56 protein-coding genes and 2 tRNA genes (2 of these 58 cut by a window edge) are annotated in these 56,800 nt (G+C 52.3%); 29 read left to right on the top strand and 29 right to left on the bottom strand.

The features are described from left to right. Positions 1-271, bottom strand: partial view of a posphoenolpyruvate synthetase regulatory kinase/phosphorylase PpsR gene (gene ppsR, locus BMI79_RS02150; RefSeq protein WP_076940182.1) — the beginning only. The gene continues 551 nt to the left of window position 1, outside the view; 271 of the gene's 822 nt are visible here — the first part of the coding sequence; the start codon lies at positions 269-271; the stop codon falls past the left edge of the window. Between the two features lie 512 nt (positions 272-783). Between ppsR and ppsA the strand changes: the two genes are divergently transcribed. Further along, on the top strand, positions 784-3,162 hold the full coding sequence (gene ppsA / locus BMI79_RS02140; RefSeq protein ID WP_076940181.1) for a phosphoenolpyruvate synthase: 2,379 nt from the start codon (positions 784-786) through the stop codon (positions 3,160-3,162). Between the two features lie 172 nt (positions 3,163-3,334). Here the strand turns inward: ppsA and BMI79_RS02135 are convergent, their stop codons facing one another. Then, a complete protein-coding gene (locus BMI79_RS02135) occupies positions 3,335-4,051 on the bottom strand; it encodes a MurR/RpiR family transcriptional regulator (RefSeq protein WP_076940180.1) in 717 nt (238 codons plus the stop codon). A gap of 361 nt (positions 4,052-4,412) precedes the next feature. On the opposite strand from BMI79_RS02135, the gene BMI79_RS02130 reads away from it, so the two are divergent. From BMI79_RS02130 to BMI79_RS02110, 4 genes are all read left to right on the top strand, one after another. Beyond that, positions 4,413-5,198 (top strand): SDR family oxidoreductase, encoded by a 786-nt coding sequence (locus tag BMI79_RS02130; protein ID WP_076940179.1) that lies wholly within the window; start codon positions 4,413-4,415, stop codon positions 5,196-5,198. A gap of 6 nt (positions 5,199-5,204) precedes the next feature. Next, positions 5,205-6,692 (top strand): FAD-binding oxidoreductase, encoded by a 1,488-nt coding sequence (locus BMI79_RS02125; protein WP_076940178.1) that lies wholly within the window; start codon positions 5,205-5,207, stop codon positions 6,690-6,692. A gap of 148 nt (positions 6,693-6,840) precedes the next feature. Beyond that, positions 6,841-8,307, top strand: coding sequence for an FGGY-family carbohydrate kinase (locus BMI79_RS02120; RefSeq protein WP_083704348.1), 1,467 nt, complete (start codon positions 6,841-6,843; stop codon positions 8,305-8,307). Positions 8,308-8,525: 218 nt separating this feature from the next. Then, positions 8,526-9,866 carry an MFS transporter gene (locus BMI79_RS02110; protein ID WP_341865647.1) on the top strand — a complete coding sequence of 447 codons (1,341 nt, stop codon included), beginning with the start codon at positions 8,526-8,528 and terminating at the stop codon, positions 9,864-9,866. A 342-nt stretch (positions 9,867-10,208) separates the two neighbouring features. On the opposite strand, the gene ydiK is transcribed toward BMI79_RS02110, so the two are convergent. After that, positions 10,209-11,309, bottom strand: a complete 1,101-nt coding sequence (gene ydiK / locus BMI79_RS02105) for an AI-2E family transporter YdiK (RefSeq protein WP_076940175.1) — start codon at positions 11,307-11,309, stop codon at positions 10,209-10,211. 245 nt (positions 11,310-11,554) lie between these two features. On the opposite strand from ydiK, the gene ydiJ reads away from it, so the two are divergent. The 9 genes from ydiJ (at position 11,555) to BMI79_RS02060 (ending at position 22,130) form a co-directional block, all read left to right on the top strand. Then, entirely contained in the window at positions 11,555-14,611 is a 3,057-nt protein-coding gene (ydiJ, locus tag BMI79_RS02100; RefSeq protein ID WP_076940174.1) for a D-2-hydroxyglutarate dehydrogenase YdiJ, read from the top strand. Continuing rightward, positions 14,608-15,024 (top strand): 1,4-dihydroxy-2-naphthoyl-CoA hydrolase, encoded by a 417-nt coding sequence (gene menI, locus BMI79_RS02095; RefSeq protein ID WP_076940173.1) that lies wholly within the window; start codon positions 14,608-14,610, stop codon positions 15,022-15,024. The genes ydiJ and menI overlap by 4 nt, the downstream gene beginning before the upstream one ends. Before the next feature lie 209 nt (positions 15,025-15,233). After that, positions 15,234-15,605: a Fe-S cluster assembly scaffold SufA gene (gene sufA / locus BMI79_RS02090; protein ID WP_076940172.1), complete on the top strand. Its 372-nt coding sequence runs from the start codon at positions 15,234-15,236 to the stop codon at positions 15,603-15,605. A 14-nt stretch (positions 15,606-15,619) separates the two neighbouring features. Further along, a complete protein-coding gene (sufB, locus tag BMI79_RS02085) occupies positions 15,620-17,116 on the top strand; it encodes a Fe-S cluster assembly protein SufB (protein WP_076940171.1) in 1,497 nt (498 codons plus the stop codon). A gap of 21 nt (positions 17,117-17,137) precedes the next feature. Continuing rightward, positions 17,138-17,884: a Fe-S cluster assembly ATPase SufC gene (gene sufC, locus BMI79_RS02080; protein ID WP_076940170.1), complete on the top strand. Its 747-nt coding sequence runs from the start codon at positions 17,138-17,140 to the stop codon at positions 17,882-17,884. Further along, positions 17,859-19,133, top strand: a complete 1,275-nt coding sequence (gene sufD, locus BMI79_RS02075; RefSeq protein ID WP_076940169.1) for a Fe-S cluster assembly protein SufD — start codon at positions 17,859-17,861, stop codon at positions 19,131-19,133. The genes sufC and sufD overlap by 26 nt, the downstream gene beginning before the upstream one ends. After that, positions 19,130-20,350, top strand: a complete 1,221-nt coding sequence (sufS, locus tag BMI79_RS02070; protein ID WP_076940168.1) for a cysteine desulfurase SufS — start codon at positions 19,130-19,132, stop codon at positions 20,348-20,350. The genes sufD and sufS overlap by 4 nt, the downstream gene beginning before the upstream one ends. Positions 20,351-20,375: 25 nt before the next feature. Further along, positions 20,376-20,792, top strand: a complete 417-nt coding sequence (gene sufE, locus BMI79_RS02065) for a cysteine desulfuration protein SufE (protein ID WP_076940167.1) — start codon at positions 20,376-20,378, stop codon at positions 20,790-20,792. Between the two features lie 324 nt (positions 20,793-21,116). Further along, positions 21,117-22,130 carry a L,D-transpeptidase family protein gene (locus BMI79_RS02060; protein ID WP_076940166.1) on the top strand — a complete coding sequence of 338 codons (1,014 nt, stop codon included), beginning with the start codon at positions 21,117-21,119 and terminating at the stop codon, positions 22,128-22,130. Between the two features lie 153 nt (positions 22,131-22,283). Here the strand turns inward: BMI79_RS02060 and BMI79_RS02055 are convergent, their stop codons facing one another. From BMI79_RS02055 to BMI79_RS02030, 6 genes are all read right to left on the bottom strand, one after another. Then, entirely contained in the window at positions 22,284-22,520 is a 237-nt protein-coding gene (locus BMI79_RS02055) for a major outer membrane lipoprotein (protein ID WP_005165631.1), read from the bottom strand. A gap of 309 nt (positions 22,521-22,829) precedes the next feature. Continuing rightward, complete coding sequence (gene pykF, locus BMI79_RS02050) at positions 22,830-24,242, bottom strand: pyruvate kinase PykF (protein ID WP_076940165.1); 1,413 nt, start codon at positions 24,240-24,242, stop codon at positions 22,830-22,832. A gap of 442 nt (positions 24,243-24,684) precedes the next feature. Continuing rightward, entirely contained in the window at positions 24,685-24,990 is a 306-nt protein-coding gene (locus BMI79_RS02045; protein WP_076940164.1) for a cupin domain-containing protein, read from the bottom strand. A gap of 110 nt (positions 24,991-25,100) precedes the next feature. Beyond that, positions 25,101-25,177: transfer RNA gene (locus tag BMI79_RS02040), tRNA-Val, on the bottom strand. Between the two features lie 20 nt (positions 25,178-25,197). Further along, positions 25,198-25,274 (bottom strand) — tRNA-Val (locus BMI79_RS02035). A gap of 192 nt (positions 25,275-25,466) precedes the next feature. Continuing rightward, on the bottom strand, positions 25,467-26,843 hold the full coding sequence (locus tag BMI79_RS02030) for an MATE family efflux transporter (RefSeq protein ID WP_076940163.1): 1,377 nt from the start codon (positions 26,841-26,843) through the stop codon (positions 25,467-25,469). A gap of 237 nt (positions 26,844-27,080) precedes the next feature. Here BMI79_RS02030 and BMI79_RS02025 point away from each other — a divergent pair, with 237 nt between their 5' ends. Next, positions 27,081-27,731 carry a riboflavin synthase subunit alpha gene (locus BMI79_RS02025; protein ID WP_076940162.1) on the top strand — a complete coding sequence of 217 codons (651 nt, stop codon included), beginning with the start codon at positions 27,081-27,083 and terminating at the stop codon, positions 27,729-27,731. Between the two features lie 67 nt (positions 27,732-27,798). Here the strand turns inward: BMI79_RS02025 and cfa are convergent, their stop codons facing one another. Both cfa and punC read right to left on the bottom strand, forming a co-directional pair. Then, entirely contained in the window at positions 27,799-28,950 is a 1,152-nt protein-coding gene (gene cfa, locus BMI79_RS02020; RefSeq protein ID WP_076940161.1) for a cyclopropane fatty acyl phospholipid synthase, read from the bottom strand. Between the two features lie 341 nt (positions 28,951-29,291). Beyond that, complete coding sequence (gene punC / locus BMI79_RS02015; RefSeq protein ID WP_076940160.1) at positions 29,292-30,509, bottom strand: purine nucleoside transporter PunC; 1,218 nt, start codon at positions 30,507-30,509, stop codon at positions 29,292-29,294. Between the two features lie 113 nt (positions 30,510-30,622). On the opposite strand from punC, the gene punR reads away from it, so the two are divergent. Beyond that, complete coding sequence (gene punR, locus BMI79_RS02010) at positions 30,623-31,567, top strand: DNA-binding transcriptional activator PunR (protein ID WP_076940159.1); 945 nt, start codon at positions 30,623-30,625, stop codon at positions 31,565-31,567. On the opposite strand, the gene purR is transcribed toward punR, so the two are convergent. Continuing rightward, a complete protein-coding gene (gene purR, locus BMI79_RS02005; RefSeq protein WP_076940158.1) occupies positions 31,564-32,589 on the bottom strand; it encodes an HTH-type transcriptional repressor PurR in 1,026 nt (341 codons plus the stop codon). The genes punR and purR overlap by 4 nt on opposite strands. Before the next feature lie 342 nt (positions 32,590-32,931). Here purR and cydH point away from each other — a divergent pair, with 342 nt between their 5' ends. Continuing rightward, positions 32,932-33,021 (top strand): cytochrome bd-I oxidase subunit CydH, encoded by a 90-nt coding sequence (gene cydH / locus BMI79_RS24525; protein WP_095996079.1) that lies wholly within the window; start codon positions 32,932-32,934, stop codon positions 33,019-33,021. A gap of 64 nt (positions 33,022-33,085) precedes the next feature. Here cydH and sodB read toward each other — a convergent pair whose 3' ends face one another. Continuing rightward, positions 33,086-33,664 (bottom strand): superoxide dismutase [Fe], encoded by a 579-nt coding sequence (sodB, locus tag BMI79_RS02000; RefSeq protein WP_076940157.1) that lies wholly within the window; start codon positions 33,662-33,664, stop codon positions 33,086-33,088. 252 nt (positions 33,665-33,916) lie between these two features. Continuing rightward, positions 33,917-34,723, bottom strand: coding sequence for a C40 family peptidase (locus tag BMI79_RS01995; protein ID WP_076940386.1), 807 nt, complete (start codon positions 34,721-34,723; stop codon positions 33,917-33,919). 391 nt (positions 34,724-35,114) lie between these two features. Here BMI79_RS01995 and BMI79_RS01990 point away from each other — a divergent pair, with 391 nt between their 5' ends. Continuing rightward, positions 35,115-35,465: a Grx4 family monothiol glutaredoxin gene (locus BMI79_RS01990; RefSeq protein ID WP_197091718.1), complete on the top strand. Its 351-nt coding sequence runs from the start codon at positions 35,115-35,117 to the stop codon at positions 35,463-35,465. Between the two features lie 69 nt (positions 35,466-35,534). Here the strand turns inward: BMI79_RS01990 and rnt are convergent, their stop codons facing one another. The 6 genes from rnt to BMI79_RS01960 form a co-directional block, all read right to left on the bottom strand. Next, complete coding sequence (rnt, locus tag BMI79_RS01985) at positions 35,535-36,215, bottom strand: ribonuclease T (RefSeq protein ID WP_076940155.1); 681 nt, start codon at positions 36,213-36,215, stop codon at positions 35,535-35,537. 69 nt (positions 36,216-36,284) lie between these two features. Further along, positions 36,285-36,692 (bottom strand): lactoylglutathione lyase, encoded by a 408-nt coding sequence (gloA, locus tag BMI79_RS01980; protein WP_244157302.1) that lies wholly within the window; start codon positions 36,690-36,692, stop codon positions 36,285-36,287. Between the two features lie 173 nt (positions 36,693-36,865). Then, positions 36,866-37,963, bottom strand: coding sequence for an alkene reductase (gene nemA / locus BMI79_RS01975; RefSeq protein ID WP_076940153.1), 1,098 nt, complete (start codon positions 37,961-37,963; stop codon positions 36,866-36,868). An 81-nt stretch (positions 37,964-38,044) separates the two neighbouring features. Further along, entirely contained in the window at positions 38,045-38,650 is a 606-nt protein-coding gene (locus BMI79_RS01970) for a TetR/AcrR family transcriptional regulator (RefSeq protein ID WP_076940152.1), read from the bottom strand. Between the two features lie 109 nt (positions 38,651-38,759). After that, positions 38,760-40,409, bottom strand: a complete 1,650-nt coding sequence (gene eptA, locus BMI79_RS01965; RefSeq protein ID WP_076940151.1) for a phosphoethanolamine transferase EptA — start codon at positions 40,407-40,409, stop codon at positions 38,760-38,762. 111 nt (positions 40,410-40,520) lie between these two features. Further along, positions 40,521-41,162, bottom strand: coding sequence for an NAD(P)-dependent oxidoreductase (locus tag BMI79_RS01960; protein ID WP_076940150.1), 642 nt, complete (start codon positions 41,160-41,162; stop codon positions 40,521-40,523). A gap of 137 nt (positions 41,163-41,299) precedes the next feature. Between BMI79_RS01960 and BMI79_RS01955 the strand changes: the two genes are divergently transcribed. The 4 genes from BMI79_RS01955 (at position 41,300) to sodC (ending at position 44,374) form a co-directional block, all read left to right on the top strand. Further along, the gene (locus BMI79_RS01955) at positions 41,300-42,229 is read left to right on the top strand and encodes a LysR substrate-binding domain-containing protein (RefSeq protein ID WP_076940149.1); all 930 of its coding nucleotides are present in this window, start codon (positions 41,300-41,302) and stop codon (positions 42,227-42,229) included. Positions 42,230-42,270: 41 nt separating this feature from the next. Next, entirely contained in the window at positions 42,271-42,510 is a 240-nt protein-coding gene (locus BMI79_RS01950; protein WP_076940148.1) for a DUF1289 domain-containing protein, read from the top strand. Positions 42,511-42,609: 99 nt separating this feature from the next. Then, positions 42,610-43,506: an aldo/keto reductase gene (locus tag BMI79_RS01945; protein ID WP_076940147.1), complete on the top strand. Its 897-nt coding sequence runs from the start codon at positions 42,610-42,612 to the stop codon at positions 43,504-43,506. Positions 43,507-43,852: 346 nt separating this feature from the next. Continuing rightward, positions 43,853-44,374 carry a superoxide dismutase family protein gene (sodC, locus tag BMI79_RS01940; protein WP_076940146.1) on the top strand — a complete coding sequence of 174 codons (522 nt, stop codon included), beginning with the start codon at positions 43,853-43,855 and terminating at the stop codon, positions 44,372-44,374. Positions 44,375-44,513: 139 nt separating this feature from the next. On the opposite strand, the gene BMI79_RS01935 is transcribed toward sodC, so the two are convergent. The 3 genes from BMI79_RS01935 to BMI79_RS01925 are packed head-to-tail and all read right to left on the bottom strand — an operon-like array spanning position 44,514 to position 47,654. Continuing rightward, entirely contained in the window at positions 44,514-46,541 is a 2,028-nt protein-coding gene (locus BMI79_RS01935) for an FUSC family protein (RefSeq protein WP_425272340.1), read from the bottom strand. A 9-nt stretch (positions 46,542-46,550) separates the two neighbouring features. After that, a complete protein-coding gene (locus BMI79_RS01930) occupies positions 46,551-47,414 on the bottom strand; it encodes an efflux RND transporter periplasmic adaptor subunit (RefSeq protein WP_076940144.1) in 864 nt (287 codons plus the stop codon). A gap of 3 nt (positions 47,415-47,417) precedes the next feature. Beyond that, entirely contained in the window at positions 47,418-47,654 is a 237-nt protein-coding gene (locus BMI79_RS01925) for a DUF1656 domain-containing protein (protein WP_197091712.1), read from the bottom strand. Between the two features lie 179 nt (positions 47,655-47,833). On the opposite strand from BMI79_RS01925, the gene slyA reads away from it, so the two are divergent. After that, positions 47,834-48,265, top strand: coding sequence for a transcriptional regulator SlyA (slyA, locus tag BMI79_RS01920; protein ID WP_076940143.1), 432 nt, complete (start codon positions 47,834-47,836; stop codon positions 48,263-48,265). A gap of 101 nt (positions 48,266-48,366) precedes the next feature. Here slyA and BMI79_RS01915 read toward each other — a convergent pair whose 3' ends face one another. Beyond that, the gene (locus tag BMI79_RS01915) at positions 48,367-48,831 is read right to left on the bottom strand and encodes an outer membrane lipoprotein (RefSeq protein ID WP_076940142.1); all 465 of its coding nucleotides are present in this window, start codon (positions 48,829-48,831) and stop codon (positions 48,367-48,369) included. 367 nt (positions 48,832-49,198) lie between these two features. On the opposite strand from BMI79_RS01915, the gene anmK reads away from it, so the two are divergent. The 5 genes from anmK (at position 49,199) to pdxY (ending at position 53,811) form a co-directional block, all read left to right on the top strand. Continuing rightward, positions 49,199-50,320, top strand: coding sequence for an anhydro-N-acetylmuramic acid kinase (gene anmK / locus BMI79_RS01910; RefSeq protein WP_076940141.1), 1,122 nt, complete (start codon positions 49,199-49,201; stop codon positions 50,318-50,320). A gap of 45 nt (positions 50,321-50,365) precedes the next feature. Continuing rightward, a complete protein-coding gene (locus tag BMI79_RS01905; protein WP_076940140.1) occupies positions 50,366-50,665 on the top strand; it encodes an MliC family protein in 300 nt (99 codons plus the stop codon). 64 nt (positions 50,666-50,729) lie between these two features. After that, positions 50,730-51,383: a pyridoxamine 5'-phosphate oxidase gene (gene pdxH, locus BMI79_RS01900; RefSeq protein WP_076940139.1), complete on the top strand. Its 654-nt coding sequence runs from the start codon at positions 50,730-50,732 to the stop codon at positions 51,381-51,383. Positions 51,384-51,578: 195 nt separating this feature from the next. Continuing rightward, positions 51,579-52,853 carry a tyrosine--tRNA ligase gene (gene tyrS, locus BMI79_RS01895; protein ID WP_076940138.1) on the top strand — a complete coding sequence of 425 codons (1,275 nt, stop codon included), beginning with the start codon at positions 51,579-51,581 and terminating at the stop codon, positions 52,851-52,853. Positions 52,854-52,950: 97 nt separating this feature from the next. Continuing rightward, positions 52,951-53,811, top strand: coding sequence for a pyridoxal kinase PdxY (pdxY, locus tag BMI79_RS01890; protein ID WP_076940137.1), 861 nt, complete (start codon positions 52,951-52,953; stop codon positions 53,809-53,811). Positions 53,812-53,849: 38 nt separating this feature from the next. Here pdxY and gstA read toward each other — a convergent pair whose 3' ends face one another. The 4 genes from gstA to BMI79_RS01870 form a co-directional block, all read right to left on the bottom strand. After that, positions 53,850-54,455 (bottom strand): glutathione transferase GstA, encoded by a 606-nt coding sequence (gstA, locus tag BMI79_RS01885; protein WP_076940136.1) that lies wholly within the window; start codon positions 54,453-54,455, stop codon positions 53,850-53,852. A 179-nt stretch (positions 54,456-54,634) separates the two neighbouring features. Further along, positions 54,635-54,898 carry a YjbD family protein gene (locus tag BMI79_RS01880; RefSeq protein ID WP_076940135.1) on the bottom strand — a complete coding sequence of 88 codons (264 nt, stop codon included), beginning with the start codon at positions 54,896-54,898 and terminating at the stop codon, positions 54,635-54,637. Between the two features lie 71 nt (positions 54,899-54,969). Further along, a complete protein-coding gene (locus tag BMI79_RS01875; RefSeq protein WP_076940384.1) occupies positions 54,970-55,665 on the bottom strand; it encodes an HD domain-containing protein in 696 nt (231 codons plus the stop codon). Next, positions 55,658-55,927, bottom strand: a complete 270-nt coding sequence (locus tag BMI79_RS01870) for a hypothetical protein (protein ID WP_076940134.1) — start codon at positions 55,925-55,927, stop codon at positions 55,658-55,660. Before BMI79_RS01870 ends, BMI79_RS01875 begins: the two co-directional genes overlap by 8 nt. Before the next feature lie 201 nt (positions 55,928-56,128). Between BMI79_RS01870 and BMI79_RS01865 the strand changes: the two genes are divergently transcribed. Next, the gene (locus tag BMI79_RS01865) at positions 56,129-56,440 is read left to right on the top strand and encodes a hypothetical protein (protein ID WP_076940133.1); all 312 of its coding nucleotides are present in this window, start codon (positions 56,129-56,131) and stop codon (positions 56,438-56,440) included. 23 nt (positions 56,441-56,463) lie between these two features. Here the strand turns inward: BMI79_RS01865 and BMI79_RS01860 are convergent, their stop codons facing one another. Then, on the bottom strand, positions 56,464-56,800 hold the 3' portion of the coding sequence (locus BMI79_RS01860) for a RidA family protein (protein ID WP_076940132.1). Its footprint extends 41 nt past the window's final position; only the last 337 of its 378 coding nucleotides appear in the window; its start codon lies off the right edge, out of view — the gene reads right to left on this strand; it ends in the stop codon at positions 56,464-56,466.

The raw sequence follows: 56,800 nt of genomic DNA, 5'->3' as shown, positions 1-56,800 counted from the left end.
CTTGCACGATATCCTGGCAGAAACCTTCGCTCTGGGTGATCACCAGGCGCACCTCCGGGGAAATAATCGAATAGAACACCAGCGGGCGCACCCCGGTTTGCTGGTAAATATCGTTAATCTGTTGGCACACGCCGCGGGCACGTGCTTCGGTTTCTACGAATGGCAAGGTATAGGTCGTGGCCGCGATCGGAAACTGTGACAGTACCGCATGTCCCAACACTTCGGCAGTAATGGCCGTACCATCAGAAATATAAAAAACGCTTCTTTCCATTCGTCACTCTCTCGCTGAAAACGATAATCCTGTTGTAGCAAAATATCATGGTCTGTGAATGATTGGCGGGTAAAGCGCCGGGTCAGAAATTTGTGATAACACGAGCAATCGCGATAAATAAAGTCATATTTTAATCAGGCAAGGTGAGTAAATAGCGGATTACGCGTTATTATAAAACGCAATTTTATTTTTTATAAAACTGTTGCGCCTAATTTTAAACAATTTTATCACGCCGAACAGGTTATTTCCGTCAAATTCAGCCCGTTTGAGAGTGTGTATTTAATCGAAATTTAAAATCTTACTTAATTTGTTTAATATCAGTTTGTTAGTGTTTAAGGGAACGATCCCCATTAAAATTATGCCGCTGCGTCTTTCTCTTAAAATTCATTTTTTTCATTGGGTTGATCGATTCACCTTTCCATTTTCTTTGGGTCATTGTGCTAGTCTGATTTCGCTTCGCTTACCGAATTAAATTCGCTTAGACCCTACTGATAGCAATAAGGATTGTCTCGATGTCTAACAATGGCCCAGACTTGCGTAATGTGCTTTGGTACAACCAGCTTGGCATGCACGACGTTGACCGTGTTGGGGGTAAAAACGCCTCCCTCGGTGAAATGATCACCAATCTTTCCGATTTAGGTGTAGCCGTGCCGAACGGTTTTGCTACCACCGCACAGGCGTTCAATGATTTTCTTGAGCAAAGCGGTGTTAATCAGCGCATCTATCAGTTACTGGATCAAACCGATGTTGACGACGTTGCTCAACTGGCCAAGGCCGGTGCGCAAATTCGCCAATGGGTGATCGACACACCTTTCCATGCAGAATTTGAACGTGAAATCACGTTGGCCTATCAGCAACTGGCTGGCGGTGAAAGTAATGCCTCTTTCGCCGTGCGTTCTTCCGCCACGGCAGAGGATATGCCGGATGCCTCCTTTGCTGGCCAACAGGAAACTTTCCTCAATGTGCAGGGCATTGAGGCCGTGATGGTGGCGATCAAGCACGTATTTGCTTCGTTGTTCAACGATCGTGCGATCTCCTACCGGGTGCATCAAGGGTACGATCATCGCGGCGTGGCGTTGTCTGCCGGTGTGCAGCGCATGGTGCGTTCCGATCTGGCTTCGTCAGGAGTCATGTTCACCATTGATACCGAGTCTGGTTTCGATCAGGTGGTGTTTATCACTTCGGCATTTGGTCTGGGTGAAATGGTTGTGCAGGGGGCGGTCAACCCGGACGAATTCTACGTGCACAAGCCGACGCTGCTGAAAGGCAAACCTGCCATTGTGCGGCGTAATCTGGGGTCGAAGAAAATCCGCATGGTGTACGCGCCCTCGCAGGATCACGGCAAACAGGTTCGGATTGAAGATGTGCCAGAAGCGCAGCGCAATCGTTTCTCTCTGAGTGATGATGAAGTGCAGGCGTTGGCGCACCAGGCTTTACTGATCGAAAAGCATTATGGTCGCCCGATGGACATCGAGTGGGCAAAAGATGGGCACACCGGCAAGCTATTGATTGTGCAGGCGCGCCCGGAAACCGTGCGTTCCAATGAGCAGGTGATGGAGCGCTACCAGTTGAACGGCAATAGCGCCGTGCTGGTGGAAGGGCGCGCCATCGGGCACCGCATTGGCGCAGGCCCGGTGAAAGTGATTAACGACATCAGCGAAATGGATCGCATTCAGCCAGGGGATGTGCTGGTGACTGACATGACCGACCCGGACTGGGAACCGATCATGAAAAAGGCGGCCGCAATTGTCACCAACCGTGGCGGCCGAACCTGTCACGCGGCGATCATCGCCCGTGAACTGGGGATCCCAGCGGTGGTTGGCTGTGGGCATGCCACCGATCTGCTGAAGGATGGGCAGAAAGTCACGGTCTCCTGTGCCGAGGGTGATACCGGTTTTGTTTACAGCGATATGCTGGACTTCAGCGTACAAAGTTCTGAAGTCACCGAACTGCCAGAGCTCCCGCTGAAGATCATGATGAACGTGGGCAACCCGGATCGAGCCTTCGATTTTGCCCGTCTGCCGAATGAAGGGGTAGGTCTGGCGCGTTTGGAATTTATCATTAACCGCATGATTGGCGTGCACCCGCGCGCGTTGTTGGAATTTGACCAGCAGCCGCCAGAACTGCAAGCCGAAATCAGGGCGCTGATGCAAGGTTACGACGATCCGGTCGAGTTCTATGTTGGTCGTTTAACCGAAGGGATCGCGACGCTGGGTGCGGCATTCTGGCCTAAGCGCGTTATCGTGCGTCTTTCCGACTTCAAATCCAATGAATACGCCAACTTAGTGGGCGGCGAGAAGTACGAACCACATGAAGAGAACCCGATGCTGGGCTTCCGTGGGGCTGGCCGTTACGTTGCCGAAAGTTTCCGTGACTGCTTCGCCATGGAGTGTGAAGCGATGAAGCGGGTGCGTAATGACATGGGGCTGACCAACGTTGAGGTTATGGTGCCGTTTGTGCGCACCGTGGCACAGGCTGAGGCGGTGGTAGAGGAGCTGGCGCGTCAGGGGCTCAAGCGCGGTGAGAACGGGCTGAAAGTGATTATGATGTGCGAGATCCCTTCCAATGCCTTGTTAGCCGATCAGTTCCTGGAATATTTCGACGGCTTCTCGATTGGCTCCAACGACATGACGCAGCTGACTTTGGGGCTGGATCGCGATTCCGGCGTGGTTTCTGAGCTGTTCGATGAACGCAACGAAGCGGTCAAAATGCTGCTGACCATGGCGATCCAAGCTGCCAAACGTCATGGCAAGTACGTGGGGATTTGCGGCCAAGGCCCATCGGATCATGAGGATTTGGCCAAGTGGCTGATGGAGCAGGGAATCGACAGCCTGTCACTTAACCCGGATACCGTGGTGCAAACCTGGATGAATCTGGCGCAGAAAAAGTAACTCTTCTCTCTAGGGGCGCCACTAGGTGCCCCTATGCCCTTCATACTTCAAGTTGCCTGGGTGTTCTGCGTTACTCGGCCCAAGTCAGGGCCGAGTCTCTTAGGGGCAAGCGCTGTTCAAAAACGCATTGCGTTTTTGTCAAGCAACTCGAATTATTTTGGGTATAAGCATTTCATTCACCGGGTTTACTATTTGGCATGAACTTTTGTATCACTTCTTCCAAGAAAATAAAAAACAACGTCCGCGATTTTTCATAAGGCTTCAGCTTGCTGTTGCCACCGCTATTGGTAAGATAAAAAAGCGTGTTTTGCTGTAGTTTAGGGAAATAACGGAACTCTTCAAATAAAAAGATAATCTCTTTGTAATTTAAACCGGAGAGGTCTTCATCAAAGGATTTGAATAATCCGGTCGTTGATAGCACCAGGAGTTTAGTGTCCTTACTGTCAGAGTTTCTGACGGTTGTGACTTCATTGGTGGCTAGCGTAAATACATCAGAAAAGATCCGCAGGCGATAGGCGAAGTAATCAGCGCAAATGTAAGAGGGGCCTAACCCATAGATAATCAGCTTATTGCAATCTTTTATCTTTAACCAAAAATCATGAGCAAGGCGATCATCAAAATTGGCGATGTAATCTGCTATACGCTGTAATTCACTTGATGGTTTTTCTGGGGAGGTGTCATTATGTTCGCTGATAATATATTTTTTATATTGTTTGAAAGATTCAAACCCCAGTTTTCTGACAAACTTGGATATTTTCGACGTTGAAACATCAAACTGTGCGCTAAGCTCAGTAATAGAAACCGTTGAATTATGTTGAATGCATTCTTTAGTGCTGTCTAATAGTTTCTTTTCCAACGCATTCAAACCATTGTAATCAATTTTTATCATGATTTATTTCCGATGTTAGGCCCAGAGCATCCTCGTTCAATGTTACGAGAAAAACCTCCCAATGAGTACCCCACTTGCTGAAGAGATAACCATCTTGGCAAGATCGCTCCGTATTTATAATTCCAACATCAGAATTATGTTCTGATAAAATAAAGTTATTAAGTTTTAAAAACCATAAATTAGCATTATAAATAAAAATAATGTCAATTTTATCTTTTTATAAAGAATTAATAAATGTTGTTGCGTTAATTTTCCATAAATTGGATCTAAAGCATGTTTTTATGGAAAATTATCGGTATAAATGTTGTCCAGAGTTAGAGGTGATGAAAGTGAAACGTTAAAAAATTATCAGGAAACGCTCATGTTGGAAAAAATCACAGACTTCAGTTTGAACCTGTTCTCTCTAAAAGGAAGAACAGCGATCGTCACGGGGGGCAACAGCGGGCTGGGCCAGGCATACAGTCTGGCGTTTGCCAAAGCTGGGGCTAATGTCGCCGTTATCGCCATTGCGGACGACGAAGGGGAAACCCGGCGTCTGGTAGAAGAGTGCGGGGTGGATTATCACTTTATTCTGGCGGACATTACCCGTGAAGGGGAACCCCAACAGGCAATAGATCAGGTAGCAGCTCGTTTTGGGCGCATCGATATACTGGTCAACAATGCTGGGATGTGCATTAACGAACCGGATGTTCTCAAATTCACCCGCGTGCAGTGGGATAAAATGATCGCCCTCAATCTGAGCGCCGCCTTTGAAATGTCGCACGAAGTGGCCAAATACATGATCCCGCAGCGGAGTGGGAAGATCATCAATATCGCTTCCATGTTCTCTTATTTGGGCGGGCAATGGTCACCGGCGTATTCGGCGAGTAAGCACGGGATTGTTGGGCTGACGAAAGCCTACTGCGACGAATTGGCACAATTCAATATTCAGGTCACCGCGATTGCGCCTGGATATTATGCAACGCCATTAACCGAAAAAACACGCTCAGATCCTGATGCTAATAAGCGGGTACTTTCGCATATTGCGGCCAATCGTTGGGGAAATATTGCCGATCTGATGGGGACGGCAGTCTTTTTGGCCTCAGATGCATCCAATTATGTTAACGGCTCAGTGATAGCTGTCGACGGTGGTTTTTTAGTGCGTTAATCGATAATGATAAGGGTAAATATGAATAAGCATGACACATTAAAGCAATTGCATAGCCTATTGAAAGCGGATCAGATCGTGACCGATCATGCCAAGCTCTATGATGCAGCAGCCGACAGATATAAAAAATATGCTAAGGCCAAAGAGCAGCTTAATGTTCCTCTCCCTACCGCCATTGTGCTGCCAGAAAGTGCCGATGAAGTGGCTGAGATACTCAAATTCTGTAATGAAAATGCCATTAACGTTATTCCACGCAGCGGCAAGACGGCGACCGAAGGTGGCTTGGAAAACTGGAAAGAAAATACCCTGGTGATTGACTCGGCACGCCTGAATAAAATCATCAAGATCGACAGCTACAATATGGAAGCCACGGTGCAAGCCGGGGTTTGCCTGCAAACGCTGGAAGATGAAGCGCGCAAACAGGGGCTGACAACCGGCCATTCGCCGCAGTCCAAGCCGGTTGCACAATATGGTGGCTTAGTGGCCACGCGCAGTATCGGCCAGTTTTCTACCCTGTACGGTGGAATTGAGGATATGGTACTTGGCCTGGAGTGTGTCTTCCCTGATGGGCACATTTCACGTATCAAGAGTGTCGCACGCCGCGCCGGCGGCCCGGACATCCGCCATGTGGTGATTGGTAACGAAGGTACCCTGTGTTTTATCACCGAAGTCACGGTGAAACTGTTCAAGTTCTACCCGGAGAATAACCGGTTTATCGGGCACTTAATCAAGGATGTTGCCTCAGGTATCAAGATCCTGCGTGACGTCATGGTGGCAGGTTACCGCCCTTCGGTGGCGCGGGTTTATTCAGAAGAGGATGCGGCGCAGCATTTCTCGGCCTTCCACGAAGGCAAGTGTGTTCTGATCTTTATGGTGGAAGGGCCTTCCGGCATTGTGAATGCCACCATTGATGGCATCAACGAAATCATCAAGGAACATGCTGCGGGGATCCTGAAACCGGTTAAAAGCCAGCTGATCGAAGACTGGTTCAATCATCTCAACTGGTCGCAGGCGCGCATCGAGCAAGAAGTGAGCGAGATGGTGAATCATAATCGTCATGATGGTTTCACTACCGAGATCTCTGCAAGTTGGGAAATGATCCCGAAAATCTACGATCGCGTGATCCAGCGTATTCGCAGTGAATTTGAACGCAGTGAAGATCTCACCATGCTGGGTGGGCACTCATCGCACAGTTATATTAACGGTACCAATATGTACTTTGTTTATAACTACAATATCCACTGCGAAGCGAAAGATGAAATGCGTATTTATCACCATCCTATTCAGCGCATTATTGTGGAAGAGACGCTGAAACTGGGTGGTTCAATGTGTCACCATCACGGCATTGGTAAATATCGAAATGAATGGACCGAGCAGGAGCATGGCAGCGCCTATTATATTCTGCAAGGGCTGAAACAGGTTTATGATCCGAAAGGTATCATGAATTTCGGCTGTATTTATCCGCAGCCAGGCACTGAGCATTTCTTCGAGTAACCTTCACGGATCAATCCCCAAGGGGAACGGGAGCGGTCGGTGTAATATCCTAAGAGCTTCGAGTTGCGGTCAATAAGGCTGCAACTCAGGCTAAAGGGATAAGTCACTCTATCCCCACTATAGATATCAAGAATAATGGAAGTGAATAATGAAAAAACTATTTATGGGTATTGATAGTGGATCGCAAAGTACCAAGGTAGGTATTTTTGACCAACAGGGTAATGAAATCTGTTATGGCAGTGATTTATTGCAGAATACAGAAACACCGGCACCGGGCGTTGTTTACCATCCCGGAGAAGATCTCTGGGAGAGCCTGGTTCGCGCCATAGAAGATTGCCTGGATAAATTTACCGGCGATCGGCGTCAGATCCTGGGAATAGGGTTGTGTACTATTCGCTGTTGCAGGGTGCTGCTGGATGAGAAGGGTGAACTGGTTGAACCGGTCATCAGTTGGATGGATATGCGTATGTCGCAGCCCTATGTTCATCAGAATGACGCGGTAAAATATGTGACCACCACGTCCGGTTATCTTGGTTTACGCTTAACCGGCGCTTTCAAAGACAGTTGTTCCAATCAGGAAGTTTATTGGCCTATGGATTGGCAGACCCTGCAATGGGCAGATGATGCTGAGATCCAGCGCCAGGGGCTCACGCGCAGCCAACTGTTTGAGCTGATCAAACCCGGCGAGAGCTACGGGCCGCTCAGGGCAGAACTCGCCGAGCGTTTTGGTCTGAATGCGGATATTTGCGTATTTGCTACCGGTAATGACAAGGCTGTTGAAGTGCTTGGCGCGGGCATTACCGCCGCTGATGAAATTATGATCTCGCTGGGGACATTTATTTCGGCCATGCTGTACCGCCATGATTATTTCTCCCATGCCGAGAGTTTTTTCCCGACGCTGGCGTGTGAACCTTTCAAATATGTCTATGAATCTACCGGGATCCGGCGGGGTATGTGGACGGTGAGTTGGTTTAAACATTTAGCGGGTGAAGATATCAGCAAGATTGCTGAGATGGAAAACATCAGTGAAGAAGATGTATTAAACCGTATTGCCGAATCCATTGCCCCGGGTTCAGAAGGGTTGATTACTATTCTTGATTGGCTGAGCCCGCCAAGCCATCAATTCCGTAAGGGGATGATGTTCGGTTTTGATCAGCGCCATACTAAGTACCATATTTATCGCTCTATTTTGGAAGCTATTGCCTACACGATAAAGAACAATATTGATGCCATGCTGCAGGAAACAGCATCCTCCATCAATAGCATCCGGATTATTGGCGGCGGGGCAAAAAGCGATGTTTTAGTGCAGATTATCTGCGATCTCTTTGGTAAAGAGACCTATACCCTGCAAGCCAACAGTTCAGCCTGCCTGGGTGCGGCTATGTGTACTGCCGTTGGATTAGGGGTGGTACAGGATTTTAACCAGGCAAAAAGAGATATGGTGCAGATTAAGAAAAAGTATATCCCTAATCAAAAAAATCATATTTATTATGATGGCATTAATAAAAACGTCTATATGAAAGTACGTAGTTATACAGATCCACTGTTGTCAGAGGTCTATGATTTTCTTAATAGACCATCAAAATATACCAAAAATAATTCGAGTTGCTTGTAGGCGGCAACTGAGCGAAGCCCCAGGAGCTTACTCAAGTAAGTGACTGGGGTGAGTAAAGGCAGCCAACACCCAAGCAACTTGAAGTATGAAGGGTATATAAAAAATCTCTCCGGTCTATTCCAGCAAATCTTCCGGTAGTGCACCCAGAAGTTAAATAAACATCTGGTTTGCGCCGCCGTGCCGCTTGGATAAAAGAGGGTAAACGATATCACACAGGTATGACTATTATGGAAAATAGAGTAAAGACAGAGCAAGTTAAAAATAGCACTCGATATATACAGATATTACTGCTGACCATCGCCGGCGGTGCAATATATCCGATGCTATATTTGAGGCAGATTTATCAGGATACGATGATCCAAGCTTTTAATATTACTAATGTGCAACTCGGTGAGTTGTATTCAATCATGGGGTTTTTGTTTTTTATCTGCTATACACCCAGCGGTTGGTTAGCCGATAGAGTGAAACCGATGAAGCTGATCACCCTGTCTCTATTGGGGACGGGCCTGTTAGGGCTTTGGTACAGTACCTTGCCTTCCTATACCGCACTGTTAATCATTTTTTCAGGCTGGGGAATCACTACCGGCTTGACCTTCTGGGGGGCGGTGATGAAGCGCATCAAGCTGCTGGCGGCAAAAAATGAGGCTGGGCGCTTTTACGGGATTTACGATGGCGGTCGCGGCCTGGTTGAATCGATCCTGGCCAGCATTGCGCTGTTTATTTTCTCGGTAACGGTTGGCCCGAATGACGCAAACGTGGTTCAGGGGCTGGTCTACGTGATTCACCTGTACTCTTGGTTCTGCATAGCCTTAGCCGTGGTCTGCTTTGTCTGTATCTGGTTTGAAGCCAACGCTCCACATGAGACAGAAGAAAAGCGGGCTAAAACCACCAATAAAAACGTGATTAAGGATCTGGGTTTTATCCTGCGCCAGCCCGAGGTGTGGTTGATCGCAATTATCATCTCTTCTGGTTACCACTTATTCTGGTCTACCTACAGCTTTTCAGGCTATTTGCAGGCCGGCGGTTGGGGATTTACTGCCGTGATGGCAGGGACGATCACCACGATCAAACTATGGTTGCGGCCGGTCGGGGGGGTAGTCGGTGGTTTCCTGGGTGACAAGTTAGGGAATATCAAGGTATTAACCTACGCGTTAATGCTAAGTGCGCTTGGCCTGGTCGGCCTGATCGCTATCCCGGCAACTCATTTGCCTTCCGGTGTGGTGGTTGGATTCTGTGTTTTCTTTATTCTCTTTGTCGGCCTGCTGACTTATGCAGTACGCGGCCTATACTGGGCGATTATCGAGAACCTGAAGGTGCCGGAAACCAAGCTCGGCCTGGCAATCGGGGTGATTTCTGCGGTGGGTTATTGCCCAGATATCTTTATCCCACTGATTAATGGCTATATTATGGATTATGCCCCCGATCAGAAAACCGGTTATCAGCTTTATTTTGGCTATACCGTAGTGATGGCATGTTTTGGCATCGTCGCCTGTTATGTGCTAAAGCATCGCGTCACAAGCCAACCTCTCCCGGCAGTAAAACCCGTTACGGTTGAATAATCCTGGAACAATGCCGGGTACCCGGCACGTGAAAAGGATAAAAAAAGGCCCATCGAAGGTGACGGGCAAAGACTACACACAGCAATTTATATACATGGGATGATCGATTTGATACGTGATGGAGAAGCTAAGGTTTTGTACCAAATAGAGTAATAAGACTAAGCACTTAGGCTGTAGGCGTCATTAAGATTCATCCTAATAAAACCCGGGGAATAAAAACGGCTGGCAATATCCCCGAGTGCAACTTTTTTGTGCCGAGGCATAAAGAGTCATGTGTGGCAGGGGGAGTAAACAGCAATAATGGGATTGATGGCCTGCCTGTGGTCGGGCAGGCCGGGGAGATTACAGTTGTTCTAAATCTTTGACCACTTCTTTTATATCGCGATTGGGTTGCGGTGCTTCATTAACCCAGGCACTGACTAAACGGTAAGAAACCGCCAGCACCACCGGGCCGATAAACAGCCCAATCATACCAAATGCCAGCAGGCCGCCGATGACACCGGATAAGATCAAAATCAATGGCAGATCGGCCCCCATGCGGATCAGCGCCGGGCGCAGGAAGTTGTCCAAGGTGCCCACCACGCAGCTCCAGATCAGTAATACGGTGCCCCAGGTGGTTTCTCCGGTCCAGTACAGCCAGATAATCGCTGGGATCAGGATCAGCAATGGCCCCAACTGCGCCACGCAGAACACAAACATCAGCACGGTCAGCAGCGTAGCGGCAGGAATGCCAGCAACGGCCAGACCAATCCCCCCCAGCACCGATTGCACCAGAGCCGTTACTACCACGCCTAACGCTACGGCACGAATCGCTTGCCCGGCCAGCAGCACGGCAGCATCGCCACGTTCGGCCCCTAGGCGCACCGCAAAATGCCGGATAGCCAGCCCGACTTGTTCTCCGCGTGCGTACAGTAAGGCGCTAAACAGCACCATCAGCATACAGTGCACCAGAAAGCGGCCAATATGCGCAGCCTGCGTGACAAACCAGGTTGCCGTCTGGCCGAAGTAAGGCTGCACTTTGGCGATCAGCGCAGTTCCGCCGGTGCTCACCAGCAGGTGGTAGCTGTTATACACCCGGTCGCCGATCAGCGGGATGGCGCGTAACCACTCCAGATCGGGAATGCTGACCTTACCCGGTGAATTCACCCAGGAGACGATGGGGGCGCTGTTATCGACAACGCTGCTGACCAGCAGCGAAATAGGCAGCACAAACAGCAGGATCAGCAGAATGGTCATGATCAGGACGGCCAGCGAGCGGCGGCCCCACAGCAGGCGCTGTACTTTAATCAATACCGGCCAGGTTGCTATCACCACCATGCCAGCCCAGGCAAAGCCAAGAATAAACGGTTGAACCACCCAAAAACTGGCGACGATCATAATGGCAATAAACAACACGCCAAAAATAATCGTGGGTAAGTCATAGTGGCGTTGCGGTTGTGTCATGAATGCGTTTTCATCCTATTCAGTGAAATCTTCTATCCCTTGTTATCATGGAGCATTTCGGGCAACTTTCACAGCCAAGCGCACGTTTTGCCGCTGGCGCTTCTGTTGCCGTGAGTTTGTGATAATGTGAGTGCCTCCACGAAACGAAGTATGCTAGTTTTTACCGACGATAAAAGATAGGGGTGGGTCTGCATCTAGGCCCGGTTAAGTAGTTAAAAATTAGACAAACAGGGTCAAAAAAGCGAATGATCCCACAGATTTCTCAGGCACCTGGTCTCGTTCAACGGGTGCTCGATTTTTTGGAAGCGTTAAAACAGAACGGATTCAGCGGCGATACTGCCACCAGTTATGCCGATCGCCTGACCATGGCGACAGACAACAGCATTTATCAACTCCTGCCCGATGCGGTGGTGTTCCCCCGTTCAACCAGCGATGTGGCGTTGCTGGCCCGTTTGGCGGCAGAAGAGCGCTTCAAGGCGCTGGCTTTTACCCCACGCGGTGGCGGCACTGGCACTAACGGCCAAGCGCTGAATAGCGGCATTGTGGTTGACATGTCGCGCTATATGAACCGCATTTTGGATATCAATGTTGAACAGGGCTGGGTACGGGTTGAAGCCGGGGTGATTAAAGACCAACTTAACCAGTATCTGCGGCCGTTCGGCTATTTCTTCTCTCCTGAGCTTTCCACCAGCAACCGCGCCACGCTTGGCGGGATGATCAATACCGACGCCTCCGGCCAGGGTTCACTGGTGTATGGCAAAACCTCGGATCACGTGCTCGGGCTGCGGGCGGTGTTGCTGGGGGGAGAGATGATTGATACTCGCGCCATGCCGACGCCGCTGGCGGAAACGATTGCCCAGGAAGATACGCCGGAAGGGCGTATTTATGCCACGGTGCTCAACCGTTGCCGAGAACAGCGCGCGCTGATCCTGGAAAAATTCCCTAAGCTTAACCGCTTTCTCACCGGTTACGATTTGCGCCATGTGCTGAGCGACGATCTGCAAACCTTCGATCTGACGCGCATCCTTACCGGGGCCGAAGGCACGCTGGCGTTTATCACCGAAGCGCGGCTGGATATTACGCCGCTGCCGAAAGTGCGCCGCCTGGTTAACATCAAATATGACTCTTTCGACTCTGCACTGCGCAATGCGCCGGTGATGGTGGAGGCCAAAGCGCTGTCGGTAGAAACCATCGATTCCAAGGTGCTCAATCTGGCGCGTGAGGATATCGTCTGGCATTCAGTCAGCGAGTTGATCACCAACGTGCCGGATAAAGAGATGCTCGGGCTGAACATCGTTGAGTTTGCCGGTGACGATCAAGCGCTGATCGACGGCCAGATGGCGGCGCTGTGTGAACGCCTGGACGATTTGATCGCCAGGCAACAATCTGGGGTGATTGGCTACCAGATTTGTAGCGACCTCACTGGTATCGAGCGTATCTACAATATGCGCAAAAAGGCTGTTGGGCTGCTGGGTAACGCCAAAGGGCAGGCCAAGCCGATTCCGTTTGCCGAAGATACCTGCGTGCCGCCGCAGCATCTGGCCGATTACATTACCGAATTCCGCCAGTTGCTCGACAGCCACAACCTGAGCTACGGCATGTTTGGCCACGTCGATGCAGGGGTGCTGCATGTGCGCCCGGCGTTGGATATGTGCGATCCGCAGCAAGAAGTGCTGATGAAGGAAATCTCCGATCGGGTGGTGGCCCTCACCGCCAAATACGGCGGGTTGCTGTGGGGCGAGCACGGTAAAGGCTTCCGTGCGGAGTACAGCCCGGCCTTCTTTGGTGACGTGCTGTATGAGGAGTTGCGCCGCATCAAGACCGCGTTTGATCCGCTGAACCGTCTCAACCCGGGCAAAATCTGCCCGCCAATCGGTGTGGATGAGCCGATGATGAAGGTGGATGCCGCCAAACGCGGCACGTTGGATCGCCGCATTCCGCTTGATGTTCGCACTTCGTTCCGTGGTGCGCTGGAGTGTAACGGCAACGGCCTGTGCTTCAACTTTGATACGCGCAGCCCGATGTGCCCGTCGATGAAGATTACCGGTAACCGCATTCACTCGCCAAAAGGCCGTGCGGCATTGGTGCGAGAGTGGCTGCGTTTGTTGGCCGAGCAGGGCGTCGATCCGGTAGCGCTGGAGCAGCAACTGCCACAGCAGCGCCTGAGTTTCCGCAGTGTGATCGAGAAAACCCGCAATAGCTGGCGTGCGGGTAAAGGTGAGTATGATTTCTCGCATGAAGTGAAAGAGGCCATGTCCGGCTGCCTGGCCTGTAAAGCCTGTTCGACCCAGTGCCCGATCAAGATCGACGTACCAGGCTTCCGTTCCCGTTTCCTGCAGCTTTATCACACCCGTTACCTGCGCCCGGCGCGCGATTACATGGTCGCCGGTGTCGAAAGCTACACGCCACTGATGGCCAAAGCGCCGAAGGTGTTCAACTTTTTCTTTAAACAGCCGTGGGTGCGCAACCTGAGCCGCAGCACGATCGGCATGGTGGATTTGCCGCTGCTTTCCAGCCCGACCTTGCGTCAGCAGCTTTCCGGCCACCGTGCTTTTACCATGACGCTGGAACAGCTTGAGGCCTTGAGCGAGGCACAGCGTGAACAGCATGTGCTGATCGTCCAGGATCCCTTTACCAGCTACTACGACGCGCAGGTGGTGGCAGACTTTGTGCGGCTGGTGGAAAAGCTGGGCTACCAACCGGTATTGCTGCCATTCTCGCCCAACGGTAAAGCACAGCATATCAAAGGGTTCCTGGCTCGCTTTGCCAAGACGGCGCGTAAAACGGCCGACTTCCTCAACCGTGTAGCGAAGCTCGGTATGCCGATGGTGGGGGTCGATCCGGCCTTGGTATTATGCTATCGCGATGAATACCAAGAAATACTCGGCGCTGCCCGCGGCAGTTTCCAGGTGCAGTTGGTGCACGAGTGGTTGCAGCAGTTGTTGGCCGATCGCCCGGAACAAGCGGCAACGGGGGAGGTCTGGTATCTGTTTGGCCACTGTACCGAAACCACGGCGCTGCCAGCCAGCACCCAGCAGTGGGCTGCGATATTTGGCCGTTTTGGTGCAAAACTGGAGAACGTCAGCGTCGGCTGTTGCGGCATGGCGGGAACCTACGGCCATGAGGCCAAGAATCTGCAGAATTCCTTGGGGATTTATGAACTCTCTTGGCACCAGGCGCTGCAACGTTTGCCACGGCAACGTTGCTTGGCGACCGGTTATTCCTGCCGCAGCCAGGTGAAACGCATCGAAGGCAATGGCGTGCGGCATCCGTTACAGGCTCTTCTGGAGATAATGGCGTGAAATTGTGGAAACGTGAAGCAACGCTGGAACAGCTCAACCGCACCGGTGAAGGGTGCATGGTCGGGCATGTGGGGATCCTGTTTACCCGCCTTGAGGATGATTACCTGGAGGCGGTGATGCCGGTTGATCATCGCACTACGCAACCGTTCGGCCTGCTGCACGGTGGGGCTTCGGTGGTGCTGGCGGAGTCGATGGGATCCATGGCCGGTTACCTCTGTACCGAAGGGGAGCAAAAGGTGGTTGGGTTGGAAATCAACGCCAACCATATTCGGGCGGTGTTTGCCGGGCAGGTGCGCGGTGTTTGCCGTGCATTGCACGCGGGCCGCCGTAATCAGGTCTGGCAGATCGAAATTTTCGACGAGCGCGATCGTCTGTGCTGCACCTCTCGCCTTACTACGGCAGTTATTGATTAATCCTTGTGCCCGCAGAGCCGACCTGCGGGCCATTCAGCCCACGCTTTTCTTCCTCCTGCTGCCCATTTGCTCACCGGCGGCTCAAAAAATTCAGTAACGACTAAACTTAAAACAGAAAAGCGCATTTTTGCGACAGATAAAATGCATAAATAGGTATTTTATATCTATGTTCAATTGGCTGTGGTGAAACACAACGGTGAGGCAAATTTATGCAAACGGAAAATGTCGGTACTTTCTCTTTGGCAGACCAGGTCTGGCAGGGGATTTCGCTCAGTGACAGCGCAGTGAAGCAGATTAGCAAATTAATGCAGCAGGACGCACAGGTGTTGGGGTTGCGGCTTGGAGTGAAACAGTCAGGTTGTGCCGGTTTTGCCTATGTGCTGGATCTGACCCGTGAGCCCGCCGCGGACGATCTGCGTTTTGAACGTGATGGCGCGGTGCTGTATGTGCCACTGAAAGCCATGCCGTTTATTGATGGAACCACGGTGGATTTTGTCCGTGATGGGCTGAATCAGATCTTCAAATTCAATAACCCTAAAGCTCAGAACGCCTGCGGGTGTGGTGAGAGCTTTGGCGTTTGAGCGATGCAACCAACATGACGCGAAGCAAGGTAGACGTTACTTATGATGTACAGGCTTGGGTCAGCGACGGGCGTTACAAGGAAGGTTTTTTCACCCAGTTGGCCACCGATGAGTTAGCCAAGGGCATCAATGAAGAGGTGGTGCGCGCTATTTCTGCCAAGCGCAATGAGCCCGAGTGGATGCTGGCGTTCCGTCTGGAGGCTTACCGTGCCTGGCTGCAAATGGACGAGCCGCATTGGCTGAAAGCCCACTATGACGCTCTGAACTATCAGGATTACAGCTATTACTCGGCCCCTTCCTGCGGCCATTGTGATGATACCTGCGATTCTCAGCCGGGGGCAGAACAGCAACCCGGTGCGGTGGTGGAAAACAGTTATCTGACCAGCGAAGTGGAACTGGCGTTCAATCAGCTGGGCGTGCCGGTGCGTGAAGGCAGCGAGGTGGCGGTGGACGCCATCTTTGACTCGGTTTCCGTGGCCACGACCTATCGAGCCAAGCTGGCGGAAAGCGGCGTGATTTTCTGCTCGCTCGGTGAGGCGATTCAACAGCATCCAGATCTGGTGCGCAAATACCTTGGCCGCGTGGTGCCGCATAATGACAACTTTTTTGCCGCGCTTAACGCTGCGGTGGCTTCCGACGGCACCTTTGTCTATGTGCCGAAAGGCGTTCGCTGCCCGATGGAGCTCTCCACGTATTTTCGCATCAACGCGGCCAAGACCGGCCAGTTCGAACGCACTATCCTGATCGCCGATGAAGGCAGTTACGTCAGCTACATTGAGGGGTGCTCAGCGCCGGTGCGCGACAGCTATCAGCTGCACGCGGCGGTGGTGGAGGTGATCCTGCATAAAGACGCCGAGGTGAAATACTCCACGGTGCAGAACTGGTTTGCCGGTGGCGAAAGCCAGGGCGGCATTCTGAACTTTGTCACCAAGCGCGCATTGTGTGAAGGGGCGGGTTCCAAAATGTCGTGGACGCAGTCGGAAACCGGCTCGGCGATCACCTGGAAATACCCCAGCGTGATCCTGCAAGGTGACAACTCCATCGGTGAATTTTTCTCAGTGGCCTTGACCAACGGCCGTCAGCAGGCGGATACCGGCACCAAGATGATCCATATCGGCAAAAATACCAAGTCCACCATTATTGCCAAAGGGATCTCCGCCGGGCACAGCCAGAATACCTATCGCGGGCTGGTGAAGATCCTGCCTGGGGCAGAAAACGCGCGCAATTTTACCCAGTGCGACTCCATGCTGATCGGGCCGGATAGTGGCGCGCATACCTTCCCGTATGTGGAAGTGCGCAATAACAGCGCCCAGTTGGAGCATGAAGCGACCACCTCGAAGATTGGTGACGACCAGCTATTTTATTGTCTGCAACGAGGCATCAGTGAAGATGATGCTATCTCGATGATCGTCAATGGATTCTGCAAGGATGTGTTCTCCGAACTGCCGTTGGAGTTTGCCGTTGAGGCACAAAAACTGCTGGCGATCAGCCTGGAACATAGCGTCGGCTAAGCACGCCAATGAGGATACAGCATGTTAAGCATCAAAAATTTGCACGTTAGCGCAGAAGGCAATGAGATCCTCAAGGGCCTGAACCTGGAAATTAAGCCGGGTGAAGTTCATGCCATCATGGGCCCGAACGGCTCGGGCAAAAGTACGCTGGCCGCCACGCTGGCCGGGCGTGAAGAGTATCAGGTGAGCGCCGGTAACGTGGCCTTCAAAGGTAAAGATCTGCTGGTGCTGGCGCCTGAAGATCGTGCCGGAGAAGGGATTTTTCTGGCGTTTCAGTATCCGGTTGAGATCCCCGGCGTCAGTAATCATTTCTTCCTGCAAACCTCGGTTAATGCGGTGCGCAAATACCGTGGGCAAGAGGCGCTCGATCGCTTCGACTTTGCCGACTTTATTGAACAGAAAATCGCCTTGCTGAGTATGCCCGCCGATCTGCTGACCCGCTCGGTAAACGTCGGCTTTTCCGGCGGCGAGAAGAAACGTAACGATATCCTGCAAATGGCGGCGCTGGAGCCGGATTTGTGCATCCTTGATGAAACCGATTCCGGGCTGGATATTGATGCGTTAAAGATTGTCGCCAACGGCGTTAACTCGCTGCGCGACGGCCAGCGCGCTTTTATCATCGTCACTCACTACCAGCGTATTCTGGATTATATCCAGCCGGACTATGTGCATGTTCTTTCTCAAGGGCGCATCGTTAAATCGGGTGATTTCTCGTTGGTGAAACAGCTGGAGGAGCAGGGCTATGGCTGGCTTTCCGAGCAACAATGATTCCCCGGTGCTGCAGCAGATGCGCCACCTGTTCGTTGCCCGTGGTGGCGAGTTCTCTCCTCACGCGCAGGCCCATTGGCAGCAGGCTCTGTGCCTTGGCTGGCCAACTCGCAAGCAGGAAAACTGGAAATATACCCCGCTGGACGCTTTGCTGGATCAACAGTTTGTGGAACCTCTGGGGAAAACCTTCAGTGCTGCCCAGCGCGATGCCCTGGCGCTGAAGATTGACGCCTATCGCCTGGTATTTATCGATGGGCGTTTCTGCCCGCAGTTGAGCGACAAGGATTTGGGGGATTACCAGTTGGAGAAGGCACCCCACACGCTGCCGGAGCCGATTCAGCCGGAGATTTTTCTGCATCTGACCGAAAGCCTGGCGCAGGAAACCCGCGTGATCCGCCTGCCGGCCGGGAAAGTGCCCGGCAAACCGCTCTATTTGCTGCATATCAGCGCTGGGCGTGATGATGAAGGAGAAGTGAATACCCTGTATCACCGGCACCACCTGGATATCGCATCGGGTGCGCAGGCGGAAGTGATCGAGCACTATGTCAGCCTCGGTCCAGCGGCTCATTTTACCGGCACACGCCTGACCGCGACGATTGGCGACAACGCGGTGTTACAGCATTGCAAACTGGCGTTTGAAAACCAGGCCAGTTTTCACTTTGCGCATAACGATCTGCAGGTTGGCCGAGATGCGCGGGTAAAAAGTGACAGCTTCCTGCTTGGCGCGGGGCTGACTCGTCATAACACCAGCGCGCAGTTGAATGGTGAAGGGGCTAATCTGGTGTTCAACAGCTTGGTGCTGCCGGTGGGGAAAGAGGTGTGTGATACCCGAACCTATCTGGAACACAACCGCGGCTATGGCGAAAGCCGCCAGTTGCATAAAACGGTGGTGAGCGATCGCGCCAAGGCGGTGTTCAACGGCATGATCAAAGTGGCCCCACACGCGATAAAAACCGATGGTCAGATGACCAACCATAACCTGTTGTTAGGGAAAGTGGCAGAGGTGGACACCAAACCGCAGTTGGAGATCTATGCGGATGACGTCAAGTGTAGCCATGGTGCTACCGTGGGGCGCATTGATGGCGAACAACTGTTCTACCTGCAATCGCGCGGGATTGATCAACAGGCGGCACAGAGGATGATCATTTTTGCCTTCGCCGCTGAACTGACTGAAGGGATTGTCAACCCGATCGTGCGTGCCCAGGTGTTGGCACGCATTGCTGAACGCCTGCCAAAGGAGGGCGCATGAGTTACCCCCTGGAGCGGGTGCGCAGCGATTTCCCTTTGCTGGCACGCGAAGTGAACGGGCAACCGCTGGCCTATCTGGACAGCGCCGCCAGCGCGCAGAAACCGCAGACGGTGATTGACCGCGAACTGGATTTTTATCGCCACGGCTACGCCGCCGTGCACCGTGGCATACATACCTTGAGTGCGGAAGCGACGCAGCAGATGGAAGCGGTGCGCGCGCAGGTAGCTAGCTTTATCAATGCGGCATCGGCAGAAGAGATCGTGTTTGTGAAAGGCACCACCGAAGGCATCAACCTGGTGGCTAACAGCTTTGGCCGCCATTTACTGGCGGCGGGCGACAGTATCATCATCACCGAAATGGAGCATCACGCCAACATTGTGCCTTGGCAGATGCTGGCACAGGAGCGCGGTATTGAGCTGCGCGTCTGGCCACTGCAGCCGGATGGCACCTTGGATCAGGCGCAGTTACCGCACCTGATCGACGCTTCTACCCGCCTGCTGGCGATCGCTCAAATTTCTAATGTGCTGGGCACCGTCAATCCGCTGAGTGACATCATTCCTGTGGCTAAAGCCGCTGGGTTGAAGGTATTGGTGGACGGTGCGCAGGCGGTGATGCACCAGCGGGTTGACGTCCGGGCGCTGGATTGTGATTTCTATGCGTTCTCCGGCCATAAGCTCTACGGGCCTTCTGGCATCGGCATTTTATACGGCAAGCAAGCGTTGCTAGAACAGATGCCGCCGTGGGAAGGCGGTGGCGCGATGATCCAGCAGGTCAGTCTGACGGCAGGCACCACCTTTGCCGCACCACCGTGGCGTTTTGAAGCCGGGTCGCCCAACAGCGCGGGCATCATGGGACTGGGGGCAGCGATTGAATATGTGAACGATCTGGGGCTGGAGGCGATCCACGATTATGAACAATCGCTGATGCACTACGCGCTGGAGGCGCTGCAGCAGGTGCCAGCGCTAAAGATTTATGGCCCAGCGGCGCGGGCGGGCGTTATTGCTTTTAATTTGGGTGAACATCATGCCTATGACGTGGGCAGTTTTCTCGATCAGTACGGCATTGCCATTCGTACCGGGCACCACTGTGCGATGCCGCTGATGGCCTTCTATGGCGTGCCGAGCATGTGTCGTGCCTCTTTGGCGCTATACAACACGCAGGAAGAGGTGGATCGGTTGGTTGCCGGGTTGCAACGGATCCAGCGGTTACTTGGCTAACGCCTTTCATCACAGAGGGAGCCGTATGGCAAACTTACCGAACAAAGATAAACTGGTGCGTAATTTTTCCCGTTGCCTGAATTGGGAAGAGAAGTACCTGTACGTGATCGAATTGGGCAATCAATTGCCGCCGTTGGCAGAAACCGACCGGCGGGCGGGTAATCTGATCGCTGGCTGCCAGAGCCAGGTATGGATTGTGCTGCGCGATGCGGGCGAAGGGCGGGTTGAGTTTCATGGCGACAGCGATGCTGCGATCGTCAAGGGGTTGCTGGCGGTGGTCTTTATTTTGTATCACCGGCTTACGGCGCAACAGATTATCGATCTGGACGTGCGGCCATTCTTCGCTGAACTGGCGCTTAGCCAGCATTTGACGCCTTCCCGGTCTCAGGGGCTTGAGGCGATGATCCGCGCTATTCGCAGCCGCGCCGCGCAGTTAGCCTAATATCCAGGTTCATTGAGCAGATATTAATGTCAATGAGCCTTTACAATCCTGATAAATCCTCCGTTTACCTCGGCTAAATCAGTGGTATTTCAGCAAGTTAGTCATTGACGTTTCGTTGACAATCTGACGTATGGATTGTGTTATAACGTGTTGATTTTTAGACAACTTATTGCCTTTACCCCCGTTCTTGCTAGTATTGTTCGAGCATTTATCCGATTTACCCACCGGCAAGCGCCAGATACTCTTGTGATTGAACTGTATACCTAAAGTTTTTGCTGCCCTGTGGGCGCAGATTCGAAGGTGTAATTAAGAATAGGGATGAGAATGAAACGTACGTTGACTCTACTAGGCATGTTTTTCGCCACCGCGCTGACAGGCATCCAGGCTGCCAGCGCGAACGAATATCCATTGCCGCCAGCAGGTAGCCGCCTGATTGGTGAAAATATTATTTATCAGGTGCCGAACGATGGGCGCTCGCTTGAGATGATTGCCGCTGAATACAAGATAGGCCTGCTGGGGATGCTCGAAGCTAACCCGGGTACCGATCCCTATCTGCCAACGCCGGGGTCAACGCTGACGATCCCAACCCAAATGCTGCTGCCGGATACGCCACGCGAAGGGATAGTGGTTAACCTGGCAGAGCTGCGTTTGTACTACTATCCGAAAGGGGAAGACAAGGTTATCGTCTATCCGATCGGCATTGGCCAGACAGGAATGAACACCCCGCTGCAGGTGACGTCGGTCAGCCAGAAGATCCCGAACCCAACCTGGACGCCAACGGCCAACATCCGTAAACGCTATGCGGCTAAAGGCGAAATACTTCCGGCGGTGATCCCGGCTGGGCCAGAGAACCCGATGGGGCTGTTTGCCTTGCGCCTGTCGATGGGGCATGGCCAATACCTGATCCACGGTACTAATGCCAACTTTGGCATCGGCATGCGCGTCAGTTCCGGCTGTATCCGCTTGCGTCCAGACGACATCGAAGCCTTGTTCAATATGATCCCCCAAGGCACGCGGGTGCAGATCATCAACGAGCCGGTGAAGGTTTCCGTCGAACCTGACGGTAAGCGCTATGTGGAAGTGCACCAGCCGTTGTCGAAGGTCGCTAGTGACGATCCGCAGACTATGCCAATCCCGCTTTCTAAAAACCAGAAAGCCTTTGCCAACGATCAGCAGACTGACAAAGCGGTGTTCGACAGCGCCGTTGTACGGCGTTCTGGCATGCCGGTGCTGGTGAGTGTAGGTCAGGACCCTTCTGAGGTTCCTGCGACGCCTGAGGCACCTCAGAGCGCAAATAGCGACACTCCAGCAGGGGCGCCGATCAGCTCAGTAAATTAAATCGGGTTTAGGGTAGGGAATGGAGAGGTCTAGCATGCTGGGCCTCTTTTTTTGTCTGTAGAAAAGGTGGTAGCGATCAAAAGAGCAGACACTGAATCGCAGGTAAAAAAAAACGGCGCACAAAGTGCACCGTTTTTAATTACCAAAGCTAACTTACTTTTTGTAAGCGTGAGCTTGGTTGTCCAGACGCTGGTTAGCGCGCGCTGCGTCATCTTTAGCTGCTTGAACGTCAGAACGGATTGCGTTCACGTCGTTGCTCAGCTGATCAACTTTAGCGTTCAGAGTCTGAACGTCAGAAGACAGTTGATCGATTTTAGCATTGCTAGAGCAACCAGCCAGCATAGTAGAAGCCAGGATTACCGCGCCCAGTACCAGTTTAGTACGATTCATTATAACACCCTCTAGATTGAGTTAATCTCCATGTAGCGTTACAAGTATTACACAAACTTTTTTCGAAAGAGAATATTTTTTTTGTATTAAGGCCCCTTATTTTGATCGTTCGCTCAAACTTGCATCTGGTTTTACAAAATAGTTAAAAAAACGAGGGAAAACAGCCCTATTTTACGAGGCTACTCTTAATTGAAATTAGCTAAATAATGAGCAGTTAGGGGTTGCGTTTTTTAGAAAACAGTCAGCGAAGGATAAAAAAACGCCGCAAGGCGGCGTTTTAGTCATGGCATTTTTTGCGTCATTTATTAATTACAGCACGTGAACTGAGGCCGTATTGGTGGTTCCGCTCGGCACCAAGGCACCGGAAACCATCACTACCACGTCACCTTTTTGCGCTAGCCCGCTGGCCAGTGCTGCTTCTTTACCGATGCGATAGAAATCATCGGTAGAGGCGATCTCTTTCACCATCTGGGTGACTACGCCTTTACTCAAGATCAACTGATGTGCGGTGGTTTCATTAGTGGTCAGCGCCAGAATGATGGCGTTAGGGAAATATTTACGCACTGATTTGGCCGACTTACCGCCGCTGGTCGCTACCACGATCAATGGTGCATCCAGTTTTTCGGCCGTTTCGACAGCACCGCGGCACACAGCTTCGGTGATGCGCAGCTTGCGATTGTCGTTCTGGGTATCAATGCGGCTTGGCATCACGCGATCGGTACGTTCGCAGATGGTGGCCATGATGGTCACGGCTTCCAGCGGGTATTTACCCTTGGCGCTTTCGCCGGATAACATCACCGCATCGGTGCCATCCAGAATGGCGTTAGCCACGTCACCGGCTTCAGCGCGGGTAGGGCGTGGATTTTTGATCATCGAATCCAGCATCTGGGTGGCGGTGATCACCACTTTACGTGCACGGTTACATTTTTCGATCATCATCTTCTGCGCGAAGATCACTTCTTCAACCGGGATCTCAACGCCCAAATCACCACGCGCCACCATGATGCCGTCAGACGCTTCGAGGATTTCGTCGAAGTTGTTCAGGCCTTCCTGGTTCTCAATTTTGGAGATGATCTGAATGTTTTCGCCGCCGTGTGCCTTCAGGTGCTCACGAATTTCCAGCACATCGGAACGCTTACGGATGAATGAAGCCGCAACGAAGTCCACACCCTGTTCGCAACCGAAGATCAGATCGTGTTTGTCTTTCTCCGCCAGAGCTGGCAGCTGGATGGAAACACCCGGCAGGTTAACGCCTTTGTTTTCGCCCAGATCGCCGTTGTTCAGCACTTTACAGATCACTTCTTTTTCAGTGACTGCGGTGACTTCCATGCCGATCAGACCATCATCCACCAGGACGGTGTTACCCACTTTCAGATCGGCAGTGAGCCCAGGGTAGGTGACTGCAACGCGTTCTTTGTTGCCGATGACGCTTTGGTCGGTGGTAAAGGTGAACGTTTGGCCAGCCACCAGAGCGGCGTCAGTACCGCCTTCCAATTTCATGGTACGGATTTCTGGGCCTTTGGTATCCAGCAGGATACCGGCGGTTTTGCCGGTTTTTGCCATCACTGCGCGCAGATTCTTGATGCGGTTGCCGTGCTCTTCGTAATCACCGTGGGAAAAGTTAAGGCGCATTACGTTCATACCTGCGTTCAGCAGGCGGGTCAGCATTTCTTCCGATTCGGTTTTAGGACCGATGGTACAAACAATTTTTGTCTTTTTCATGACGATTTTTCTACAAGTTGTGATGGATAATAAAACGAACGATACCGGCGGTTAAACCATCGGTAAGGGATTTGAAGCGTGCCTGGTAGTGCGAAACATAGTTAAGGATAGGTGACCACAGTAGAAATGAGGTGGAAAAATTCAGCCGCTGTCGTGACGCGGGTATGCTGCGCATATTGCTGGGGGGAAAAATTGTCGTTATTGCGTTTTCGCAGATCAAGGGCTGAAACCATTCAACTGAAAGACGTTGCGCATTATAAGGGCTCTGTGGCGGGAAACAAAACAAAAAACCGATGTGCGTGGCAGGTTTAGTTAAAACAGGGGCAAATGTGGCGCAAATGCAAATTCCCGGTAGCGGTTTGTTGCGCAAATAACCTGACTGTAAACAATTCCGGTGAGTGCCGCGGGAAAAGTGATGTTATTGATGAGTAGGTTGCGTCGTTTAAGCTGGCTGCGGAATTTCCAGCAGGTTGCCCGCCGCCAGGCAAAAACAACCAAAGAGGGTGGCAGCAGGGATCAGCAAGATTTCGCCAGCTAAAACGGTATGAATATTATTGCCGACGGTGAATTCAAACTCGCCGGAAAGGATCTGGATCCGCTGCGGGTATGGCCGCTTTTGCAATTGGCCAAAGGCACCTGCGGTGAATTTAACTTCCGTTGCTGGCGTTTGGTCACTCATACGCCCTTCACGGCGAGCAAGGCCATTGTCGAGGGGCTCGAATACGGTTTCTGCTTTAAATATCAACATAAGGGAGTGGCCATGAATACGCGTTGGCGCAGATGATACCTGATGCTCTATCGCTATGTCATTGCTTAGGGGAACAGGGTGGGTGGAAATAGAGCAAAACGAAAAAGGATTGGTGCGTCCGAATGGACTCGAACCATCGACCCCCACCATGTCAAGGTGGTGCTCTAACCAACTGAGCTACGGACGCACTGAATGGCTGCAGGAATTTGGTGCGTCCGAATGGACTCGAACCATCGACCCCCACCATGTCAAGGTGGTGCTCTAACCAACTGAGCTACGGACGCATCTTTTTCCTGTCTGTCATGGTTGACAGCGGGGACGAATATTAACGAGCTACCCGCGTGCTGGCAAGGGGAAAAACACAATTTTATTTGGTATTTCACGCGATTGCTGAGCTTATGCGCAGTGAGGCGGTTTTTTCTGCAAAGATTGATGATGAACTCGCCGGGCTGACAATAGCAGACCGGCGAGTGACCTTAACGCCTGGAACGTTGTAGGATCAATGCCGCAGGTTGGCGCTGCAGCCAACGCATGCGCAACGCCATCATAATGGCGGCAAAGGTCAGGCCGATGATAAAACCGATCCAGAAACCGCTTGGCCCCATCGCCGGAACAATAAGGTCCGTGAGCGCCAGCAGGTAACCGCTGGGCAGCCCCATGATCCAGTAGGCGACAAAGGTGATGTAGAAGATCGAGCGGGTATCTTTGTAGCCACGCAGGATACCGCTGCCGATCACCTGTACGGAGTCGGAGATCTGGTAAATAGCCGCCAGCAGCATCAGATGTGACGCCATGGCGACCACCGCCGGGCTGTCGTTATACAGCAGTGCGATGGGTTCGCGGAAAGCCACGGTGAACAGCGCGGTACAGCACGCCATGGCAATACCCACGCCAATCGCTGAGTAAGCGGCTACCCGTGCGTTTTCCACCGAGCCTTCACCCAAACGGTGCCCGACGCGGATGGTGGCACCAACGCCGAGTGACATCGGCAGAACAAACATCAGTGCGCTGAAGTTCAGGGCAATCTGGTGCCCGGCCACCGAAACGATGCCGAGTGGCGAGACCAGCAGTGCCACAACCGCAAACAGCGTCACTTCAAAGAACAGAGCCAGGGCGATCGGCATCCCCAGGCCGGTCAGGCGCTTCAACGCAAACCAGTCCGGGCCGCGTTGCTGGCCTGGCTGCAGCTTGATATCACGCTGTGACGGTGCACGTTTGGCATACCAGCGCATCAGCAGGAACATGATCCAGTACACGCTGCCGGTAGCGACTCCGCAGCCGACGCCGCCCAGTTCGGGCATGCCAAATTTGCCGTAAATGAAAATGTAGTTGATAGGAATATTGACCAGCAGGCCGATAAAACCGATCACCATACCGGGCTTGGTTTTTGACAGGCCTTCACATTGGTTACGCACTACCTGGAAGAACAGATAGCCGGGCGCTCCCCACATGATGGCATGCAGATAACCGACCGCTTTATCTGCCAACTGCGGGTCGATGTTATGCATCATATCGATCACCAATTTACTGTTGTAAATTGCAACGATAATCAACGCTGAAACCGCCGAAGCCAGCCAGAACCCCTGGCGCACCTGATGAGCGATTCGATCACGGCGGCCTGCGCCGTTCAGTTGAGCGATCACCGGCGTCAGGGCCAGCAGCAGGCCATGACCAAACAGAATGGCTGGCAGCCAGATGGAGGTACCTACGGCTACAGCGGCCATATCGGTGGCACTGTAGGCACCGGCCATAATGGTATCGACCACGCCCATGGCGGTTTGCGATATTTGCGCGATGATTACCGGGATCGCCAGGGCCAATAAACTACGCGCTTCAATGAAGTACTTCTGCACGCATACACCTTTTTATTATTTATCGATGGAGGGAGTTGCCGTCTGCGGGCAACAATTAAAAATAGCGGAATTTTGTCGAAAAGATTGTACCTGCTCGGGGCTCTTAAGCAAATATTGTGACGAAATAGTTATAAAATGTTCAAGTGCAGTTTTTTTGCCGCGGCGAGTTTGGTTTTCTGCGCCAACTGGGGCAAACTGCCTGTAGCGCTTTGAACACATTCAGAAGAAGAGGCCTACATGTTTACCGGTATCGTACAAGGCACCGCTCTGTTGGTTGCCGTTGATGAAAAACCCAATTTTCGCACCCATGTTGTTGAAATGCCCAGTGACCTGCTGCCGGGGCTGGAGCTGGGTGCATCGGTTGCCCATAACGGCTGTTGCCTGACGGTGACCGCCATTGAAGGCAACCGGGTCAGTTTTGATCTGATCAAAGAAACCCTGCGATTGACCAATCTTGGTGAATTGAAACCGGGGGATGTGGTCAATATCGAAAGAGCGGCCAAGTTTAATGATGAAATTGGCGGGCACCTGATGTCCGGCCATATTATTTGCACCGCTGAAGTTGCCAAGATCTATACCTCAGAAAATAACCGCCAGATCTGGCTGCGTATGCCAAGTGCGGATCTGATGAAATATGTGCTGCATAAAGGGTTCATTGGTATCGATGGTATTAGTCTCACCATTGGTGAAGTGATCAATAATCGCTTCTGTGTGCATCTGATCCCGGAAACGCTGGAACGCACCACGCTGGGCAAACGGCGTTTGGGGGATAAAGTGAATATCGAGATTGACCCGCAAACTCAGGCGGTGGTGGATACGGTTGAGCGCGTGCTGGCCAGCCGCGAAGCGGCAATTGCAGCGGCAGAGGCGTTGGTGCCAAAAGCCTGAGTGATTACCTTGGTAAACAGAACCCCGGTGTGCCGGGGTTCTTCGTCTGTGAGCCCGAGCGCTGTTATCAACGTGGAACACGCAACCCGCCTTCAACACCTTTCGGGCTGAATACTACCTGCCACAGTTGGATGTCACGTGCGCGAAATGCACCGGCGCAAGCGTTCAGATAATAGCTGAACATGCGTTCAAAACGTTCGGAATAGCGCAATGCCAACTGTGGCCACGCCTGTTGAAAACGTTCATACCAGGCCATCAGTGTGCGATCGTAATCTGCGCCGATATTATGCCAATCCTCCATGACAAAGCGCCCTTCACTGGCTTGGGCGATATGCTTGACCGAGGGCAGGCAGCCATTCGGAAAGATATATTTGTTGATCCACGGATCAACGTGCATATCTGTCTGATTCGAACCGATGGTGTGTAGCAGGAAGATCCCATCAGGTTTTAAGTTACGCTCAACCACTTTGAAATAGGTGCGGTAATTTTTCGGGCCAACGTGCTCGAACATCCCGACAGAAACAATGCGATCAAACTGCTGGTGAAGGTCCCGATAATCCTTCAGTAAGATTTCCACATCCAGACCGGCACAGCGATCTTGCGCCAGTTTTTGTTGTTCTGCGGAAATGGTCACGCCCACCACGGAAACGCCATAGTGTTTGGCGGCATAAGCAGAAAGCCCACCCCAGCCACAGCCGATATCCAACAGGCGCATGCCGGGTTGCAGGTGCAGTTTCTCGCAGATCATACGCAGTTTGGCCTGCTGCGCCTCTTCCAGCGTGGTGGCTTCTTTCCAGTAACCGCAGGAATATTGCATATAAGGGTCGAGCATCAACGTAAACAGATCGTTGCCCAGATCGTAATGTTCTTTGCCGACAATCCAGGCACGTTTTTTGGATTGCAGATTGCCCAGGCGGGCGGCCGCAATGCGCAGCGTATCTTTCAGGTGGCGGGGCAGTTTCTTCTCAAGACCGGCAGAGATAACGCGATGAAAAAAGATGTCCAGCCGTTCACATTCCCACCAGCCATCCATATAACTCTCGCCCAACCCCAGCGAACCTTGCTGCATAACGCGTTTAAAGAAATTGGGGTTCTTAACCCGAATATCGAAAGGACGTGAACCGTTGATCTCAATACCGGCCATGCTGAGCATTTCATGCGCGATACGGTACCATTGGTTATCCTGAATGCTCAGATCTTCTATACACGATGAACTCATAGCTTCTCCATCACTTTCTTCTGACTTATGGCCCGTAAGAAAATAGCGTAGACAATTTCTTATGAGGCATACGTTTACCTACGATGAAATTTCGCCGTGGTGTCGGATATCCGATTATGATCAGAGGAAATCTAAGAGGCCCTCAGCGTAATAAAAGCCTGAGAAAATGGCCTCTTAAATAAAGTGTGACGCTATTCGCGTACACAACGGTTATTGCGATGCAAGTTCTATAAAGATGTTATTTTAAAAGGTCGTTTCGAGTATAGGCTTGCCGAAGCGCACACTCAACAGTAAATCGCGCTCGGCCAAAATTTTCATTAAGTGACTATTTATCAAGAGCATTATGACATGGAGTCAGCATGTACCACTGGGGTTGTCTGCCCATCGATCTCTCCCTTCCTGCGCTGAATCATGTACCCCAAGGCGGCCAGAACAACGGTTGCGACCATTACGGTCACGGTCGCCAGCAGCGGCTGAGTGATAAATGCCGAAACCAACATGCTGGCGATAAAACAGAGCCCCAGTTGCAAGGTATTCTGCAATGCCGCGGCTTTACCGCTGTTATTCGGGAAGGGCATCAAGGCATTTGCCACCAGAATCGGGTAGCTGGCGCCGTTGACCAAGGCCATCAGGCAGAACGGGATAAGCAGGCTGGTTAATGTTGGTTGACTTAGCGTAGCGACCAGATACAACGCCACCATACTTATGCCATAAGCTATCAGCAGCCACGGCAGCAGCGTTTTGCCAGAAATGCGGTTTAAGGCAGTGCGGCAACCGTAGCCCCCCAATAAAAAGGCCAGCGTCTGCGGAACGTAGCTCAGGCCGATATCGTTCGGGCTGTATCCCATATTGCCGAGAATAAACGGTGAACCGGTCAACCAGGCAAAGAAGCTGGCAGAGCAGGCGGCAAAGATCATCACGTTACCGCTGAAAACCGGTGACTTCAGGATTTGCAGGAAGCTGAGGGTGGGTTTTTTATCGGCAGAAGGCACGATTCTGGCCGTTTCTTTCAGCAGCAGGGTGGGAACGATCAATAAAGCGGCAATACCCAGCAGCACGGCAAAAATGGCCCGCCAGCCCAGATGATTCAGCAGCCAGGCACCCACCAGTGGCGCCAACGCCGGAGAAAGGGCAACCAGCGGCATGATGGTGGCGAAAATGCGGTTCACTTTACCATCGCGATAGCGATCAACCACGATAGCCTGCCAGGTCACGGCAGCGGAACAAACGCCAATCGCCTGGATGAAGCGTAATGACCACAGCTGCAGGGCATTTTGCACCCACAACATCCCCAGGCAGCCGAGCGCAAACAGCCCCAGGCCAAGCAGCAGAACCGGTTTGCGGCCCAGATGGTCAGAGAGCGGCCCCCACACCAGTTGAGCAAAGGCGAAACCCGCCAGAAAGATACTCAGGCTGGCGCTGATGGCTCCGGCAGAGATTTGCAAATCCTGTTGCATGGCGCTGAAAGCGGGCAGATACATATCGGTTGCCAGATAACCCAGCATACTCAGGCCCGCGAGATAAAACATAAATCCAAAATTTTGCATGGTATTTCTCATTAACATTTTCTTATTGCAGGTTTTTAGCGGCGGCAAGTGTATCCGGCTGGATCTCTGCTTGTGAAACGGTAATATTTGCTAGGTGCTGTTAAAAAAATTGAAGGCAAAAGAAGATGTGGTCTGAATATTCTCTTGATGTGGTTGATGCGGTAGCGCGCACCGGCAGTTTCAGCGCGGCGGCACAGGAACTGCATCGCGTACCGTCAGCCGTGAGCTACACCGTACGGCAACTGGAACAATGGTTGGCCGTATCGCTGTTTGAACGCCGCCACCGTGATGTGGTACTGACGCCTGCCGGTGTGCTGTTTGTCAAAGAGGCGCGCACTGTTATCAAAAAAATGCTTGATACCCGCCGTCAATGCCAGCAGGTGGCCAATGGCTGGCGCGGGCAGTTAAGAATCGCGGTGGATATTATTGTCAAGCCGCAGCGCAGCCGCCAACTGGTGCTGGATTTTTATCGTCACTTTCCCGATGTGGAACTGATGGTGCAGCCGGAAGTGTTTAACGGCGTATGGGATGCGCTGGTGGATGGCCGAGCTGAGATGGCGATCGGTGCCACGCGTGCCGTGCCGGTGGGTGGGGGGTTTGCCTTTCGCGACATGGGTTTTATGAACTGGCTGTGCGTGGTGAGTGCCACACATCCCTTGGCCTCTCTGAACGGCCTGCTGCGCAACGAGCAATTGCGGCCTTATCCCTCTTTGTTGCTTGAGGATACTTCGCGCAACTTGCCGAAACGCGTGACCTGGTCTTTGGATAATCAGCGGCGGCTTACCGTGCCCGATTGGGTTTCTGCTGTCGACTGTTTGCGCAGTGGGCTGTGTGTTGGCATGGTGCCCGCGCACCGCGTGCTGCCGTTAGTGCAAAGCGGTGAACTGGTGGCTTTGCAACTGTATGAACCTTTCCCCGCCAGTGCCTGTTGCCTGACCTGGCAGCAGAATGCGCAGTCACCGGCGATGGCCTGGTTGCTGGAGTACTTAGGGGACAGTGAAACGCTCAACCAGGAGTGGCTGAGCGAAGAGGTACCGGGCAGCATCGAGGTGCCCGGCACAGGCGCTTAACGGCGGTAGTCGATGAATGGGCCGTCGGCCACGGAGCGGCGCTCGATCAGTTTGGGATGCACTTCAATCACTTGGGATTCTTCACGCTTGCTGATAATGCGATCCAGCAGCATGGTGAAAGCCATCTCCCCCAGGCGCTCTTTCGGCTGGTGGATGGTGGTCAGGGCCGGGGTGAAATAGCGCGCATTACGCACGTTGTCATAACCGATCACCGAAATATCCTGCGGGACGCGCAGCCCCAGCTCGTCAGCGGCACAGATAGCGCCCATCGCCATAATATCGCCACCGCAGAATACCGCCGTAGGGCGGTGCTTTTGTGACAGGATCTGGTGCATGGCCTTATAGCCTGAATCGGGTTCAAAATCCCCCTGGACGATCCACTCTTCACGCACGTCTACATTGGCTTCCTTCAGGGCTTTGAGGAAGCCCTGATGACGGCCACCGCCGGTGTTGCGTGACAGCTGGCCTGGAATTGCACCGATATCGCGGTGGCCGCGCTCCAGCAGATAGCGGCCAGCCAGATAGCCGCCTTCAAAGGCGTTATCAATAATAGTGTCTGTGAAATCCCCGCGTGCTGCACCCCAGTCCATCACCACCATCGGGATATGGCGATAATCCTCCAGCATGCCCAGTAACTGATCCGGATATTCGGAGCACATCACCAGCAGGCCATCGACGCGTTTTTGCGCCAGCATCGCCAGATAAGCGCGCTGTTTGTCGAGGTTATTGTGCGAATTACAGAGGATCAGGGTATAGCCTTTGCTATAGCAACTGTTTTCCACCGCCTCGATCACCTCAGCAAAATAGGGGGCTTCGCTTGAGGTGGCAAGCAAACCGATCGACTTGGTGTGATTAACCTTAAGGCTGCGCGCAACGGCACTGGGTGAATAGTGCAGTTCCTTGATCGCCGCCCTCACGGCTTCTTTGGTTTCTTCGGCGACGAAACGCGTTTTATTGATGACGTGCGAAACGGTGGTGGTGGAAACGCCAGCGCGCTTGGCGACATCTTTAATCGTTGCCATGTAAAGAATGACTCCTGAACCCACATGTTACAGCATGTAAGTATGATGTTAATCGTTTGCCTGCGTATACCTATCGTCTCACTGGATATAGACTCTCCAGGGAAGCGGAAGCTGAGTTTTTAGGGCTGAGATCGTAAGCCGCTTGAACAGGAGGGGCATTTTGCCGGTACGCAGTTGTGAACTGCGGATTTTGTCCCATATTGGCGCAAAGTGGAAGATCTATTCAGCATTATAACTTGGGAAATGATAACAAGATGTTAGTCACGAACTGTGTGAAAATGATTTGACGCATTAATCGTGTGGATTTTATGCTTAACACAGCCAATCTGATAGGGAGTCGTTATGGATACCGATTTGAAGATGTCGTTGATCACCACCGTTTGTACATTAGCAATGATTATTGTTTTCGGTTTTATCGCAGCATTGAACTGACTTCATAGCAAAGATAATAAAGGCGCAGCATGCTGCGCCTTGTTATCACATCACATCCTAGCGGTTACGCCAGATTCTTTGCCACAAATGCCCAGTTGACCAATGCCCAGAAGTTTTCCAGGTATTTTGGGCGCGCATTGCGGTAGTCGATGTAGTAGGCATGTTCCCACACGTCAACGGTCAGCAGCGGTTTGTCTTCACCAGTCAGCGGGGTAGCTGCATTTGAGGTATTGACGATCGCCAGCGTTCCATCCGCTTTTTTCACCAGCCAGGTCCAACCTGCACCGAAGTTTTTCACTGCGGCATCGGTGAATTGCTCTTTAAAAGCGGCAAAAGAACCGAAGGATTTAGCGATCGCATCAGCAACAGCACCCGTCGGTTCGTTGCCACCCTGTGGTGACAGGCAATGCCAATAAAAGGTGTGGTTCCACACCTGCGCTGCGTTGTTGAACACACCGCCGGTAGAGGTCTTGATGATCTCTTCCAGGGTTTTGCCTTCGAACTCGCTGCCTTTCACCAGGTTGTTCAGGTTAACCACGTAGGTGTTATGGTGCTTGCCATAGTGGTATTCCAGGGTTTCTGCAGAAATGTGTGGTTCGAGAGCGTTCTTCTCATACGGTAATGCAGGTAATTCAAACGACATTGCTTTCTCCTTTTTTATATACAGCACTATTGTTCCGATACCCTCCAACCCGGTGGCTGAAGGAGGCAAACAGAATGGTTGTGTGTTTTTTATGGACAATAATCTTAGCAACTTTCCTGGTGAAAAAAAGGTTTAAAGCATGTTAAGCAGCTGATTGATTAAAGCGTCGGCAGGAAAGGGCGGCTGGCTGAGGGTTCAGCCGCCCTTCGCCACCCCTCAAGCCGAAGCTTGACGTTGCTTGGGTGGAATAAATCAACGGATAGTTTTTGGTGTCACAACCCGGCGGGCACCAATGTAATGGTTTTGCCAGTAGTCGTTGTCCAACTGGCTGACGCGGATCTCTTCGCCGGTGCGTGGGGACTGGATAAATTTGCCGTTACCGAGATATACGCCAACGTGATCGGCAGTGCCACGATTGTTAATGCGGAAGAACACCAGATCGCCGGTCTCCAACTCGCTCTTTTTGATCGGCGCGGCATCACGCAGGTGATACATTTCATTGGCGGTACGCGGCATTTTGATTTTCACCACGTCTTTATAGGCGTAATAAATCAGGCCGCTGCAGTCAAACCCGGTATGTGGCGAAGAACCGCCCCATTGGTAAGGTTTGCCCATCTGGCTCATCAGTTTGGCCATGGCGGTCTGCTTGGCATGCTGATAGCGTTTCTTGTGCGCAGGGCTGAGTTTCAATGGCTTTTCATGCTTCGCCAGCTTTGCTGTGGCCATCTCTGGCTCGCGATGGCGGCCATAGCCTTTCTTGTAACCCTTTTTCGGTGGGGTCACTTTGATGCTGGCCGTGTGGGTAGATTTACTCTTTGATTTGACCTGAGCGGTTTTTTTATCGGCCTGTGTTTTTACTTTTGCTGTTTTCTGTGGTGCAACGGTTTTCGCTTTCTTGCTGGATTTATCCGCTTTCTTTTTCTTGCGATCGTCCGGCCTGGCTTCATTAACGTGGCCTTTACGCTGCTCGGCGGAAATATGTGCCTTTGGCGCAGCGTGCGCCAAATTGAAGAAGAGCTGTGAGAACAACAGCGCAAAAAGCGTAATAATTAAACGCATGTCAACGTTACCAACCTTGGCCTCAAAACAGAAATCTAATAGGTAACAGTATTCCCGAAATTCGCCATATAAAACAGTGGAGAACTCATAAATAGTCATCCATATTGTGAGAAAACGTTAATGGCATTTTTTCTGATGTAATATCAAGCGGTTGATGTATAAAAAAACATCGGAAATCAGGGCGTGATTTATTATTCATCCCCGTCAATGGCGAAAATATAATAGTGAAATAGTCGGATTAAAAATGTTATTCTGTGAGTATGTTTTAACCGGAATGGTGCGGTTTTCAGAGCTCGCCCGGTAACCTTAATGCCCCTGCAAAAGATGGCGTTTTCTTGATACTGTTCCAGCCGCTACAATAGCCGTAGCCAAGATGTGGCTTGAGGAAGCAATAATGACGACGATTGAAAAAATTCAGCAGCAGATTTCGACCAACCCGATCCTGCTGTACATGAAAGGCTCACCGAAATTGCCAAGCTGCGGTTTCTCTGCGCAGGCGGTTCAGGCGCTTTCAGCCTGTGGTGAGCGTTTCGCCTATGTTGATATTCTGCAAAACCCGGATATTCGTGCCGAATTGCCAAAATACGCCAATTGGCCAACCTTCCCGCAGCTTTGGGTGGACGGTGAGCTGGTGGGCGGTTGCGATATCATCATTGAGATGTATCAACGTGGTGAATTGCAGCCGTTGATCAAAGAGACGGCTGAGAAATACAAACAGCAGGAAGACCAGCAGCAGCCTTGAGGGCGAAAGGGTTGACGGATAGATTCGGGCGGCCCCTGTTGCAGGTGCCGCCCGAATTGTTTATAGCGCTTATTCAGCGTGATCGCTACCGATCGGCCAGCCGCCGAGGCGTTTCCACCGGTTAACCAGTTCACAGAATAGCAGGGCCGTTTGTTCGGTGTCGTACAGCGCGGAATGTGCCTGACTGCTGTCAAACGGCATCCCGGCGGCGATACAGGCCTTGGCCAACACGGTCTGGCCCAGCACCAGCCCGCTTAACGCGGCGGTGTCGAAGGTGGCAAACGGATGAAAGGGATTGCGTTTCAGGCTGGCGCGCTCAGCGGCTGCCATCAGGAAGCTGTGATCAAAGTTAGCATTATGTGCCACGATAATCGCGCGGTTACACCCCTGATCTTTGATGCCTTTGCGCACGGCCTTGAAAATGGCGTGCAGCGCATCATATTCGCTCACCGCACCGCGCAACGGGTTATGCGGATCGATACCGTTGAAAGCCAGCGCTGCCGGTTGCAGATTCGCCCCTTCAAAAGGTTCAACGTGGAAATGCAGGGTTTCATCCTGCTGTAACCAGCCGTTTTCATCCATTTTTAACGTGACGGCGGCAATTTCCAGCAGGGCATCGGTCTGGGCATTAAAACCGGCAGTTTCTACATCAATAACAACGGGATAAAACCCACGAAAACGGCCACTCAGGGCGTTAAGATCACTTTTTTCGGCCATCAGTTTCTTATCTTCATCGAATGCAGCGCGCATTATGACAAATTTATTGCCTTGATGCAGCGGAGATAAAAGAAGGGCGCACAATTGCGCCCTGGGGAAACATCAGTTGCCGATGCCTTGACCAGCATGTTTGTTTTCGATCAGCTCAATTTTGTAACCATCGGGATCTTCAACGAAAGCGATAATCGTGGTGCCGCCTTTGACCGGCCCCGCTTCGCGAGTGACTTTACCGCCGGCTTTGCGAATGTTGTCGCAGGTGGCTGCCACATTATCAACGCCCAGCGCCAAGTGGCCGAAGGCAGAACCCATCTCGTAACTGTCGACGCCCCAGTTGTAGGTGAGTTCAATTACGGAACCTTCGCTTTCATCACTATAGCCAACAAACGCCAGCGAATATTTGTACTCGGAGTTCTCGCTGGTGCGCAGCAGGCGCATGCCTAATACCTTGGTATAGAAATCGATGGAGCGTTGCAGGTCACCGACACGGATCATGGTATGGAGTAGGCGCATAATTTCCTCTGATTGGCTGTGCCGCAGTGGGCGGCAGGTAGATTGAAGCAGGGATTAGTATAGCCTTGTCATATAAGGCAATTCAATGAAAGTGGTGCAGGGTAAATTTATGTGACATTGTCACTAATGATACCCGCCGACGCGTGGCCGGCTGGGTATCAGAAAGGCGTCGCTTACAGGGGTGGGTAGTCGGTATAACCGGCCGCACCGCCGCCATAGAAGGTGTCGGCATGAGGCTCATTCAACGGTGCTTTCTGCTGGAAGCGTTCTACCAGATCCGGGTTGGCAATGTAGCTGCGGCCAAAGGCGACGGCATCAATAAAGCCTTTTTCGATCAGTTCTTCTGCCTTCTCGGCAGTATAAGCGCCGGCTCCGACAATCACCCCTGTGAAACGGGCGCGAACGGCATCGCGGAACGCGGTGGAATAAGGTTTGCCACCGGCCCAGTCGGGTTCGGAGATGTGCAGATAGGCAATGCCGCGTTTATTCAATTCTTCGATCAGATACAGTGCTGCTTCCTCTTGATCTTCACCGTTATCCAGGCCATTGAACGGGCCAAGCGGTGAAATCCGGATGCCGACGCGATCGGCACCAATTTCGGCGATGCTGGCATCGACCGCTTCTAGCGTCAGGCGGGTACGGTTTTCAATGCTGCCACCATACTGGTCGGTACGCTGGTTGGAGGCCGGCGACATGAACTGGTGCAACAGGTAACCGTGTGCTGCGTGCAGTTCAATGTAATCAAAACCCGCCTCACGTGAGTTAGCGGCAGCCTGGCGGAAGTCGTTGACGATCCTGGCAATTTCGGCTGTTTCCAAGGCGCGCGGGGTGGAGGTGGGCACACGTACCCAGGCACCGGTTTCATCACGTATCGTGGTGCGGGTATCGGCGGCGATTGCGGAAGGGGCGACCGGTGCCTGCTGGCCCGGTTGCAGGCTGCTGTGAGAAATACGCCCAACGTGCCAAAGCTGTACGGCGATATGTCCTTGTTTCTCATGAACGGCCTGGGTGATTTTTTTCCATGCGGCAATCTGCTCTTGAGTATGCAACCCTGGAGCACCGGCATAACCTTTCGCCTGGAAAGAAATCTGTGTCGCTTCGGTAATGATCAGGCCAGCACTGGCGCGCTGTGCATAGTATTCCGCCATTAATGGCGTTGGAATATCGCCTGGCTCAATGCTGCGTAAACGAGTCAGCGGGGCCATGAATACACGATTGGGCAGTGTTGTAGCGCCAACTTTCAGGGGGGAGAACAACTTTTCAATCTTCATAATGCATCCTATTTAATAGACCGGTCGACTAGTTGGTATTAAAACCAATATTCACTGGTACTTTCACAATCAATCAAGGGATTAGCGCTGTGCAGGGCGCAACAGTAATTCGATCGTATCCAGCGCGCTGGTCAGCGGGGCAACGGAGCGGCGGATTTTGGCACGCAGCGAAGCCCCCAACCATAGCGAGTAGAGCGTTTCTGCCGTTACCGACGGGCTCATGTCGATAATCAGCGAACCTTCGCGCACGCCTCGCTCAAGAGCGTCTTGCAGATGACCAACAACGCGCGCAGTGCCGGTTTCCAGCGCATGGCGCATCGGTTCTGACAGATCGCTGACTTCGGCAGAAAGCTTCACGGCCAAACAGGCATTATGACATTCGCTGAGGCAGTGATGACTGATGGCCTGAGCGTAATAACTTAGTAACTGATGGCGCGCATCGCGTTTTACATCACCAAACAACGCCTGCATTTTGGCATCATAGTGCTCGAAATAGCGCTGCAGCATCGCCTCGCCGAAGGCTTCTTTCGAACGAAAATAGTGGTAAAACGACCCCTTAGGCACGCCCGCCGTCGCCAGCAATTCGCTCAGGCCCATGCCGGCAAAGCCAAGGCGCAGGCTGAGATTTTCGCCGGTAGCGAGCAGATGTTCACGTGTATCCACGTTGCAATGCATAGGTTTCGTCATAGTGGTGTTGAGCGTAATGGACCAATCGGTCTAGGTCAAGAAAAATAAAAAGCCGGTAAAAAGTACCGGCTTGAGAACGCTGCTATTGTGCCCGAGCGGCCTGTAAAAGTTAAGCCTTGCCAGAGGCCTGACTGCGGCAGTGCTGCAGAATGTCCTGATGAGGCTGATACTCATGCGTCTGCACGTTGAGCATGCCTAGCAGGGTGTGGAACAGATTATCCTGCGAAACCTTATCGTTTTCAGCCAGCCGGTTCAGGCATTGGCGATCGATCGCAAAATTGCGCTCATACTCTGCCGACATCCACATCAGGAAGGGCACATGGGTTTGCTGAGAGGGTGCGAACACATAAGGTGTGCCGTGCAGATAGATACCGTTTTCCCCCAGCGATTCGCCATGATCGGAAAGGTAAACCAGCGCGGTATTAAATTGATCACCGTGCTGCTGCAACAGTTTAATGGTGTTATCCAGCATGGCATCGGTGTACAGCAGCGAGTTGTCGTAGGTGTTTACCAACTGTTGGTGCGTGCAATCTTGGATCTGGTTGCTGTCGCAGATCGGCGTGAATTGGCGGAATTCGGGCGTGCTGCGGCGATAATAAGCCGGCCCGTGGCTACCCATCTGATGCAGTACGATCACGCCATTGCCCTTCAGGCTATTGATGTAGTCATCCAGTTTGTGCAGCAGCACATTGTCCATGCAGACATCCCCCTCACAATACTGCGGTAACTGCAGTTTGGTCATGTCGATATGCGGGATACGATCGCAGGCACCTTTGCAGCCGCCATCATTGTCACGCCACAGCACGTTTACCCCAGCATGGGCCAGAACATCCATCACACCTTCCTGATGGGTGGCTAACGTGGCGTCGTAATCGCTGCGTGGCATGTTGGAGAACATGCAAGGGACGGAGATTGCCGTTTCGGTACCGCAAGAGCTGGCGTTTTTGAAATACACCACGTTGTCCTGCTGCAGGCGCGGATTGGTTGCGCGTGGGTAGCCGCCAAGCGAGAAATTTTCCGCCCGCGCAGTTTCGCCCACCACTAGGACGACCAGCGTCTTTTTTTCCTGACCGCGAATGAGTGGGCCCAATTGGGCATCTTCACCAATCTTGACCAAGGATAAATTGCGGCTGAAATAGCGGTGCTCGGCAAATTTAATCGTGCCAGCCACAAAGTTGGACGGCGTGAGCATTTTCACTACGCTCTTGTTGTTGCGGATCAGCGAGGCATAGTCTTTGTAAAATAAGGCGGCAATCAACAGAATCACGACGGCGGAAAGCATGGTGTTCGCCGCGCGTAGGCCCAGCATGTACCACCAGGGATGGGTTTTACGGATTCGCACCAAACCTACCACAAACGAAGGAATAATCCCCAGTAGCAGCAGCCACAGCCCCATACGCAGCGTTATTAAGGCGCTGGCTTCCTGCGCGTTAGTCTCAAAGGCGTTCTGCATCATATTACCGTCGATAACGGTGCCGTAGCTGAACATAAAATAATTGCTTGCAGCACTACCGATCAGCAGAAAGATGATCAGGGGTTTGCGCAGGAAAGGGACGGTCAGCACGCTAAAAATGATATTTAGCGCACAGAAAATCACCACGGGCATGGTGGCGGCAAAAATAACGCTATGGATGCTATCTAAAGTAATATACGACCAAGCGGTAGAGAGAAAGAGCGCGTTGTGAAATAAGGTAAAAAATAATGCGCTGGAAAGAATGAATCCCAGACTGTTGCACTGTAATAAGCGACGTAACTGCATGACTAAATCTGAATCCTGCCAGGGTGTAATGCGCTGAAATCTACCAAATGAAACTTAAGATAACCTTAGATATTCAGCGCGCTACGGGGCAGCAATAGTTTTGGTTGCCTATCAATAGGCGGCAGTAAACTGTGCCTGAATGAATTGCGGTTTTTCGATTTCGTCGACGATCGCCACGGCCAGATCTTCCACTGAAATCGTAGCCGGAGCCTGGCCATCCATCAGCAACTGGGTAGTTCCCAAGCGGAATTGCCCGGTACGTTTGCCTGGCTCCAGTAATGCGGCAGGGGAAAGATAGGTCCAATCCAGTTGGCTTTCGTGTTTCAGCTTATTGCGCAAATCGCGCACCGCCTGAGCCCCTGGGCGGATGTTTTCTGGGAATTGTGGTGTATCAACCAACTCAACGCCTGGAGCCACCTCCAGGCTGCCAGCACCTCCTACGTACAGCAAGCGCTTCACCCCGGCTTGTTTTACCGCATCCAGGATCTGCTGCGCGCCTTTGGCGGTTTTCTCATACAGATTTTCTTCTGCCCAACCGGGATTGTAAGTGCTGATCGCTGCATCCTGCCCGGTTAGCTGTTTGGTTAACCATAAGGTATCGGCCACATCCCCCAGGGCGAGGGTCAGATTGGCATGGTCCGGCAGATCTTTTTTCTGGCGGGCGATAGCCGTAACCTGCAGGCCGCGGGCCAGTGCCTCATCCACCACGCGGCGGCCAACAAAACCGGTTGCTCCAATAATGACGACTTTCATTCTTTATCTCCTGTTACACGATTGAATGGATTTGCCAAACCACTCGGGTTCAGCGCGTTAGAGATACTGTAGTACTTAACAATAACGCTGATTAGTGCCATATTTGTGCTTTCTTGATTAAGTAAAACTTCATAATCATGGATAAACTCAATCGAATGGCGGTATTTGCCACCGTGGTGGCAGAGGGATCTTTTGCTGGAGCGGCTCGCAGGTTGGGGATGACGCCTTCGGCCATCAGCCAGCATATGCGTTCTCTGGAGAAGGCGGTGGGGGTGCCGTTGCTGCACCGCTCAACGCGCCGCCTGGCGCTGACGGAGGCCGGAGCCGCCTTCTACCCGGGGTGCGAAGCTATGTTGCAGGAGGCGCAACGTGCGGAGCAGCGGCTTGCAGAACTGCGGGATACGCTGGTGGGGGAACTTCGTATTGCCACCACCGTTGGCATTGGTGGCGGGCCGTTGGCGGAAGCGCTGGCACCGCTGTTGCTGGCTCATCCCAAACTGACGCTGCGTATTCTGGCGGACGATCAGGTGGTGGATATGATCGAGCAACGTGTGGATATTTCGCTGCGCGTGAACCTGCAACTGGCGGATACCAGCCTGATTGCTCATCATCTGAGCGCCTGGCCGATGGTGCTCTGCGCCGCTCCCCGTTATCTTAGCCAGCATGGCGTACCCGAAACGCCGCAGGATCTGGTCCAGCACCGTTGGATCACCGGTAGCAGCCATGGATTTCATCTCGACTTGCATCATCAATCTGGTGAGAATTTCAAGCTGCGGCTCGCCGCTGGGCAGATCGTCAGCGGCAGTATGAACGTGATGCGCGCCTTTACCCGCATGGGGTTGGGGATTTCCGGTCAACCGCTGTATGAAATCAGTGATGAACTGCGCCGAGGGGAGTTGATCGCTCTGCTGCCCGAATGGCGGCCAGCGCCATTCCGCCTGCATGCGTTGACGCTGGAGCGGGTGCTGCCGGAGAAAACCCGCCAGGCGCTGCATTATCTGCGCGACTATTTTCGCCGCCATGGCGAAAAGCCACTTGCCATCGGTGCTGATGGCAGCTTCAATTAGCATAAGGTTGTGTGGAACACAGCCGGAACGCAGGAGGTCGTGTGGCGCAGCAACTTGAGTTTTTTGACATACCCAGCCCGTGCCGCGGTATTTGCCAAGCCGATGAGCGCGGTTTCTGCCGTGGTTGCCTGCGCAGCCGCGATGAGCGCTTTGGCTGGATGCAAATGAACGACGTACAGAAACGCGAGGTGCTGCGCTTGTGCCGTCAGCGTTATTTGCGTATGCAGCGTGTCAGTAAACCCGTTGACGAAATCCCGCCGGAACAACCTTCACTTTTTTAGTTATTTCCCGATCTGACGCAGGTTAAAACCGTTTTGTGGCTTCCTACCTTATGAGCGCTTGTGTATGCTGACGCAAATTAATCTCATGAGGTTTTAAACATGGTAAGTCGGACTAAGCTTGCACCCCAAGGGCCTGAATTTTCGCAAATGATTTGCGGTTACTGGCGATTAATGGAATGGGGAATGTCGCCCCAGCAGTTGCTGACGTTTATTGAACAGCACCTTGAACTGGGAGTGACAACGGCAGATCATGCTGATATTTATGGCGGCTATGCCTGTGAGCAGGCGTTTGGTGAGGCGATTAAGCTGAAACCTTCGGTGCGCCAAGGGATGGAGCTGGTGTCGAAATGCGGAATTGCAACCACCGCCAAGCCAGGTAACCCGATAGGTCATTACATTACCGATCGCGATCACATCGTACAGAGTGCAGAACAGTCGTTAACCCACCTGCATACCGACTATCTGGATTTGCTGCTGATCCATCGTCCCGATCCGTTGATGGATGCCGACGAAGTGGCCGAAGCCTTTGTCGCGTTGCACAAAAGTGGCAAGGTACGCCATTTCGGCGTTTCCAACTTCACACCGGCTCAATTTACTCTGCTGCAGTCGCGCCTGCCGTTCTCACTGGTGACTAATCAGGTGGAGATTTCGCCGATTCATCAACCCGCAATCCTGGATGGCACCTTGGATCAGTGCCAGCAACTGCGCGTCAAGCCGATGGCCTGGTCTTGCCTGGGCGGAGGCCGCCTGTTCAGCGATGCGGAATTCCAGCCGTTGCGTGACGAACTCCACGCTGTGGCGCAGGAAATTGGTGCCGAAACTATTGAACAGGTGGTTTATGCCTGGGTGATGCGTCTGCCGTCTATGCCGTTGCCGATTATCGGCTCAGGTAAGATTGAACGCGTACGTTCAGCGATTAAAGCATGTGAGTTGGAAATGAACCGCCAGCAGTGGTTCCGTATCCGTAAAGCGGCATTGGGGTACGACGTACCTTAAGTCCTTATCTCGGCCGGGTAATGTAGAATTGCCCGGCTATTACATGGGGTGATATGTTCAAAAAATAAAACTTCCGAGTCATTACGACGCAATAGCAAAACATTCTTAATAAGAATCATCTATTCCGATTGTTATTAGTACCAGATGAAATCGATATTTCCCCTTAGGCTTTAATACATGTATTTTATAATTTAGTTACTATCATTAAAATGCATAACTTATTGAAAAATTAAACAAAAATTTAATTGTGTAACCCTGTAATTAATTAAACTTAAAGGAAATTGATTAATTCCTTAGACCTTCTATACTCATGATTCTGTTACAACTATCGCATGGAGGTTGATTGATGAAACATTTTTGGTGTGCAGCATTAGGGTTGGTGGCCTGCGGCGTTGCTCAGGCCGCTACGGTTGATGTTGAAATGAATCTGGTGACTGCGCAGGGAATTGGGCAGGACATTGGTAAAATCACTATCAGCGAAACGCCTTACGGTCTGCTGTTTACCCCGCAGCTTATGGCGTTGCCTGGTGGCGTGCATGGTTTTCACGTGCATGAAAAGGGCAGTTGTGAACCGGGGATGAAGGACGGTAAAGCGGTTGCTGCGCTGGCGGCGGGGGGGCATTTTGATCCGCAGAAAACCGGCAAGCACCTTGGGCCCTATGCTGATGGGCATCTGGGCGATTTGCCCGCCATCTACGTAATGAATGACGGCATGTCTAACGTTCCAGTCCTGGCTCCGCGGTTGAAGAAAATCAGTGAAATCGAAGGCAAAGCCCTGATGGTTCACGCCGGGGGCGATAACCATTCCGACCATCCGAAGCCGTTGGGTGGTGGGGGCGATCGCTTTGCCTGTGGTGTTATCAAGTAAATATCCCCAAAATAATTCGAGTTGCTTGTAGGCGGCCAGTCCGAGAGTCGCCAGGAGCATAGATAACCATGTGACTGGTGCAAACGGACGCAGCCAACACCCAAGCAACTTGAAGTATGAAGGGTATATATTGCCCGCGTTAAGATGTCGCGGGCGTCATTGTTGCCGCCTCTGGCGGTGAAATAGCCTGTTTTAACTGCTGCAACGAGCAATATAACCGCCAAATCAATCCGGCCAAATCGCGCGCGGCCTGTTCTGGATGCTGTGCCAAGACGTTACTCATGCGCTGCAACTCCTGTAGCGTCGCGTCCAGTGAACTGTGCTGGACCCCTTTTTCCGTCATAATGCCTTTCAGACAATGAATACAGACATCACGCACGGCGGAAAGCGGATCCGAGCGGGTTTGCCATTCACGCAACTGCCAGATGATGTGGCTACAGTTCAGTAGCACCACGCCCCAGCGGAGCAGCCAGGTGCGGGCTTCTTGATCCTGGCTTTGATTCAACTGACTGATACGGTGATAAATACGAGACTCAAACTGACTCTCGTTCTGCTGGGGTTTTCTGCTCAACTGATCGATAAAATCACGACGCAATGCGCGAATAATTCGTCGGCTTTTGCGTTTGTCTGAACTGGGGCGCAGGAGCTGGAAGGCTAACCCGGCCAATAACACCCCGACAATTTTGCTGATGCTGTCGTTTATAAACGACTGATAATCATAGCTGGGGGGATTAGTGACGGTGAGAAACGAACCCATAAACACGATCAACTGGCCCCACAGCGGTGCGTAAGGGGGATGTTGCAGTTTTATCATCTGCATCGTCACTAAAACCGGGAACAGAAAGGCGCAGAATAGCCAGAAATCATCGATCTGAATCATCAAACCGAACTTAATCAAAAAACAGAAAACGGAAAGTAGGGAAACGGCTTTCAGCAAATTGGCGACGGACTTGGTCGGTGAAGGCGTGGAGGAGTAGAGCACGCAGCTGATGGCGGTCATGGTCAGCGCCGAACTGCCCGAGTCCCATTGGGTGCCGATCCAGAAAGCGCAACCAATCAGAATAGACAGAAAGGTGCGCAAGCCGTTGTAGGCGGCTTCATAGCTGTCGGTATGGCGAGCTAGCGCGGTGACGCGCGATGGTTTGATCTCGTAGGCCGGGGTGGCACTCTCCAGCCGTTGTAACCAGCGGCTGCAACGCAGATAAAGCCAGCAGAAATGCCGTAAACGCAGGAAAAAAGCGCGATGGCGGTAATCGGCAGGATCATGTGGTGCGATAAGCTGCAGGATATGTGCCAGGCGGTATTTATCGGTGTCGGGATTGTGTAACTCTTTCAACAGTTGATCCAACACGGGGGCCAGGTTGGCCGGTTGGTCCGGCCAATTTAGCAACATGCGTCGCAGACTGGAGATCACGCTGGTAATGCGCAATTGTTGGTGCAGCATGTAGTTGAGAATATTGTTCTGCCGGCGTAACCGATAATGGCTCCAGAAAGCCTGAATGCGCAGAACGTTCATCGTCAGGATCTGGCCAATCACTCCTTCGTGCGAGGTGCGCATCCGCAGGCTGATTTCCGGCTGCCACAGCATGGCAGCATGTTCCAACAGCCGTAACTGCATGCGCCGCAACGAGATCAGCAGGGTTTCACCGTCGGACGTGCTGGGCAGGATCATCATCATCAATCCACCGCACAAGATACCGGTGATCACCTCACAGACACGCGCTTGGGCGATATCAAAGATCTCCAGCGTATCGGTAACGTTAACCGTGCTGAACGCGATAATGGCGGCGGTATATCCAGCCAAGGCAAAAGCGTAGGAAACGTTGTTCTGATAGTGGTTGGAAATGTAGGTACAAAAACCCAACCAAAAGGCAATCGACAGGGTGAATAGCCAAGGATCGCTTAGGCAATGGCCAGCAATGATCAGCGAGGCCATGGCGCCCATCAAGCTGCCAAAAATCCGCCCTATACTTTTGCTGATAACACCCCCCACCGTGGGGAAGCTGACCACGGCGGCGGAGGTGAGTGCCCAATAGGGCTCATCGAGTTGCAAAACGAAAGCGATCCACAGCGCCAGGCACATGGCCAGCGAATTACGTAGAGCATAGCGCCATTGCCCGCCGCTGGCCTTTCCCCAGGGAGTACGATGCCATTCAAGAAAAGACATATTCACGGGTTAATCCCGCGTGTGGATAGAAATGGTACAGGTCGTGCCCGCCACCAGGTGGACATCGTTCGGCACATTGAGCAATTTGATCCTTACCGGCACCCGCTGTGCCAAACGTACCCAGGGAACATTGGGTTTGACGTCCATTAATAAATTGTTGTTGCTCTCAACGCTCTGGTCGTAAATCGCCCGGCCAATACTCTCTACTTTGCCCTGCAAGGGCGTATTGCCGTTATACAACACGATGTCTGCCCTGCGGCCTTCCCTTATATGTCGCAGTTTGGTTTCTTCAAAATAACCAAGCACATAGAATGAGTGTGTATCCAACAATGCCACCAGCGGAGTGCCCACCGTGGCATAGTTACCTACGCGCGCCTGCAGATTGGTAATGTAACCGTCGGTGGGGGCATAAATACGGGTTTTGCTTAAATTCCATTTGGCCTGCTCTAAATTGGCCTGAGCTGCCTTATAGGCAGCCTTCATGGCTGCTGCTGCCAAATTGGATTCATCCAGATCTTCAGAGGAAATAACGTTATGCGGCAGGTTGCGACGCCGCGCCGCTTCATGGTCCGCCCTGGCCATGTCCGATTGCGCTTTTGCCAGAGCGGCTTCGGCATGATCCAGGGCGATCTGATAGGGAACAGGGTCGATGCTGAAAATCAGGCTTCCCGCCGCGATAAATTGATTATCTTGAACATTGATCTTCACCAAACGGCCAGAAACTTCAGGGGTAATATTGACCAGCTCTGCACGTACTTTTCCATCACGCGTCCAGGGGGATTGCATGTAGTAATTCCATAGCCACCAGCCGGCGCAGAGCGCAATGGCACAAATAATAACCGTCGAAAAGTATTTTAATGTCTTATGCTTCATAAGCTACCAACTCGCTAAAATCCACAGGGCGCCGCTGACGGCAATGACGAAAATGGACAGATCCATCAACATGGGGTGCCAGATTTCGCCAGAATAGATCCAGTCACGCAGCAGATGGTGAATCAGCAGCCAAAATACTAACCCGAGCAGAAACGCTTTAAATATGGGAGGGAAATAAAGCGAGGCACCGAGCACCAAATCGGGTAGGGGTGATGCAGAGTGGAACCAGGATGCATTCACATTAACAATCCCTATGAGTGAATATGATAGATATTTGCCAGAGGATAACCAATTACTGCTAAATTGGGTGGCTATTTTTGCAATATAGATTATATACATTTGTGTTTTTAATATGACTTACCCAAAATAGTTTACACTCTGGAGTGTAATGCTAGCATGCTAATTATAAGGAGGGGGAAGTGGAGTCAACTTTAGGTTCAGATTTAGCACGTTTGGTTCGTGTCTGGCGTGCGTTGATCGACCATCGGCTCAAACCGCTGGAGCTCACTCAAACGCATTGGTTTACCTTGTACAATATCAATCGGTTACCACCTGAACAGTCGCAAATTCAACTCGCAAAGGCGATCGGTATTGAACAACCTTCTCTGGTTCGGACCTTGGATCAACTGGAAGAGAAGGGCCTGATCACCCGCCATACCTGCGCAAACGATCGGCGTGCGAAACGTATTAAACTGACCGAAGCTGCCGAGCCGATTATTCGGGAAGTGGACAATGTGATTACCGTGACAAGAGGTGAAATCCTCAGTGGGATCTCGGTAGATGAAGTCAGACTTTTGGTCGGTTTGATTGGCAAACTTGAGCAAAACATTATTGAACTGCAAGAAAAATAACAAACTTAGCGCCTTTCTTGAGCTACCTTTCCTCAGCCTCAATAACGCTAAAACCGGAGGTTAAGTGCCTCCGGTTTTAGGTTCAGGAAAGTATTAAGCGCTTACAGAGGGGAAACGGTAACGGTGCTGCCGTTTCGCGCCATACGGACACGTTGCCCTGGGCTGAATTGAGTGGAACCCGCTCTTTGAACCACAACGATGTTTTCTTTATTGTCGGTTCTGATTTCCAGTTCGACGCCGTTAGAACGGGCAGCCACGCTCCCTACGCTGTTACCCACTACGCCACCGGCGACCGCGCCTGCTGCTGTTGCCAACGTGCGGCCAGTACCGCCGCCAACGGTATTCCCCAGGAGACCACCCAGTACGGCACCACCGATAGCGCCAATAGTGTTAGCCGTTTCACTACCCTGAATTTGCACCGGGCGTACAGACACCAAGGTACCAAAGGTGACGGTCTGGACTTGTTTGGCCTGAGAGGCTGAATAAACGTCACCGGATGTTGTAGGGTCTGCACATCCTGCCAGCGTGATTCCGGCGAGAGCAACGACGAGAAAACGCTTGATCATATAAAACTCCTGCGGTTGGTAATCCCGATTCAGGCAAATTGCCTGAGACAGGCTTAATGAAAATGTTTCAACAAGTAGAGCCGAACGCACGCGATAATCTCGATAACTTGCTACTGTGCACAGCTTAACTTTTCTCTCTTCAACCAATAATAAACGGTGGTTTAGCTTTATAACAGAGCAGGGGGAAAATAAGCGTAATTTTTTGTTGTTATTAATTACCGAACGTGTCGCCCGTTGCCAGCCTAAAATAGCCACTTGGCTGACAGAGTGTAAAAAATCATCATGATTCATGGCGTTAATCGTGGAATTCTGGTTTATTTAATCAGTTATCTGTTTTCAGCATCGTAGGGATAAAAAGGATATTGCTATGAAGTCAGGCCGCTATATCGGTGTCATGTCTGGTACCAGTCTGGATGGGGTTGATGTGGTTCTTGCCGCAATCGACGGGCGTATGGTGGCGCAGCAGGCCAGCTATCATCACCCTATGCCGGTTCAATTGAAGAAGGATATTTTGGCGATGTGCCAGGGGCAGCAGACCACGCTGGCGGCCATTGGTCGGTTAGATGCGCAATTGGGTAACCTGTTTGGTGAAGCGGTTTTGGGCTTGCTGAAACAGGCCGATGTTCCAGCGCATGAGGTCACCGCCATTGGTTGCCACGGGCAAACGGTGTGGCATGAGCCTGCGGGTGATCTGCGGTTTTCTTTGCAATTGGGTGACAATAACCGCGTGGCTGCGCTGACCAATATCACCACAGTGGGCGACTTCCGGCGGCGCGATATGGCCTATGGTGGCCAGGGCGCACCACTGGTGCCGGCGTTTCACCAGGCGCTGCTGGCGCATCCCATGGAACGGCGGATGGTGCTGAATATCGGCGGCATCGCCAATCTTTCGTTGCTGTTGCCTGGGGTTCCGGTGCGCGGTTTTGATACCGGGCCGGGGAACATGCTGCTGGATGCCTGGGTATGGCGGCATCGTGCTCAACCGTATGACAAAGATGGCCTCTGGGCGACGGAAGGGCGGGTCTGCCTGCCGCTGTTGCAGCAAATGCTCACCGATCCCTATTTTGCGTTGCCTGCGCCGAAAAGCACCGGGCGCGAGTACTTCAACATCAGTTGGCTGGAGCAACAACTGGCTATGCTGCCGGGGATCAGCCCGGTGGATGTGATGGCAACGCTGCTGGAACTGACGGCAACCACCATTTGTGAACAGGTGCTGCTGGCAGGGGGCTGCGAACGGCTGTTGGTGTGCGGTGGTGGCGCGCGTAATCCAGCGCTGATGGCTAGGATGTCTGCCTTATTGCCTGGCACTGAAGTGGCTTCGACCGACCGTTTTGGAGTCAGTGGTGATGCGATGGAGGCGCTGGCCTTTGCCTGGCTGGCTTTCAGGACGCTGTCTGGGCTACCTGGCAACCTGCCTTCGGTGACCGGTGCCAGCCACGAGACGCTGCTGGGTGGGATTTATCCGGTTTTGCCGTTGGGACACCGTTAGCTCTGTTAGGATAAACGGAGGCTGAATGTCCCAAGGAGTAACACCATGAAGAAGATCGTGATTGCCGTTGTAGCTCTGCTGTTGGCGGGTTGTAGTCATGTGATACCGCAGAGGAACAATCAGACGTTGCATTATCAATGTGGCACGACACCGCTGACCGTGGCGTTGAACGCTGAAGAGAACACGGCCAGCTTCCTGATGGATGGAGAGCGGCTGCAGCTAACACGGGCCGCGGAGGCTCAATACAGCGACGGCAAGTACAGATTCTGGACGAAAGGGCCCCATGCGTTTGTTGAACGCAACGGTAGGGTGATCATGAGTGATTGCATGCTGGCATCAGATTAATTGAGATTCTGCCGCCGCAGGCGCAGAATGTCCCTACGAATTCACCGGTTGGTTGATATCCCAGATGACTGATAATAATGAGTTTGATGTTGCGGACCTGCGCCGCGAATACACCCGTGGTGGCCTGCGCCGCAGCGATCTGACCGCCAATCCTCTCGAGTTGTTCGAACGTTGGTTGAAACAGGCCTGTGAGGCACGTCTGGCCGATCCTACCGCCATGTGCGTGGCCACGGTGGATGAGCAGGGGCAGCCTTTTCAGCGTATTGTGCTGCTCAAGCACGTTGATGATCAGGGGCTGGTGTTTTACACCAACCTGGGCAGCCGCAAGGCGCAACAATTGGCGAAAAACCCGCGTATCAGCCTGCTGTTTCCATGGCACATGCTCGATCGCCAAGTGATCTTCCTCGGTCAGGCCGAGCGTTTGTCGACGCTGGAGGTGATGAAGTATTTCAGCAGTCGCCCTAAAGATAGCCAGATCGGTGCCTGGGTGTCGCAGCAGTCATCGCGCATTTCAGCGCGCGGCGTGTTGGAAAGTAAATTCCTCGAGCTGAAGCAAAAATTCCAGCAGGGCGAAGTGCCATTACCCAGCTTCTGGGGTGGTTTTCGGGTCAAATTTGATTCTGTCGAATTCTGGCAGGGGGGTGAACACCGCCTGCATGACCGCTTTTTGTATCAGCGGGATGGAAATGACTGGAAAATTGACCGACTGGCACCCTGACAGACGGAAAATCCCCCTTAAGCGCTGGTGCTGATGCCGCTGGCGCTTTATTCTATACCCTTCGTTTTTTCAAACTGTGCCCTGGTTGCAGCTTGAAATGCATTGGGTATAACGCTACCCCGAATTTTATTCTTTCGCCAATGGGCGAGGGCCGTGTACCGGCAAAGGTGCATTCGTTTATACATGGAGAAATTGATGGCTAGCATCAACCTGATTCAACAATTGCAAGAGCGGGGCCTGATAGCCCAGGTGACGGACGAGGAAGCGTTAGCAGAGCGGCTGGCGCAAGGGCCAATTGCACTGTATTGCGGCTTCGATCCGACCGCTGACAGCTTGCACTTGGGCCATCTGGTACCTCTGCTGTGCCTGAAGCGTTTCCAACTGGCTGGTCATAAGCCGGTCGCGCTGGTCGGTGGTGCCACCGGTATGATTGGCGATCCCAGCTTTAAAGCCGCGGAGCGCAAGCTGAACACCACGGAAACGGTTAACGAATGGGTCGAAAAAATCCGTAAACAGGTTTCTCCTTTCCTCGATTTTGATTGCGGCAGCAACAGCGCGATCGCGGCAAACAACTACGACTGGTTCGGTGGCATGAACGTGCTGAGCTTCCTGCGTGATATCGGTAAACATTTCTCGGTTAACCAGATGATCAACAAGGAAGCGGTGAAACAGCGTCTGAACCGCGATGATTCAGGCATCTCTTTCACCGAGTTTTCTTATAACCTGCTGCAGGGTTTTGACTTTGCCGAACTGTACAACCGCCATCAGGTTGAACTGCAGATTGGCGGTTCCGATCAGTGGGGTAACATCACCTCGGGTATCGATCTGACCCGTCGTATGCATCAGAAACAGGTATTTGGCCTGACGGTGCCGTTGATCACCAAAGCGGATGGCACCAAATTCGGCAAAACCGAGGGGGGCGCAGTCTGGCTGGCACCGGAGAAAACCAGCCCGTACAAGTTCTACCAGTTCTGGATCAACACCGCAGATGCCGATGTGTATCGCTTCCTGAAGTTCTTCACCTTCCTGAGCATCGAAGAGATCAACGCGCTGGAAGAGGAAGACAAGAACAGTGGCAAAGCACCGCGCGCTCAGTACGTGCTGGCGGAAGAAGTCACCGGCATGGTGCATGGCCCAGAAGGGCTGGCGGCAGCCAAGCGCATTACCCAGAGCCTGTTCTCTGGCGCATTGCATGACATGACAGCCGCAGACTTTGCGCAATTGGCGCAGGACGGCATGCCGACCATCAAGCTGGAAAGCGATGCCGATCTGCAGCAGGCGCTGGTCAATGCGGAACTGGTGCCGTCTCGCGGCCAGGCGCGCACCATGATTAGCTCCAATGCGGTGACCATCAACGGCGAGAAACAGGCTAATCCAGAATACCAGTTTACCGATGGCGATCGTCTGTTTGGCCGCTACACGCTGCTGCGTCGCGGTAAAAAGCACTACTGTCTGGTTGATTGGCAATAATAAGCCAGGTATGTAAGGGGCCGTGATGGCCCCTTTATTTTGACGGGGTCAGGGAGCGAATATTCCCTGTGACGGTGTCTATGGTCAGGTCGTTTTGATGAAAAATATTCTTTCTATACAATCGCATGTGGTTTTTGGTCACGCTGGGAACAGTGCGGCAGAGTTTCCTATGCGCCGGATGGGGGTCAACGTCTGGCCGTTGAACACCGTGCAGTTTTCCAATCATACGCAGTACGGTGAATGGACCGGCTGCGTGATGCCCGCCAGCCATCTGACCGACATTGCGCAGGGGATTGCGGCGATTGATAAGCTGAAAGACTGTGACGCGGTGCTGAGTGGCTATATCGGCTCACCGGAACAGGGCAGCCACATTCTGGAGATTGTGCGGCAGGTGAAGCAGGCCAATCCCAAAGCCTGGTATTTTTGCGATCCGGTCATGGGGCACCCGGAAAAGGGCTGCATTGTGGCGCCGGGCGTTGCCGAGTTTCTGTGCCAACAGGCGCTGTCATGCAGCGACATGGTGGCACCAAATCTGCTGGAGCTGGAACTGCTGAGTGGGCAGGAGATCAGCAGCGTGGAACAGGCAGTCAAGGCGGCTCGTGAGCTGATCGCCAAAGGCCCGCAAGTGGTGTTGGTGAAACACCTTAGCCGCGCCGGGTATGATATCGGCTGTTTTGAGATGCTGCTGGTGACGCGTGATGAAGCCTGGCATATCAGCCGCCCGTTAGTGGACTTTGGTGCGCGTCAGCCGGTGGGCGTGGGCGATCTGACCAGTGGTTTGTTACTGGTGAATCTGTTACAGGGCGTGGCGCTGGATAAAGCCTTGGAACACGTTACAGCGGCAGTTTATGACGTGATGCGGGTGACGCAGGCCATGGGCGAGTACGAACTGCAGGTCGTTGCCGCGCAGGACCGTATCGTTACGCCTGATTGCAGCTTTAAAGCGGTAAAACTGTAGTCGCAATCCCCCGGCCAGGTGCGCCGGGGGATGAATGATTATTTCAGACCTTCTGCACGTAACGTGGCTTCTACCGCAGGGCGAGCCGCAACACGTTCATAATAGGCTGAAAGATGCGGGTACTTCTTCAGATCGAACTGCATATGGAACGCCCAACCCAGAATGGTAAACAGGTAAGCGTCCGCCACGCTGAAGCGGCTGCCGAGCAGATAATGCTGTTTCTCCAACACGGAATCCAGATAGCTGAACTGGCTTTCCAGCTTTGCCCGCACCATGGTTTTGTATTCGTCCGGCGTTTGCGGGTTAAACAGCGGGCTGAAACCCTTATGTAATTCGGTTGACACATAGTTCAGCCATTCGATCGCGTGGTAGCGAGAGAGCGTGCCAGCCGCTGGGATCAGGTTACGATCCGGTACGCGATCTGCCAGATACTGCACAATCGCGACGCCTTCGGTCAGCAGGCTACCGTCGTCAAGCACTAATGCTGGGACTTGTCCCTTTGGATTGATTGCCAGATAGTCGGCACCGCTTTCCGTTTTCTTCTGCGCCAAATCGACTTTTTCTGCCGTAAAGTCTAACCCGGCTTCGCGCAGAATGATGTGTGGTGATAAGGAACAGGCGCCAGCTTTATAGAACAATTTCATCGAAAACTCCTTGATAGTGATGAGTGACAGACGTGTCTAACCTCTCATCCTAGTTCTCTGGCGCTAAAATTACAGCGGTTTTACCAAGAAAATTTAATTAACGGATGATTTTTCCAACGGTCGTGGTTCTGGTGAGCCTGGTGCTGACAAGTAAAAACCCCGCAGAGGCGGGGTCTCGTTTAACGATGTGGGCGGGTGCTGATGGAGGCTGTCCAGCTAAAGGTTGTGCTTGTGGGTTGCACACGATTGGCTTTGCGTTCTGCCCGGGTTGCTTTGGCAATTTTTTCACGTGCGGCCATGATGCGTTCAATAGCCTCGTCTTTCACTTTGTTCTGTTCGGTGTTGGTCAACGGACGACCTTGGTTTTTTCGTGCTCTGTCCAGCTCGGTTTTTACTTCACGTTGTTCGCTTTCTGTCATGTCTTTCAGCGTCAGTTTCTTCATTTTCGCCACCTGTATTGTGAAGTTGACTTGCAGTGTACAGGATTTACGTCATAAATATTGCAGCGCAGTTATCAAACTTCTTCTTGAAGTTCGCTCAGGAAGCGACGCATGCGTGCCGTACGCTGTGCGGCCATGCGTCGGCCGGTTGAGGTTTGAAACCCCTCCTGCAGTTTAAACAACTTGGTTTCAAAGTGATCCAGAGTGAAACACCGATCGTCATACTCACGCCGCTGCGCCAGAGGATCGGCAGCATCGTAAAGCGCGCGGTGCAGGCGGCCACCGATGTAAAAGCAACGGGCGACGCCAATCATGCCCAGCGCATCAAGCCGATCGGCATCCTGCAGAATTTTGGCCTCCAGCGTTTGCGGGAGAATGGCAGCAGAAAAACTGTGTGCCTCAATCGCATGCGCCGTTTTTTCGATATCTGTAGCAGCCCAACCGAGCGCCGCCAGTATGGTGGCCGCCTTTTCTGCTGCCAGACGAGAAGCCAGCGGGCGCTGTGGTGAGTTCTTTTCTACCGCCACACAGTCATGCAACAGAACCGCTGCACAAAGAATGCGCAGATCGCCCCCTTCATCACGGCTGATCTGGCGGACGTTTTTCCACACGCGGTGCAAATGGGCAATATCGTGAGCACCATCATCGCTATCAAGCGTCAGTGGTAACAAGGCGTGAGCCAATTCCTGATAGGGCTGAAAGGGGAGCAACAATCCTGTTGGTAATAGGGAAGAAAGCACAGATAACTCCTGATTCGTGGGGCTAACCATCATGAGATTGGCCATATTTACGATCGTATTCACGCCGGTAACTGCGTGCTTTGTTGCGATCGCGGATCCACAAGTAGCCGCATACCAGCGCTACCACGGTGGAAAAAGTCACATTACGCATATCCCGGTCATACCCGAACACCAATAGCGCATCCAATCCGGCGATCAGGGCAATCCATTTATAGACGTGTGACTGCCGCCGTGTGGCTGCGTTAAGGCGTTTTAACTGCCTGGCTTCGTGCAGAACCGGTTTTTGCCGCATAATCATCCATTCGTGATCGGTATCTCATCAGTAAATTACCAGAATATTTCTGTCGGCGGCATAGCGAGGGCCTGCGGTAACAGCAGTTTTTTTGCTTTTACTGTCTTTGTATAAAAATCATGCCAGGGGATGTTGTAGAGCGCTAAAAACATGATAGGTTATTTATTCATTATTTTCGATTTTATATTCAATTGGTGAGTTATGATCGTCAGAACTTGGCACGGCTGTGTTCCTATAGCCTATCAACAAGGATTTGCCGAGCATTTGGCGGTTACCGGCGTTCAGCACGCTGAATCTATTGCGGGCAATTGTGGTGCTTTTGTCAGACAGGAAATTCAGGGCGAGTATGCACATTTTTTTCTGGCCACCTATTGGGAGTCATTGCAGGCCATCAAATGTTTTGCCGGTGAGGACTATCATGTTGCGGTGACTTACCCAGACGATGAGGCTTTTGCCCTGATTTCCGATCCTTACGTTTTTCATCATCAGGTTGATGAAGTGGTTGCACTTTAAGGGCGCATAATTGCGCCCCAGATTCACAGGGCGAGAATCGCTTCGATCTCAACGTTAAGCTGGGGTGAAAACAGGGCGCTGACGGCCATCAGTGAACAGGCTGGCAGTGCGCCGTCGAGATAATCGAACAGTACTTCGCGAATCGCCGCCAGATCGGCGATATCGGTCAGAAAGACGCTGATTTTGACCAGCGATTTGAGGTTGGTCCCTTCGCTGGCCGCGATGGTGGTCAACTGCTCGAGTATGGCGCGCGCCTGGTGTGAGGCGCTATGCCCCTGTGCTTCGGTGGCGAACGCGGTTAAGCCCGAGATGTACAAAGTGCTGGCATGGCGGACTGCATGCACGTAAGGCCCGCCAGGC

The sequence above is a fragment of the Serratia oryzae genome, from assembly GCF_001976145.1.
Classification (GTDB): domain Bacteria; phylum Pseudomonadota; class Gammaproteobacteria; order Enterobacterales; family Enterobacteriaceae; genus Chania; species Chania oryzae.
This window is presented reverse-complemented; position numbering and strand designations above follow the sequence as displayed.

What these genes read in the sequence shown, in the direction of transcription:
- ppsA (WP_076940181.1), top strand. Translation starts at nt 784, where the DNA reads ATGTCTAACAATGGCCCAGACTTGCGTAATGTGCTTTGGTACAACCAG.
- BMI79_RS02135 (WP_076940180.1), bottom strand. Translation starts at nt 4,051, where the DNA reads ATGATAAAAATTGATTACAATGGTTTGAATGCGTTGGAAAAGAAACTA.
- BMI79_RS02130 (WP_076940179.1), top strand. Translation starts at nt 4,413, where the DNA reads ATGTTGGAAAAAATCACAGACTTCAGTTTGAACCTGTTCTCTCTAAAA.
- BMI79_RS02125 (WP_076940178.1), top strand. Translation starts at nt 5,205, where the DNA reads ATGATAAGGGTAAATATGAATAAGCATGACACATTAAAGCAATTGCAT.
- BMI79_RS02120 (WP_083704348.1), top strand. Translation starts at nt 6,841, where the DNA reads ATGAAAAAACTATTTATGGGTATTGATAGTGGATCGCAAAGTACCAAG.
- BMI79_RS02110 (WP_341865647.1), top strand. Translation starts at nt 8,526, where the DNA reads ATGACTATTATGGAAAATAGAGTAAAGACAGAGCAAGTTAAAAATAGC.
- ydiK (WP_076940175.1), bottom strand. Translation starts at nt 11,309, where the DNA reads ATGACACAACCGCAACGCCACTATGACTTACCCACGATTATTTTTGGC.
- ydiJ (WP_076940174.1), top strand. Translation starts at nt 11,555, where the DNA reads ATGATCCCACAGATTTCTCAGGCACCTGGTCTCGTTCAACGGGTGCTC.
- sufA (WP_076940172.1), top strand. Translation starts at nt 15,234, where the DNA reads ATGCAAACGGAAAATGTCGGTACTTTCTCTTTGGCAGACCAGGTCTGG.
- sufB (WP_076940171.1), top strand. Translation starts at nt 15,620, where the DNA reads ATGACGCGAAGCAAGGTAGACGTTACTTATGATGTACAGGCTTGGGTC.
- sufC (WP_076940170.1), top strand. Translation starts at nt 17,138, where the DNA reads ATGTTAAGCATCAAAAATTTGCACGTTAGCGCAGAAGGCAATGAGATC.
- sufD (WP_076940169.1), top strand. Translation starts at nt 17,859, where the DNA reads ATGGCTGGCTTTCCGAGCAACAATGATTCCCCGGTGCTGCAGCAGATG.
- sufS (WP_076940168.1), top strand. Translation starts at nt 19,130, where the DNA reads ATGAGTTACCCCCTGGAGCGGGTGCGCAGCGATTTCCCTTTGCTGGCA.
- sufE (WP_076940167.1), top strand. Translation starts at nt 20,376, where the DNA reads ATGGCAAACTTACCGAACAAAGATAAACTGGTGCGTAATTTTTCCCGT.
- BMI79_RS02060 (WP_076940166.1), top strand. Translation starts at nt 21,117, where the DNA reads ATGAAACGTACGTTGACTCTACTAGGCATGTTTTTCGCCACCGCGCTG.
- BMI79_RS02055 (WP_005165631.1), bottom strand. Translation starts at nt 22,520, where the DNA reads ATGAATCGTACTAAACTGGTACTGGGCGCGGTAATCCTGGCTTCTACT.
- pykF (WP_076940165.1), bottom strand. Translation starts at nt 24,242, where the DNA reads ATGAAAAAGACAAAAATTGTTTGTACCATCGGTCCTAAAACCGAATCG.
- BMI79_RS02045 (WP_076940164.1), bottom strand. Translation starts at nt 24,990, where the DNA reads ATGTTGATATTTAAAGCAGAAACCGTATTCGAGCCCCTCGACAATGGC.
- BMI79_RS02025 (WP_076940162.1), top strand. Translation starts at nt 27,081, where the DNA reads ATGTTTACCGGTATCGTACAAGGCACCGCTCTGTTGGTTGCCGTTGAT.
- cfa (WP_076940161.1), bottom strand. Translation starts at nt 28,950, where the DNA reads ATGAGTTCATCGTGTATAGAAGATCTGAGCATTCAGGATAACCAATGG.
- punC (WP_076940160.1), bottom strand. Translation starts at nt 30,509, where the DNA reads ATGAGAAATACCATGCAAAATTTTGGATTTATGTTTTATCTCGCGGGC.
- punR (WP_076940159.1), top strand. Translation starts at nt 30,623, where the DNA reads ATGTGGTCTGAATATTCTCTTGATGTGGTTGATGCGGTAGCGCGCACC.
- purR (WP_076940158.1), bottom strand. Translation starts at nt 32,589, where the DNA reads ATGGCAACGATTAAAGATGTCGCCAAGCGCGCTGGCGTTTCCACCACC.
- cydH (WP_095996079.1), top strand. Translation starts at nt 32,932, where the DNA reads ATGGATACCGATTTGAAGATGTCGTTGATCACCACCGTTTGTACATTA.
- sodB (WP_076940157.1), bottom strand. Translation starts at nt 33,664, where the DNA reads ATGTCGTTTGAATTACCTGCATTACCGTATGAGAAGAACGCTCTCGAA.
- BMI79_RS01995 (WP_076940386.1), bottom strand. Translation starts at nt 34,723, where the DNA reads ATGCGTTTAATTATTACGCTTTTTGCGCTGTTGTTCTCACAGCTCTTC.
- rnt (WP_076940155.1), bottom strand. Translation starts at nt 36,215, where the DNA reads ATGCGCGCTGCATTCGATGAAGATAAGAAACTGATGGCCGAAAAAAGT.
- gloA (WP_244157302.1), bottom strand. Translation starts at nt 36,692, where the DNA reads ATGCGCCTACTCCATACCATGATCCGTGTCGGTGACCTGCAACGCTCC.
- nemA (WP_076940153.1), bottom strand. Translation starts at nt 37,963, where the DNA reads ATGAAGATTGAAAAGTTGTTCTCCCCCCTGAAAGTTGGCGCTACAACA.
- BMI79_RS01970 (WP_076940152.1), bottom strand. Translation starts at nt 38,650, where the DNA reads ATGACGAAACCTATGCATTGCAACGTGGATACACGTGAACATCTGCTC.
- eptA (WP_076940151.1), bottom strand. Translation starts at nt 40,409, where the DNA reads ATGCAGTTACGTCGCTTATTACAGTGCAACAGTCTGGGATTCATTCTT.
- BMI79_RS01960 (WP_076940150.1), bottom strand. Translation starts at nt 41,162, where the DNA reads ATGAAAGTCGTCATTATTGGAGCAACCGGTTTTGTTGGCCGCCGCGTG.
- BMI79_RS01955 (WP_076940149.1), top strand. Translation starts at nt 41,300, where the DNA reads ATGGATAAACTCAATCGAATGGCGGTATTTGCCACCGTGGTGGCAGAG.
- BMI79_RS01945 (WP_076940147.1), top strand. Translation starts at nt 42,610, where the DNA reads ATGGTAAGTCGGACTAAGCTTGCACCCCAAGGGCCTGAATTTTCGCAA.
- sodC (WP_076940146.1), top strand. Translation starts at nt 43,853, where the DNA reads ATGAAACATTTTTGGTGTGCAGCATTAGGGTTGGTGGCCTGCGGCGTT.
- BMI79_RS01935 (WP_425272340.1), bottom strand. Translation starts at nt 46,541, where the DNA reads ATGTCTTTTCTTGAATGGCATCGTACTCCCTGGGGAAAGGCCAGCGGC.
- BMI79_RS01930 (WP_076940144.1), bottom strand. Translation starts at nt 47,414, where the DNA reads ATGAAGCATAAGACATTAAAATACTTTTCGACGGTTATTATTTGTGCC.
- BMI79_RS01915 (WP_076940142.1), bottom strand. Translation starts at nt 48,831, where the DNA reads ATGATCAAGCGTTTTCTCGTCGTTGCTCTCGCCGGAATCACGCTGGCA.
- anmK (WP_076940141.1), top strand. Translation starts at nt 49,199, where the DNA reads ATGAAGTCAGGCCGCTATATCGGTGTCATGTCTGGTACCAGTCTGGAT.
- BMI79_RS01905 (WP_076940140.1), top strand. Translation starts at nt 50,366, where the DNA reads ATGAAGAAGATCGTGATTGCCGTTGTAGCTCTGCTGTTGGCGGGTTGT.
- pdxH (WP_076940139.1), top strand. Translation starts at nt 50,730, where the DNA reads ATGACTGATAATAATGAGTTTGATGTTGCGGACCTGCGCCGCGAATAC.
- tyrS (WP_076940138.1), top strand. Translation starts at nt 51,579, where the DNA reads ATGGCTAGCATCAACCTGATTCAACAATTGCAAGAGCGGGGCCTGATA.
- pdxY (WP_076940137.1), top strand. Translation starts at nt 52,951, where the DNA reads ATGAAAAATATTCTTTCTATACAATCGCATGTGGTTTTTGGTCACGCT.
- gstA (WP_076940136.1), bottom strand. Translation starts at nt 54,455, where the DNA reads ATGAAATTGTTCTATAAAGCTGGCGCCTGTTCCTTATCACCACACATC.
- BMI79_RS01880 (WP_076940135.1), bottom strand. Translation starts at nt 54,898, where the DNA reads ATGAAGAAACTGACGCTGAAAGACATGACAGAAAGCGAACAACGTGAA.
- BMI79_RS01875 (WP_076940384.1), bottom strand. Translation starts at nt 55,665, where the DNA reads ATGGTTAGCCCCACGAATCAGGAGTTATCTGTGCTTTCTTCCCTATTA.
- BMI79_RS01870 (WP_076940134.1), bottom strand. Translation starts at nt 55,927, where the DNA reads ATGCGGCAAAAACCGGTTCTGCACGAAGCCAGGCAGTTAAAACGCCTT.
- BMI79_RS01865 (WP_076940133.1), top strand. Translation starts at nt 56,129, where the DNA reads ATGATCGTCAGAACTTGGCACGGCTGTGTTCCTATAGCCTATCAACAA.